The sequence below is a fragment of the Ancylobacter radicis genome (assembly GCF_018449475.1).
Lineage (GTDB): Bacteria > Pseudomonadota > Alphaproteobacteria > Rhizobiales > Xanthobacteraceae > Ancylobacter > Ancylobacter radicis.
The window spans coordinates 115344-173014 of sequence record NZ_JAHCQH010000016.1; the positions used below are offsets into that span (position 1 = coordinate 115344).

At 65.5% G+C, this 57671-nt stretch carries 51 protein-coding genes and 1 tRNA gene (1 of these 52 only partly in view); 35 read left to right on the forward strand and 17 right to left on the reverse strand.

The window, feature by feature from the left end:
- The 4 genes in view from KIP89_RS11505 to KIP89_RS11520 are tightly spaced (at most 44 nt apart) and all read left to right on the forward strand, a layout consistent with a single transcriptional unit that may run on beyond the window.
- Positions 1 to 1416 carry the 3' portion of a phage portal protein gene (locus KIP89_RS11505; protein WP_213755581.1) on the forward strand. 120 nt of this gene lie to the left of the window's left edge, so only the last 1416 of its 1536 coding nucleotides appear in the window; the start codon falls outside the window, past its left edge; the stop codon is at positions 1414 to 1416.
- A 17-nt stretch (positions 1417 to 1433) separates the two neighbouring features.
- Positions 1434 to 3488 carry a prohead protease/major capsid protein fusion protein gene (locus KIP89_RS11510; protein WP_213755582.1) on the forward strand — a complete coding sequence of 685 codons (2055 nt, stop codon included), beginning with the start codon at positions 1434 to 1436 and terminating at the stop codon, positions 3486 to 3488.
- A 44-nt stretch (positions 3489 to 3532) separates the two neighbouring features.
- The gene (locus KIP89_RS11515) at positions 3533 to 3883 is read left to right on the forward strand and encodes a DUF2190 family protein (RefSeq protein ID WP_213755583.1); all 351 of its coding nucleotides are present in this window, start codon (positions 3533 to 3535) and stop codon (positions 3881 to 3883) included.
- Positions 3880 to 4197 (forward strand): head-tail joining protein, encoded by a 318-nt coding sequence (locus KIP89_RS11520; protein WP_213755584.1) that lies wholly within the window; start codon positions 3880 to 3882, stop codon positions 4195 to 4197. Before KIP89_RS11515 ends, KIP89_RS11520 begins: the two co-directional genes overlap by 4 nt.
- A 2-nt stretch (positions 4198 to 4199) precedes the next feature.
- Here KIP89_RS11520 and KIP89_RS11525 read toward each other — a convergent pair whose 3' ends face one another.
- Positions 4200 to 4559: a hypothetical protein gene (locus tag KIP89_RS11525; protein WP_213755585.1), complete on the reverse strand. Its 360-nt coding sequence runs from the start codon at positions 4557 to 4559 to the stop codon at positions 4200 to 4202.
- Positions 4560 to 4571: 12 nt separating this feature from the next.
- On the reverse strand, positions 4572 to 5183 hold the full coding sequence (locus tag KIP89_RS11530; protein ID WP_250152415.1) for a hypothetical protein: 612 nt from the start codon (positions 5181 to 5183) through the stop codon (positions 4572 to 4574).
- Between the two features lie 63 nt (positions 5184 to 5246).
- Between KIP89_RS11530 and KIP89_RS11535 the strand changes: the two genes are divergently transcribed.
- The 6 genes from KIP89_RS11535 to KIP89_RS11560 all read left to right on the forward strand — a co-directional run bounded on the left by KIP89_RS11535 (position 5247) and on the right by KIP89_RS11560 (position 11675).
- A complete protein-coding gene (locus tag KIP89_RS11535) occupies positions 5247 to 5879 on the forward strand; it encodes a DUF6441 family protein (RefSeq protein WP_213755586.1) in 633 nt (210 codons plus the stop codon).
- 47 nt (positions 5880 to 5926) lie between these two features.
- Positions 5927 to 6328 carry a hypothetical protein gene (locus KIP89_RS11540; RefSeq protein ID WP_369807123.1) on the forward strand — a complete coding sequence of 134 codons (402 nt, stop codon included), beginning with the start codon at positions 5927 to 5929 and terminating at the stop codon, positions 6326 to 6328.
- A gap of 24 nt (positions 6329 to 6352) precedes the next feature.
- Positions 6353 to 7624: a phage tail tube protein gene (locus tag KIP89_RS19825; protein WP_250152416.1), complete on the forward strand. Its 1272-nt coding sequence runs from the start codon at positions 6353 to 6355 to the stop codon at positions 7622 to 7624.
- Positions 7625 to 7666: 42 nt separating this feature from the next.
- Positions 7667 to 8023, forward strand: coding sequence for a hypothetical protein (locus KIP89_RS11550; protein WP_213755588.1), 357 nt, complete (start codon positions 7667 to 7669; stop codon positions 8021 to 8023).
- 125 nt (positions 8024 to 8148) lie between these two features.
- Positions 8149 to 8331, forward strand: a complete 183-nt coding sequence (locus KIP89_RS11555; RefSeq protein ID WP_213755655.1) for a DUF7697 family protein — start codon at positions 8149 to 8151, stop codon at positions 8329 to 8331.
- On the forward strand, positions 8328 to 11675 hold the full coding sequence (locus KIP89_RS11560) for a phage tail length tape measure family protein (protein WP_213755589.1): 3348 nt from the start codon (positions 8328 to 8330) through the stop codon (positions 11673 to 11675). Before KIP89_RS11555 ends, KIP89_RS11560 begins: the two co-directional genes overlap by 4 nt.
- A 1-nt stretch (position 11676) precedes the next feature.
- On the opposite strand, the gene KIP89_RS11565 is transcribed toward KIP89_RS11560, so the two are convergent.
- The gene (locus tag KIP89_RS11565) at positions 11677 to 12087 is read right to left on the reverse strand and encodes a DUF4357 domain-containing protein (RefSeq protein ID WP_213755590.1); all 411 of its coding nucleotides are present in this window, start codon (positions 12085 to 12087) and stop codon (positions 11677 to 11679) included.
- Between the two features lie 87 nt (positions 12088 to 12174).
- Here KIP89_RS11565 and KIP89_RS11570 point away from each other — a divergent pair, with 87 nt between their 5' ends.
- The 10 genes from KIP89_RS11570 (at position 12175) to KIP89_RS11615 (ending at position 20748) form a co-directional block, all read left to right on the forward strand.
- The gene (locus KIP89_RS11570) at positions 12175 to 12765 is read left to right on the forward strand and encodes a DUF2460 domain-containing protein (protein WP_213755591.1); all 591 of its coding nucleotides are present in this window, start codon (positions 12175 to 12177) and stop codon (positions 12763 to 12765) included.
- Between the two features lie 77 nt (positions 12766 to 12842).
- The gene (locus KIP89_RS11575) at positions 12843 to 13193 is read left to right on the forward strand and encodes a hypothetical protein (protein ID WP_213755592.1); all 351 of its coding nucleotides are present in this window, start codon (positions 12843 to 12845) and stop codon (positions 13191 to 13193) included.
- A gap of 46 nt (positions 13194 to 13239) precedes the next feature.
- Entirely contained in the window at positions 13240 to 14178 is a 939-nt protein-coding gene (locus KIP89_RS11580) for a phage/gene transfer agent baseplate hub protein (protein ID WP_369807124.1), read from the forward strand.
- On the forward strand, positions 14175 to 14615 hold the full coding sequence (locus KIP89_RS11585) for an NlpC/P60 family protein (protein WP_213755593.1): 441 nt from the start codon (positions 14175 to 14177) through the stop codon (positions 14613 to 14615). The genes KIP89_RS11580 and KIP89_RS11585 overlap by 4 nt, the downstream gene beginning before the upstream one ends.
- A gap of 18 nt (positions 14616 to 14633) precedes the next feature.
- Entirely contained in the window at positions 14634 to 18584 is a 3951-nt protein-coding gene (locus KIP89_RS11590; RefSeq protein WP_213755594.1) for a baseplate multidomain protein megatron, read from the forward strand.
- 12 nt (positions 18585 to 18596) lie between these two features.
- On the forward strand, positions 18597 to 19295 hold the full coding sequence (locus tag KIP89_RS11595) for a DUF2793 domain-containing protein (RefSeq protein ID WP_213755595.1): 699 nt from the start codon (positions 18597 to 18599) through the stop codon (positions 19293 to 19295).
- A gap of 15 nt (positions 19296 to 19310) precedes the next feature.
- Positions 19311 to 19649, forward strand: a complete 339-nt coding sequence (locus KIP89_RS11600; RefSeq protein ID WP_213755596.1) for a hypothetical protein — start codon at positions 19311 to 19313, stop codon at positions 19647 to 19649.
- 125 nt (positions 19650 to 19774) lie between these two features.
- On the forward strand, positions 19775 to 20296 hold the full coding sequence (locus tag KIP89_RS11605; protein ID WP_250152417.1) for a TIGR02594 family protein: 522 nt from the start codon (positions 19775 to 19777) through the stop codon (positions 20294 to 20296).
- Positions 20297 to 20320: 24 nt separating this feature from the next.
- Positions 20321 to 20518: a hypothetical protein gene (locus tag KIP89_RS11610; protein ID WP_213755598.1), complete on the forward strand. Its 198-nt coding sequence runs from the start codon at positions 20321 to 20323 to the stop codon at positions 20516 to 20518.
- Positions 20515 to 20748, forward strand: coding sequence for a hypothetical protein (locus KIP89_RS11615; RefSeq protein ID WP_213755599.1), 234 nt, complete (start codon positions 20515 to 20517; stop codon positions 20746 to 20748). The genes KIP89_RS11610 and KIP89_RS11615 overlap by 4 nt, the downstream gene beginning before the upstream one ends.
- Before the next feature lie 205 nt (positions 20749 to 20953).
- Here KIP89_RS11615 and KIP89_RS11620 read toward each other — a convergent pair whose 3' ends face one another.
- From KIP89_RS11620 to KIP89_RS11630, 3 genes are all read right to left on the reverse strand, one after another.
- Positions 20954 to 21142: a hypothetical protein gene (locus KIP89_RS11620; protein WP_213755600.1), complete on the reverse strand. Its 189-nt coding sequence runs from the start codon at positions 21140 to 21142 to the stop codon at positions 20954 to 20956.
- 161 nt (positions 21143 to 21303) lie between these two features.
- A complete protein-coding gene (locus tag KIP89_RS20140) occupies positions 21304 to 22527 on the reverse strand; it encodes an ImmA/IrrE family metallo-endopeptidase (RefSeq protein ID WP_369807125.1) in 1224 nt (407 codons plus the stop codon).
- 2 nt (positions 22528 to 22529) lie between these two features.
- On the reverse strand, positions 22530 to 22826 hold the full coding sequence (locus tag KIP89_RS11630; protein WP_213755601.1) for a type II toxin-antitoxin system HigB family toxin: 297 nt from the start codon (positions 22824 to 22826) through the stop codon (positions 22530 to 22532).
- 209 nt (positions 22827 to 23035) lie between these two features.
- Between KIP89_RS11630 and KIP89_RS11635 the strand changes: the two genes are divergently transcribed.
- The 4 genes from KIP89_RS11635 to KIP89_RS11650 all read left to right on the forward strand — a co-directional run bounded on the left by KIP89_RS11635 (position 23036) and on the right by KIP89_RS11650 (position 29391).
- A complete protein-coding gene (locus KIP89_RS11635) occupies positions 23036 to 24823 on the forward strand; it encodes an N-6 DNA methylase (protein ID WP_250152418.1) in 1788 nt (595 codons plus the stop codon).
- Positions 24824 to 24954: 131 nt separating this feature from the next.
- Complete coding sequence (locus tag KIP89_RS11640; RefSeq protein ID WP_213755603.1) at positions 24955 to 26136, forward strand: restriction endonuclease subunit S; 1182 nt, start codon at positions 24955 to 24957, stop codon at positions 26134 to 26136.
- Positions 26133 to 29063, forward strand: coding sequence for a type I restriction endonuclease subunit R (locus KIP89_RS11645; protein WP_213755604.1), 2931 nt, complete (start codon positions 26133 to 26135; stop codon positions 29061 to 29063). The genes KIP89_RS11640 and KIP89_RS11645 overlap by 4 nt, the downstream gene beginning before the upstream one ends.
- Before the next feature lie 10 nt (positions 29064 to 29073).
- Entirely contained in the window at positions 29074 to 29391 is a 318-nt protein-coding gene (locus KIP89_RS11650) for a M48 metallopeptidase family protein (protein WP_250152419.1), read from the forward strand.
- 118 nt (positions 29392 to 29509) lie between these two features.
- Here the strand turns inward: KIP89_RS11650 and KIP89_RS11655 are convergent.
- A tRNA-Met gene (locus KIP89_RS11655) sits at positions 29510 to 29586 on the reverse strand.
- 153 nt (positions 29587 to 29739) lie between these two features.
- On the opposite strand from KIP89_RS11655, the gene KIP89_RS11660 reads away from it, so the two are divergent.
- From KIP89_RS11660 to KIP89_RS11670, 3 genes are all read left to right on the forward strand, one after another.
- On the forward strand, positions 29740 to 30639 hold the full coding sequence (locus tag KIP89_RS11660) for a CHAD domain-containing protein (RefSeq protein WP_213755605.1): 900 nt from the start codon (positions 29740 to 29742) through the stop codon (positions 30637 to 30639).
- Between the two features lie 53 nt (positions 30640 to 30692).
- Positions 30693 to 31619 carry a LysR family transcriptional regulator gene (locus KIP89_RS11665; protein WP_213755606.1) on the forward strand — a complete coding sequence of 309 codons (927 nt, stop codon included), beginning with the start codon at positions 30693 to 30695 and terminating at the stop codon, positions 31617 to 31619.
- Between the two features lie 257 nt (positions 31620 to 31876).
- On the forward strand, positions 31877 to 33082 hold the full coding sequence (locus KIP89_RS11670; protein WP_213755607.1) for an NAD-dependent formate dehydrogenase: 1206 nt from the start codon (positions 31877 to 31879) through the stop codon (positions 33080 to 33082).
- Between the two features lie 130 nt (positions 33083 to 33212).
- On the opposite strand, the gene KIP89_RS11675 is transcribed toward KIP89_RS11670, so the two are convergent.
- Complete coding sequence (locus KIP89_RS11675) at positions 33213 to 35621, reverse strand: thiamine pyrophosphate-binding protein (protein WP_213755608.1); 2409 nt, start codon at positions 35619 to 35621, stop codon at positions 33213 to 33215.
- Between the two features lie 129 nt (positions 35622 to 35750).
- Between KIP89_RS11675 and KIP89_RS11680 the strand changes: the two genes are divergently transcribed.
- Positions 35751 to 36221 carry an Lrp/AsnC family transcriptional regulator gene (locus tag KIP89_RS11680; protein WP_213755609.1) on the forward strand — a complete coding sequence of 157 codons (471 nt, stop codon included), beginning with the start codon at positions 35751 to 35753 and terminating at the stop codon, positions 36219 to 36221.
- Between the two features lie 58 nt (positions 36222 to 36279).
- Entirely contained in the window at positions 36280 to 37086 is an 807-nt protein-coding gene (locus KIP89_RS11685; protein WP_213755610.1) for a DUF72 domain-containing protein, read from the forward strand.
- A 115-nt stretch (positions 37087 to 37201) separates the two neighbouring features.
- Here the strand turns inward: KIP89_RS11685 and KIP89_RS11690 are convergent, their stop codons facing one another.
- The gene (locus tag KIP89_RS11690; RefSeq protein WP_213755611.1) at positions 37202 to 39583 is read right to left on the reverse strand and encodes a phosphoketolase family protein; all 2382 of its coding nucleotides are present in this window, start codon (positions 39581 to 39583) and stop codon (positions 37202 to 37204) included.
- Between the two features lie 87 nt (positions 39584 to 39670).
- A complete protein-coding gene (locus tag KIP89_RS11695; protein WP_213755651.1) occupies positions 39671 to 40654 on the reverse strand; it encodes a zinc-dependent alcohol dehydrogenase family protein in 984 nt (327 codons plus the stop codon).
- Positions 40655 to 40890: 236 nt separating this feature from the next.
- Here KIP89_RS11695 and adhP point away from each other — a divergent pair, with 236 nt between their 5' ends.
- The 6 genes from adhP to KIP89_RS11725 all read left to right on the forward strand — a co-directional run bounded on the left by adhP (position 40891) and on the right by KIP89_RS11725 (position 50226).
- Positions 40891 to 41919, forward strand: a complete 1029-nt coding sequence (gene adhP / locus KIP89_RS11700) for an alcohol dehydrogenase AdhP (protein WP_213755612.1) — start codon at positions 40891 to 40893, stop codon at positions 41917 to 41919.
- Positions 41920 to 42006: 87 nt separating this feature from the next.
- Complete coding sequence (locus KIP89_RS11705) at positions 42007 to 43053, forward strand: HlyD family secretion protein (protein WP_213755613.1); 1047 nt, start codon at positions 42007 to 42009, stop codon at positions 43051 to 43053.
- The gene (gene rbbA / locus KIP89_RS11710) at positions 43050 to 45758 is read left to right on the forward strand and encodes a ribosome-associated ATPase/putative transporter RbbA (RefSeq protein WP_213755614.1); all 2709 of its coding nucleotides are present in this window, start codon (positions 43050 to 43052) and stop codon (positions 45756 to 45758) included. Before KIP89_RS11705 ends, rbbA begins: the two co-directional genes overlap by 4 nt.
- A gap of 5 nt (positions 45759 to 45763) precedes the next feature.
- Positions 45764 to 46885: an ABC transporter permease gene (locus KIP89_RS11715; RefSeq protein ID WP_213755615.1), complete on the forward strand. Its 1122-nt coding sequence runs from the start codon at positions 45764 to 45766 to the stop codon at positions 46883 to 46885.
- A 183-nt stretch (positions 46886 to 47068) separates the two neighbouring features.
- Positions 47069 to 47881: a CbbQ/NirQ/NorQ/GpvN family protein gene (locus KIP89_RS11720; protein WP_213755616.1), complete on the forward strand. Its 813-nt coding sequence runs from the start codon at positions 47069 to 47071 to the stop codon at positions 47879 to 47881.
- Entirely contained in the window at positions 47878 to 50226 is a 2349-nt protein-coding gene (locus tag KIP89_RS11725) for a VWA domain-containing protein (RefSeq protein WP_213755617.1), read from the forward strand. The genes KIP89_RS11720 and KIP89_RS11725 overlap by 4 nt, the downstream gene beginning before the upstream one ends.
- Positions 50227 to 50549: 323 nt before the next feature.
- Here KIP89_RS11725 and KIP89_RS11730 read toward each other — a convergent pair whose 3' ends face one another.
- The 7 genes from KIP89_RS11730 to KIP89_RS11760 all read right to left on the reverse strand — a co-directional run bounded on the left by KIP89_RS11730 (position 50550) and on the right by KIP89_RS11760 (position 57488).
- The gene (locus tag KIP89_RS11730; protein WP_213755618.1) at positions 50550 to 51587 is read right to left on the reverse strand and encodes an aliphatic amidase; all 1038 of its coding nucleotides are present in this window, start codon (positions 51585 to 51587) and stop codon (positions 50550 to 50552) included.
- 286 nt (positions 51588 to 51873) lie between these two features.
- Positions 51874 to 52479 (reverse strand): ANTAR domain-containing response regulator, encoded by a 606-nt coding sequence (locus KIP89_RS11735; protein WP_213755619.1) that lies wholly within the window; start codon positions 52477 to 52479, stop codon positions 51874 to 51876.
- 7 nt (positions 52480 to 52486) lie between these two features.
- Positions 52487 to 53665: a transporter substrate-binding domain-containing protein gene (locus KIP89_RS11740; protein WP_250152420.1), complete on the reverse strand. Its 1179-nt coding sequence runs from the start codon at positions 53663 to 53665 to the stop codon at positions 52487 to 52489.
- Between the two features lie 72 nt (positions 53666 to 53737).
- Complete coding sequence (locus KIP89_RS11745; protein ID WP_213755621.1) at positions 53738 to 54304, reverse strand: TetR/AcrR family transcriptional regulator; 567 nt, start codon at positions 54302 to 54304, stop codon at positions 53738 to 53740.
- A gap of 137 nt (positions 54305 to 54441) precedes the next feature.
- Positions 54442 to 55494 (reverse strand): selenide, water dikinase SelD, encoded by a 1053-nt coding sequence (selD, locus tag KIP89_RS11750; protein WP_213755622.1) that lies wholly within the window; start codon positions 55492 to 55494, stop codon positions 54442 to 54444.
- Between the two features lie 145 nt (positions 55495 to 55639).
- Positions 55640 to 56779: a transglutaminase-like domain-containing protein gene (locus KIP89_RS11755; RefSeq protein ID WP_213755623.1), complete on the reverse strand. Its 1140-nt coding sequence runs from the start codon at positions 56777 to 56779 to the stop codon at positions 55640 to 55642.
- A gap of 13 nt (positions 56780 to 56792) precedes the next feature.
- Positions 56793 to 57488 (reverse strand): TlpA disulfide reductase family protein, encoded by a 696-nt coding sequence (locus tag KIP89_RS11760; RefSeq protein ID WP_250152421.1) that lies wholly within the window; start codon positions 57486 to 57488, stop codon positions 56793 to 56795.
- Positions 57489 to 57671: the final 183 nt, after the last annotated feature.

Sequence of the window (57671 nt, forward strand, 5' to 3'; positions counted from 1 at the left end):
GGACGGCGCACCGACGGCTGGCGGTCGTCGTCCAGCTCTGCCGATAGCGAGATCGCTTCCGGCGCGTCGCGGTTGCGCGACCGCATGCGGGATCTGACACGCAACAATCCGCATGCGGCGAAGGCCGTGGCGGTGCTGGTGAACAACATCGTCGGCGCCGGGATCAGGCCGCGCGCGGCGACCGGAACCGACGCGCTCGACAACCGGATCAATGAACTCTGGGAGCCCTGGGCAGCGCGATCGGACGCCGATGGTCTCGCCGATTTCCACGGGCTTACCACGCTCGCCGTGCGCGAGATGATCGAAGGTGGCGACGTATTTGTACGCCGTCGTATCCGCCGCACTGAAGACAAGCTGCCGGTGCCCCTGCAGCTTCAACTGCTTGAAGCCGATCACCTCGACGATACCAAGATCGGCGCACTTCCCGACGGCGGACGGATCGTGCGCGGCATCGAATATGACGCCATCGGCCGACGCCGCGCCTATTGGCTGTTTCCCGATCATCCCGGCGATACCAGCGTGCCGCTCTCGCGCAGCCTCACCTCGGCGCGCGTGCCTGCAGATGGCATCGCCCACCTCTTCGAGCGCCAGCGCGTGCAGAGCCGCGGCGTGCCCTGGGGCGCGCCGGCCATGCGGGCGATGCGTGATCTTGATGATTGGACCAACGCGGAGCTTGTCCGCAAGAAAACCGAAGCCTGCCTCGTTGGCGTGGTGCTCGGCGCGGATGAGGCCGATCAGGGCGTGGCGCCGACCGTCGTCGATGCCGAAGGCAAGACCATCGAGCAGTTCGAGCCCGGACTGATCGCCTATGCGCGCGGCGGCAAGGACATCAAGTTCAACCAGCCGGCCTCCACGGCTGGCGTCTCGGAATGGCTACGGGCGCAGCTTCACATCATCGCCGCCGGATACCGCGTGCCTTACGAGCTGCTCACCGGCGATCTGTCTCAGGTCAACTATTCGAGCCTGCGCGGCGGTCTCGTCGAATTCCGGCGCATGGTCGACGCTCTGCAATGGCAATTGGTGATACCGGGCTTCTGTGAACCGGTCTGGCGCTGGTTCACCGAGGCGGCTTGGGTTGCCGGACTGATCCCGAACCCGGTGGTCAAGGTCGAATGGCAACCGCCGCGCTTTGATGCCGTCGATCCCCTGAAGGACGCGCAGGCCGATCTTCTGATGCTGCGCTCGGGCACCATGACGCTTGCCCAGGCCATCGCCCGGCAGGGCTACGATCCGGCCTCACAGCTGGGCGAAATTGCGGAAATGAATGCGCTGCTCGATCGGCTGAAGATCGTGCTCGATAGCGATCCACGCATGATGACCAAGGCCGGAACGGCGCAGCCCGATCCGAACGACCCGGCCGGCGACACCGCAGACAACGAGCCGCCGGGCAAGCCGAAGCCCAAGCCCGGCGACTGATCCACTTCGAGGAAACCATGAAACCTGCTCAACCGCCTTTGCGCGGCGCGCCGCCTATGGCCAACGCGCTGCCGATGCAGACCCGGCTTGCGCCGGTCGCCTCAATCGAGGCCGAGAGCCGAACCGTCGAAGTCGTCTGGACCACCGGAGCGTCCGTGCGCCGCTGTCGCTGGACCGGCTTTGATACCGCAATCGACTACGAGGAAATCCTCGTGGTCTCGCGCGATGCGGTCGATCTCTCCCGCCTCGATGCCGGCGCGCCGGTGCTCGACAGCCATTCGCAATGGACGACGCGCGCGATTGTCGGCGTCGTCGAACGCGCCTGGATCGACAAGGGCGAAGGCCGCGCAAGCTTGCGCTTCCCGAAGCTTGGCGTCGATGAAGCCGCCGATCGCCTGTTCGCGCTCGTCACCGACGGGATCGTCCGCAACATCTCGGTCGGCTACCGCATCGACAAGGTGCGCGTCGAACGGCCCGAACGTGTCGGCGAACCTGAACGCTGGTTCGTCGAACGCTGGACGCCTCACGAACTGTCCTTCGTGGCTGTCGGCGCCGATCCCGGCGCGCAAGTCCGCGCGGCGGACGAGGCGCCGACCTTTCCCTTTGAACTCGTCAATTCCAACACCCGAACGATGGAGACTGCCGCCATGGACGAACCTGTCCAGACCCGTGATGCCGCGCCGGAAGCTGCGCCCGCGCCCACCGCGAATGAACGCACCAATCCCGCGCCGCTCGATCAGGCGCCTGTCGCACCGAACGCCGATCAGGTTCGCGCGGAAGAGCGCGAGCGTGTGGCGGCGATCTTTGGCCTGGCCGACCGCTTCCGCCTCGAGCGCGCTTTTGCCGATGATCTCGTCACGCGCGGCGTCGCCATCGAGGAAGCCCGCCGTGTCATTCTCGACAAGCTTGCCGAACGGGATGAGCGCGGCGTCGGCCATACTGCCGTCTCCTTCCCGGCGGGCGGGCTCGATGCAACCGTCACAAGACGCGAGGCCATCACCGAAGCGATTGCCCATCGCCTCGCGCCATCGGCGAATGCCCTGCCGGATCGCGCTCGGGAATATCGCGGCATGTCGCTGGTCGAAATCGCCCGCGAAACTCTGCAACAGGTTGGCGTGCGCACGCGCGGCATGACCGCGAACGAGGTGGTGCAGCTTGCGCTCCGCAATGCCGGGCCGCATGGCACCAGCGATTTCCCGCTGATCCTCGCCAACGTCGCGGGCAAGCGTCTGCGGCAGGCTTACACGACCGCGCCCCGCACCTTCGAGCGCTGGACGCGCGGCATCACCACGACCGACTTCAAGCCGCTGTTCCCGACGCAGATCGGCAACTTCCCCGGCCTACTGCCGGTCATGGAAGGCGCCGAGTTCAGCTATGGCACCATCGCGGAAAGCCGGGAAACCTATCGCCTCGCCACCTTCGGCCGCATCGTCGCGCTCACTCGGCAGGCCATCGTCAATGACGATCTGCGGGCCTTCGACCGGGCGCTCGGCACGGCGGGCATGAAGGCTTCCGATCTCGAAAGCGGTCTCGTCTACAACGAGATTCTCGCAAACCCGCTTCTGGCCGATGGCGTCGCTTTGTTCTCGGCGGCCGCGGGCCGCGCCAACCAGGGCACAGCGGCGGCGATCACCGAGACCTCGCTGACGCAGGCGATCGAACTGATGACGCAGCAGCGCGAGATGACGCCTGCCGGCGTCACCGGCGATCAGATCATCAACAACTACCCGCGCTATATTCTGGTGGCGCCGGGCACGCGCGCGATCGAAGCGCGCAAAATCATTGCCCAGACGACGCCCGCCCAGGCGTCTCAGGTCAACCCCTACGCCAACGCCTTCGACGTGATCGAGGAGCCGCGCCTCTTCAACACGGCGGGTCCGCAGCGCTGGTGGCTGGCGGCCGATCCCGCGACCATCGACACGATCGAGTACTGCCGCCTCGAAGGCCAGTCCGAGCCCTTCCTCGATCAGCGCGTCGGGTTCGAGGTCGATGGCGTCGAATTCAAGATCAGGCACGACTTCGCGGCCAAGGCGATCGACTTCCGCGGCCTGTTCTTCAACGCCGGCGTCTGATGACGGCGACGCCAGCCTAACCCGAAGTCAAGGAGACCCATCCCATGCGGAACTTCATCCAGGCGGGCAACACCGTGGTGGTGCCCGCGCCCTATGCCCTCACGTCTGGCCAGGGCGCGAAAGTCGGCCAGCTCTTCGGCGTCGCCACCAACGATGCCGCGCTGTCTGCCGATGTCGCGCTCGATCTCACCGGCGTGTTCGAGCTCACCAAGATTGGCTCGCAGGCCTGGACGGTCGGCGCGCTCGTCTATTGGGACGACACCAACAAGCGCTGCACGACGGTTGCCACCGCCAACCTTCTGATCGGCGTCGCGGCGGCGGCTGTCGCGGGCGGTGCGGGCAACACCACCGGCCGTGTTCGGCTCAATGCCTCCTTCCGGGCGAACGATCCGTGATCGACGCTTTCGCCTCGGCCATCGATGCGCTCTTCGCCGATCCCAATATCGGCGAAGACGCGCTGTGGAAGGCGGGCGGCGTCGGCGCTGGCGTCGCTGTCCGCATCATCTGCAAGTCGCCCGACCGCATGGCGGAATTTGGAGAAAGCCGCGCAGTTCTGCCGACAATCGGCATCGATATCCGCCGCTCGCAGGCCGCAACGATCACTGAGGGCGATCTGATCCTGATCGGCACCGAGACTTACCGGATCATCGGCGAACCGATGGGCGATGCGCTCGGGCTCGTTTCGGCCTGCGAGGCTGTAAAGGTCTAGTGCTACTGAATACGGAAGTAAGTTCGGCTCCCGATTGGTTCACCGTTCTTCTCGAACCGACCGGACGACCATCGTTCGGGACGCTCCATGAATACCTCCCAGACCATCAGCCCAAAGCAACGGGCCGATGCGCTGTAGTCTCGGCGCGCGGCCTTCTCATAGATCGGCTGATAGACCGTGCCGCCCCAGTTCGATCCCGGCATCCACCCGGCTGTCTGAATTTCTGTGCCTTCGATCATGCCATTCAGTTCAGACTTGATCGCCGCAATTTCATCGACAGTCATCCGAGACATAAATGCCCTGAATTCGCTCTCATAAGGGACGCGCGCGATCGTTTTCCCGGACATCAAATCAATGAGCACGATACGCCTCCCTTATTGAGCCAAGATTTCTTCTTGAGTGACACGCGAACGGAGCATCACCCCGATGTTCATGCGCTGCTGGCCCGGATTGAGATGATCATACCGCTTCTCGATGCCATGCTGGCGGGCAACTTCGTAAAGGCGCTCAAGGTCGAGCTTGCCATCAGGCGCTTTCACCTGCTGATCGAGCCAGATATTGAAGGGACTCTTAGCTGTCCGTTCGAGCCAAGCCTGCCTCTGTTCGGGTGTAATTTTCATCGTCCGGTCGCGGCTTTGATCCTGCGGCTGATACCGTGCACCACTAGAGAACAGGCTTTCCCGTGTGATGCGAAGCCCAGGTCGATCAATCTCGTAGCCGACCGCCTCCATGATTTGACGGACCATGTGCCCAATCATCTGCTTGATGCGATCTTGGGCGATGTCAGGACCGAACTCTGCGACCAACCCTGGCGCTAAGGGTTCAACAGCTGCCCGTTCTAGGAAGCTCGCGGTCTCCATTCGGATCACGTTGTCGGGCCGAATGAGGAAATTCCAAACGCCCGCGCCGAGTTCGGTTTCGAACAGGTCACGGAAATTCTGGGGATCATACTTGACGTCAATGTTTGGTAGGTGCGCCTTCATCATGCCCTCCTGTTGGAACAGATGTTACATATGCGCCTATTATGGATATCTGTCAATAGTGCGCCTATGAAATTCGCCATCAAGCACCCCGATCTCGGCAAAGCGCTTGCTGAAACCGAGAAGGATATCGAACGCGCCGTCACGTCGGGAATGCGCGATGCTACAGCCGGCCTGAAACAGGATCTCCGCGAAGATGTCGTCGCGGCCGGGTTCGGTGAACGGCTGTCACGAACGTGGCGGGGAAAGACCTTCCCCGAGGTCGGCGAGAGTGCCGAAGCAGCTGCCTATGTCTGGTCGCGCGCGCCGAAGATTGTCGATGCCTTTGACCGGGGCGTGGTGATCCGCTCAGTACGCGGCCCGTTCCTGGCGATCCCGACTGCCGCCGCCGGCAAGAGCGGACGAAGCGCTGCGGGCTCGCGCGAAAAGATCACGCCGGAAGGCTGGCAACGGCGAACCGGTCTGAAACTGCGGTTCGTTTATCGCCGTGGCCGTCCCTCGCTGCTGGTCGCGGATGATGCCCGGATCAACACGCGCGGGCTTGCCGCCCGCAATCGCCGCAAGACGGGTCAGGTCAGTGTCATCGTGTTCATTCTGGTGCCGCAGGTCGCCCTGAAGAAACGGCTCGATGTAGAGGGCGCCGCCAAACGCCAAGCCGCGCGCGTGCCCTCGTTGATCGCGCGGCACTGGCCGCAATCCTGAAGGCTTGGTCCACCATGGCTTCGAAACGCGAAACCGTCCTTGCGGCGGTGAAGTCGCTTGTCGCCGCTGCCCTGCCGGGCGCGGAAGTGAAGCGCAATCTGGCCAAGGCCGAGCGCATTCCGCCCGGTGGGCTGGTCGTGATCCGCGACGGCGATCCGGGCGAACCGGAGGTCAGCCTCTCGCCACTGACCTATCTGTATTCGCACCGCATCCCGCTTGAGATCGCCGCTTACGAGCGCGCGACGCTCAGCCGCGAGCAGGTGGTGGACGCCATGCTGGGGGCGATCGGCGCGGCGGTCATGGCGAACCGGACGCTCGGCGGGCTTTGCGACTGGATAGAAGCAGAAGCGCCGGTGACGGACGATATCGAAGCACTTGGCGCCTTGCCCGGACGCTTCGCCGATCTCGCGATCCTCGCCGTCTACGCGACGACCGATCCTTTGAACTGAACCCACAACGATAGGAGTATTCCCATGGCACGCGCACGCGGCGCCAACGCCGTCATGGCTGCGGTGTTTGAAGCCACCTATGGCATCACGCCCGGCACGGGCTTTCGCAAGCTGCCCTTCGTCTCGGCCAACCTCGGCGAAGAGCAATCCCTGATCGAGAGCGATCTCCTCGGCTATGGCCGAGATCCGCTGACGCCAGCCTATGACGTGGTGTCGAACGAAAGCGACATCGTCGTTCCGATGGATCACCGGAACATCGGCTTCTGGCTCAAGGGCCTGTTCGGCAACCCAACGACCGCCGCGACGGTCGCCGCAAGGGGCTCGATCCTGTTCTCCGCGCAGCCCGTGGCGAACGCGACGATCACGATAGCCGGAACCGCCTTCACTTTCGTCTCCGCCGCGCCGACCGGCAACCAGATCCAGATCGGGGCCAATCTTGGCGCGACGCTGACCAATGCCGTTACCGCCCTCAACGCCAGCGTCGTGCCAGCAGTCGCGGCGGCGACCTATGCCCAGACCGGTGGCAACACGCTGACGATCACGCACGATACGCTCGGTCTTGGCGGCAACAGCTTCACGATCGCCGCGTCCACCACGCCTGCCTCGAATGGCACGGTCTCGGGCGCGACGCTCACTGGCGGGGCGAACGGCCACACCTTTGTTTCGGGCACGCAGACCCTGCCGTCGATGTCGATCGAAGTCGGCCTTCCCGACGTGCCGTTCTTCGGCATGAACTATGGCGCGCGGGCGAACAGCCTGTCCGTCCAGGCGCAGCGTTCCGGGCTTCTGTCCGCGACGGTCAACGTGATCGCCCAAGGCGAGGCGACCGCCACCGCGACGGCGGCAGGCACGCCGACCGTTCTCGATGTCGAGCGGTTCAGCCAGTTTCAGGGATCGATCACCCGCAACGGCGCGGTGCTCGGCAACATCGTCTCGGCGGAACTGATGTATTCGAACAACCTCGAAAAGATCGAGGTCATCCGATCCGACGGGCGCATCGCCGATATCGATCCCGGCATCGTCAAATGCTCGGGCAATCTCAATGCGCGGTTTCAGGACACGAGCCTCCTCGATCAGGCGACCGCCCGCACGCCCTGCGAGATCGCCTTCGGCTGGACCATCGACGCCAGCCGCTCATTGCTCTTCACCGCGCACCGCGTGTTCCTGCCGCGCGGCAACCGGCAAATTCAGGGGCCGGGCGGCATCCAAATGCCCTTCGCCTGGCAGGCTGCGCTCGATCCAGTTCTCACCAAGACCTGCACCGTCGTTCTGACCAACGACGTGGCCTCCTACTGATCTTTCCTTCCCCGAAATCGCCTCCCAAACCAAGGAGCCACCATGCTCAAGCTCGAACCCGTGTCCGCCGAACCCTTCTGGCTCAATGTGCTGCCCGGCGTGCGCATCCAGTTCCGCCCCGTCTCGGTCGCCGCAATGCTGATCGCGCGCGGCGCTGCTGGTGAAGCGCTGAAGGCTGGCGGCGAACAGGCCACGATCGAGGCGGGCGCGGCCTTCACCCGCGCGCTCGCTCATACCGGCATTGTCGCCTGGGAGGGTATCGGCGACGCCAAGGGCAAGCCGGTTGACCCCGACAATGAGGCCATCGAGCAATTGCTTGAACTCTGGCCCGCCTTCGACGCCATCGACCGTCTCTATGTCGGCCCGGCGCTGACGAGGCTCGACGAAAAAAACGTCTGATCGCCCTCGCCGAATGGCAATTCGACGGCGGCGAAAGCTATTGCGCCGCCTGTCCTTCGCGCTGCGTCGGCTGTCCCTATGACGAGCACGAACCCGAGACTTCCGAGGGAATGCTGGCGTGGGCAGTGATCCGCCGTTCGGCCGGACAGGTTCGGGCAGTGATGGGCGGCGTCTATGCGCTCGATTTCGGCGCGATCCTGATGCTCGCCCACGCAATGGGCGCGCTCAACCCGCTTCTCGTCGATGTCCTGCCCGAGATTGAACCCATCGTCGTCAACGCCTATCGCCGGAACGCTGATCCATCATGAGCGCCACGAATGTCTCCATCCGCCTCGGCGTTGAGGGGAAGGCGGAGATCAAGCGCGCCTTCGAGGAGGTCGGGCAATCCGGTCAGTCGGCCTTCGGCTCGGTCGAAAAAGCGTTGGACCGGACGGGCGCTGCGACCGACCGCGAGGTCGCGCGGCTGAAGCGCCTCGCCGAAGCGGCGCGCATGGCGGGCGAAGCCGACGCATCGCAGAAGCGGTTCAACACCGTTTTGAACGTTGACCGCCCGATCCCGAAATCCGCCCGCGACTCCGCCGGTGTTTTCGAGGAAGCAGCGCGGGAAGCAGAAAACTTCGCAGCACGAGCGAATGCGCTGCGCGCCGCGATCGATCCGCTCGGCGCGGCGCAGGCCCGCCTGAACCAGGAACTCGCCGAATACGCCACGCTCGCCAAGCGTGGCGCAATCACCTCGGCTGAACATACCGCCGCGCAGTCGCTGGCGAAGCAGCGCTTCGACCAGACATCGCAGGCGATCAAGGGTGTGGGCGGCGCAACCGGCCTCACCCGCAATCAGCTTCTGACGCTGCAATACACGTTCAACGACGTGGTGGCGTCGATGTCGACCGGCATGTCGCCGATGACCATCCTCATGCAGCAAGGCGGTCAGGTGACGCAGGCCTTCGGCGGCTTGCGAGGAACGATTGCTGCTTTCGGCTCGGCGCTCGGGGTTGTCGGCGGGATCGCAATCGGAGTTGCGGCGGCGGTCGTCGGCCTAACCGCCGCCTGGGTGGCGAATGACGCGTCAACGCGCGCTGTCACCACCGCGCTGATGGGCGCTGGGCGCGCTTCGGGCGCGACCGCCGCCGAGCTTGAGCGGGTTGCCCAGGCATCGAGCATTACAGGCAAGGTCTCGGTCACCGCCGCGCGCGAGATGGAAGTCGCCTTCTTGCGCACCGGCAAGGTCGGCGCAGAAGAAATGGGCCGCGCCATCGGCATCGCCCGCAATTTTGCGGTCACGTTTGCGCTCGAAACCAAGGCCGGAGCCGAGCAGCTCGCCACCGCCCTGGCCGATCCGGTGCGCGGCGCGGATGAGCTGAATTCTCGCCTCGCCTTTCTCGACGACCGGACGCGGCAGTATATCCGCACGCTGGCTGACCAGAACAATCGCACCGAGGCGCAGCGGGTTCTCTTGAACGCGCTCGTGCCGGCGCTTGCCGACGCCGAACAGGCGACCAACGCCTTTGGACGCGCCTGGAACTATGTCGCCCGGCAGGCCTCGAACGCCTTTGACGCCATCGGCAAGGCGGTGGATCGCGCGGTCGATGGCCGCAATCCGTCCGAAGAACTCGATCTCCTGAAATGGCAGCGCGACCGTCTGCGCGAGAACAGCCGCGGCAATGTCGTGCCGCTGATGCTGCCGCAGGTCGAGCGTCGGATCGCCGAGATCGAAGCCCAGCTTGCCGATCAGCAGCAGCGCGCTGCTCGACTCGCCGCAGAAGCCCGCGCGAACGAATTGTCGGTCCGGGCCGGAGAAACCGCCCGCGATATCATTCCCGGCGCGCGCGATCTCGAACGCCTGCGCCGCGAACAGGCGACCTTGCGTGCGGCGCTTGATGATCCCCTCTCGCGCTCTAAGCTTGCCGATGTCGCCGAAGTCGAAGCCGCCTATCGGCGCGTCACGGCTGAACTGGCCCGCTTCCGACCGGCGGTCGATGCAGCCACGCAGGCCGTCGTCACGCAATCGTCGGTCACGGAGGTGTCGATCCGTTCGACGCTGGCTCTGGCCAACGCCTATCTCGAAAGCGCCTCGGCGGCCGAACGCGCGGAAGCCCGCAAGACCGGCCTGATCGATCAGGCCCGCGAAGGCATCGATGCCGAAGCCCGTGCGCGCCAGGCGCTGCGCGAACGCATCGCCGAGCAGGCGGCGCAAGCGGGAAAACAGGTTGCCGATCTGACGGCAGAAGCGTCCGCCCAGAAGCGCGTCAATGATGCGGTCGCAGCTGGCTCGCTGGCTTCGGCCAAGGCCCAACAGGTGATGCAGGTCGAGCAGGCGCTTCGCCCGCTATTGACGGCACAGGCGCTGGCCGAGGGCGAAGCGAAGGAAACCCTCACCCGCATCATCGAGCGGATGCGCGAAGCCTATGGTCGGCTCTTCGTCGAACAGGAACGCGCGCAGACCCTATCCGCGAACGAGGATCGACGCCGGGAGATCGAACTCCTGACGCGGCAGGTGGCGCTGATCAACGCCACTGTTTCGGCGCGCGGCGATGCGCTGGCCGTGATGCGCGCCGAACAGGAACTCCGACGGCGCGGCGTCGATCTCGCGAGCGAGGAGGCCCTCGCCTATATCGAGTCCGCTCGCCAGATCGAAGGCCTGAACCGGACGCTGCGCGGCCAGGAACAGCTGCGCGATCAGCGCGACGAGATCACTCTGCTGGAACGGCAGGTCGCACTTGTCGGCGCTTCGGTCGCCAAGCGCTCCGAGGAACTGGCAACCCTTCGCGCCATCCAGCAATTGCGCCAGCGCGGAATCGATGCGGCAAGCCCGGAAGGACAATCCGCGATCGGTAATGCCCGGCGGATCGACGAGCTCAATCGGCAACTCGCTGGCCGTGAGGCCGTCGAGAACCAGAAGGACGAGATCACCCTTCTGCAACGGCAGATCGGGCTGATCGGCCAGAGCGCCTCCGAGCGTTCCGTCATCATCGCCCAGCTGCGCGCCGAGCAGGGCTTGCGCTCGCGCGGGATCGATCTTGCGAGCGAGGAAGGCCGCGCCATCGTAGAGAATGCCGGCAAGATCGAACGGCTGACGCAGGAACTTCAGCGGCAGGATGCAGCTTATCGCGCGATCGAGTCCGCTGTCGGTTCCGCGCTCGATCGCTTCGCCGATGTGCTCGCGCAGGGCAAACTCGACTGGAAATCATGGGCCGATGCGGGACGCCTCGCGCTTCAGGATCTGAACCGCGAGATGATCAAGCTCGCGCTGCTCAATCCGCTGAAGAACCTGCTCTTCGGCTCGAACCTGCCGACCTTCGGGCAAGGCGGCGGCATCCTCGGCAGCATCTTCTCGCGGTTGTTCCACGACGGCGGGCTGGTCGGCGCGGGGGGCGTCGGCCGCACGGTTCCGGTCCACGTCTTTGCGGGTGCGCCGCGCTTCCATGACGGAGCGTATCTCAAGCCCGACGAGGTGCCGGCGATCCTGCAACGGGGCGAGCGCGTGCTGAACCGCAAGGAGGCGCGCGCCTATGAACGCGGCGATCCGCGATCCAGCGGCGCGGTCGTCAACGTCACGATCCAAACGCCTAACCCGACCGCCTTCGACGCCAGCCGCACCCAGATCGCGGCAGGGCTTGCCCGCGCCGTTCGCTCCGGCATGCGAGGGATGTAACTCAGCGCTGACTACGAAGGCCCTTGATCAGTTTCCAACGGCTCTCGCCAGGAAAGCGGCACTCCCAGAACGTCCAACCGTTCACGTTCGTGTTGGTGACGATCTTCGCCGCATCAGATGGACTCGTGACTGACTTCCCATCCACGACTAGCGAGCCGCCTTCGACCTTCGCGTAGTACACGCCGCCTTTGTAGTTGGCGCGAAACTCGGTCCCAGCCGGGAAGCGAACGCCTTTGCATAACCAGTCATGCGCAGAGGCTTCGGAAGCCGCGGGCGCCACGCTTTGCTCAACCCGCGCGGGGGTGCCGAGCTTCAAGAGCTCTCGAATAACATCGTTGTAGGACGTTGCCTCTGTCTCACGACGGACGGTTAAGGCCTTGAAGACTTCAAAGTCGATTTCGACGGTGTGCATTCTCGCCCCCTCGCTTAATGCCTATAGCGCTATAGTGCTATAGAATAGCGACGCCGTCAAGCTTGCTCTGTTCTTCAGGATTTTTCCATGCCGCAGCCGTTTCTCGACCTCGCATTCCCCGGCTCAGTCGGCCGGGGCGCGACCGGCGGGCCGGGATTTTCGACCCTGATCGTCACGCTCGCCTCGGGCGCCGAGCAGCGCAACGTCAACTGGTCACAGGCCCGAGGCCGCTGGAACATTTCGACCGGCATCCGCAGCCGCGTCGACATGGCGGCGGTGATCGCGCACTTCCATGTCGTGAAAGGCCGAGCCTATTCGTTCCGCTTCAAGGACTGGAACGATTTCGACGCCGCCGATCAGGCGATGGTGCAGATCACGCCGGCGGTCTGGCAGATCGTCAAGCGCTACAATCGCTCGGGCTATGAGCACGTCCGCACGATTACCAAGCCGGTTGCCGGATCGGTCGCGGTGAAGATCGCCGGAAGCCCGGTTACGCCCGCCGCCATCGATACGCAGACGGGCCGGATCACCTTCGCCTCCGCGCCGGGATCAGCGCCGACCGCCTCATTCCAGTTCGATGTTCCCGTCCGCTTCGACACCGACAGTTTGCCGGTTCAGGCGAACGCCTGGGACTTGCAGATTGTCAACAATATCGACCTCGTGGAGGTGCTGGAATGAATGGCCAAACCGATCGTTGATTCAATTTTAGCTTTTGGCTATCAATCGACGATGACCTTCAAATATTGAGAGTGCTGATGATTTCTCTTGAGAACGCTTCACAGATTGCAGCGATCGTAAGCGCGATGGCTGATGTTTACTCTATAGGAAGAGCGACATTTTCACAATATTTGATCCAACGCGAAAATGCAAAAGACTACGTTTCTCGCGGTGAAGCTTTACAAAAGGCTCTTTCTTCCTACGATGATGACGAAATTGAAGCCATCGAAAAACGCATTCGTTCTTGCAAAGATCGATTTATACGCGAAGGCAGTGGTCAAAGTCGGAAAACTTGCCTTTGCAGCGTTCTTACCGACGTGAAAGATGGCAATGGAGGAAATTTTCCGTTTCCTGAATGGGGTAATTTGCACGAACAGCTAGGATGCTGATCAAAGGCATCTGCAAAGAAATTCATGCCCTAAAAAGCCAAGCAGGTTGCTGTTTGGCTTTTTTTGTTTTTGTGGCCTGAAACAGAAAGCCAATCACTTGAAAGCTCTTCCTCCCGCGCTCGCAACCCACGTTGCGGGCGGGCTCACGACGCTGTGCCGCTGCTGGCGTGTGGATCGCCGCGACGGCGTGGTGATGGGCTTTACAGATTTCGACCGCGATCTCGCATTCGATGCCGTCACCTACAAGGCGGCTTCGGGGTTCACTGCTACCGCGATCGAGGGCCAGCTTGGGTTGGCAGTCTCCAACCTCGATGTGCAGGGCGCGCTGTCATCCGACGCGCTCACCGAGGACGATCTGCACGGCGGGCGCTACGACGATGCCGCCGTCACAATCTATCTGGTGAACTGGGCGGATGTGGCGCAGCGCGTGGTGCTGCGCGCCGGCAATCTCGGGCAGGTCTCGCGCGGCAAGCTCGCCTTCTCCGCCGAATTGCGCGGCCTTGCCGCCAAGCTCGATCAACCGGCAGGCCGCATCTTCCAGCGCTCCTGCGCCTGGGACTTGGGCGACGCGCGGTGCGGGATCGATCTAAACGCGGCCGGGCGCAACGGCACTGGCGCGGTGACGCAGGTCCTGGATGCTTTTGAATTTCTCGCCTCCGGCCTTTCCGGTGTCGCATCGGGCGTACTCACGCGCGGCAAGCTGGTCTGGACTTCCGGCGTGAACAATGGCTTGGCAGTGGAGATCAAGGCGCATTCCTCCAGCGCCGGGGTTTCGCGGATCGCCAGCGCCCTGCCGATGGGCGCACCGGTGGTGGTCGGCGACACATTCAGCGCCACGGCCGGCTGCGACCGCACCTTTGCCACCTGCCGGGATCGCTTCGCCAACACGGTCAACTTCGGCGGCTTCCCGCACATGCCGGGCACCGACTTCGCGATGTCCTATCCGAACCAGGGCGCCGGAAACGACGGCGGCAAGATCACATGAGCATTTCGTTTTCTGGCCGGGAAACAATCATCGCCGAGGCGCGCTCATGGATCGGCACGCCCTATCATCATCAGGCGGCGCTCAAGGGCGTCGGCTGCGACTGCCTCGGTCTCGTGCGCGGCGTCTGGCGGGTCGTCTATGGCGCCGATCCCGAACACCCGCCCGCCTATTCACGCGATTGGGCCGAGACGCTGCGCGAGGAGACTCTGGCCGATGCCGCCGGCCGCCACTTGATCCCGCTGGCGCTGGATGGCTTCGAGCCCGGCGATCTCCTGCTCTTCGCCATCAACGACAACGCGCCCGCCAAGCATTGCGCGATTCTCGTCGCCGCAGACCGCATGATCCACGCCATCGAATCTCATCCGGTGGCGGAAGTTTCGCTCGTGCCGTGGTGGCGCAACCGCCTGCGCTTCGTTTTCCGCTTTCCCGAGATCTGATCCGGACCCGATCCTCAAATGGCCGTTCTGCTCCTCACCGCCGCAGCCTCCGCGCTGACGGCGGGCGCCTCGGCATTTGTCCAGATCGCGGCTGCGGCTGCGGCAACTGCGGTCGGCAGCTTCATCGACAACCGGCTGTTCGGCCCGTCGATGGGCAACACGACGCAGGAAGGACCGCGCCTCGACAGCTTGCAGGTTCAGGCCTCAACCGAAGGCGCGGCGATCCCCGAGATCGCCGGGCGGGTGCGGATCGCGGGCCAGATCATCTGGGCGACCAAGTTCAAGGAAGTAGCGACCACGACCACGCAGCGCTCAGGCGGCGGCAAGGGCGGCGGCGGTGGCGGCGGATCGGTCACGTCCACGACCTATTCCTATTTCGCGAACTTCGCAGTCGGGCTCTGCGAGGGGCCGATCGACCGGATCGGCCGCATCTGGGCCGACGGCAAGCCGCTCTCGCTCGCGGGCATCACCATGCGGGTCTATCGCGGCACGACGAGCCAGTCGCCCGATCCGTTGATCGAAGGCGTCGAAGGCACCGGTAACGCGCCCGCCTATCGCGGCACGGCCTATGTAGTCTTCGACAATCTCGCGCTCGAAAAGTTCGGCAATCGCCTGCCGCAGCTGACCTTCGAGGTGTTCCGGCGCGTCTCCTCCACATCCGGCGACAGCCTTGAGACCATCGTGCGCGCCGTGACCATGATTCCGGGCGCGGGCGAGCGTGCCTATGACACCAAAGTCCAGAAGCGCGATCTCGGCGGCGGCTCGACCACGCCCGAGAACGACAGCGCCGGGCGCTCGACCTCCGACTGGTCGGTCGCGCTAGACGACCTGAAGGCCTCGCTGCCGAATGTCGACACGGTGTTTCTGGTGGTGGGCTGGTTCGGCGACGATCTTCGCTGCGGCTCCTGTACAATCCGCCCGAAAGTCGAGGTCGCCAACAAGGTGACGACGCCCGACGCCTGGATGGTTCACGGCCTTGCGCGATCTGGCGCGCTCGTCATGTCGCTCAGCTCGGGCAAGCCCGCTTACGGCGGCACCCCTTCAGACGATACCGTCGTTCGCGCCATCCGCGATCTGAAAGCCCGCGGTTATGCCGTCGTCTTCTATCCGTTCGTGTTCATGGACGTGCCCGCCGGCAACGCGCTCCCGAACCCCTATGGCGGCACCGGCCAGCCCGTCTATCCCTGGCGTGGGAGGATCACCTGCCATCCCGCCGCTGGCCAATCCGGCACGGTGGACAAAACGGCGACGGCGGGAACGCAGGTTGCGGCCTTCTTCGGCGCCTGCCTCGCCTCACACGTCACGGTGTCGGTCAACGCCAGCACTGATGCTGTGACGACCAGCTATTCCGGCCCGGCCGAATGGGGCCTGCGCCGGTTCATCCTGCACTATGCCAAGCTCTGCGCGGCGGTGAACGAAATCGATGCAGGGACCATCGACGCCTTCCTGATCGGATCGGAGTTCCGCGCGCTCTGTTCGGTCCGCGACAGCGCCACCAACTTCCCAGCAGTGGCGCGGCTGAAGACCCTCGCCGCCGATGTGAAGGGCATTCTCGGCGGCGGCGTGAAGGTGAGCTACGCCGCCGATTGGTCGGACTACAACGGCTATCGGCCTGCCGATGGTTCGAACGATGTCTTCTTCCATCTCGATCCGCTCTGGGCCGACAGCAATATCGATTTCGTCGGCATCGACTGGTATGCGCCGCTTGCCGATTGGCGCGACGGCACCGGCCATCTCGACCGCATCGCAGGCGCGCCGTCGATCTATGATCGCGCCTATCTGCAATCGAACATCGAGGGCGGCGAGTTCTTCAGCTGGTTCTATGCCAGCGACACGGCGCGCAACAATCAGGCCCGCACCACCATCACCGACGGCGCCTATGGCAAACCCTGGGTGTTCCGCTCGAAGGATCTGCGGAATTGGTGGCTGAACCGGCATTACGACCGCCCGGGCGGCGTCGAAAGCGGATCGCCGACGGCGTGGCTGGCGCAGATGAAGCCGATCTGGTTCTGCGAACTCGGCGTGCCCTCGGCCGACAAGGGCGCGAACCAGCCTAACGTCTTCTATGACCCGAAGTCATCCGAGAGCTTCCTGCCCTACTTCTCGAAGGGCACGCGCGACGATCTGATCCAACGCCGCGCGCTCGAAGCGGTTCTCGCCTATTGGGCGCCTTCAGGCGCCAATAATCCGACTTCCGGCGTCTATAGCGGCCGGATGATCGAGGCCTTCGGCATATGGACCTGGGACGCACGGCCCTATCCGGCCTGGCCGGGCCGGGCCGATCTCTGGTCGGACGGTGATCTCTATCCGCTCGGCCATTGGTTGAACGGAAAGGTCGGCCTCGCCGATCTGGCGGCGCTCGTCGCCGAACGCTGCCGGCGCGTCGGCTTCACGGCTTATGATGTGTCGGCGTTGGTCGGCGTCGTCACCGGATATCTGCGCGACCGGCCCATGAGCCCGCGCGCCGAGATCGAAGCCCTGGCGTCCGCCTATTCCTTCGATGCGGTCGAAACCGACGGCGTGATCCGCTTCGTGCCGCGCGGGCGGGCCTCGGTCGCAACGCTGACCTTGCCCGAACTCGCTGTTCCCGATCAGGGCGAAGAGATCACGCTGACGCGCGGCCAGGAAACCGAACTGCCGAACGAGGTGGCGGTCGGCTTCACCGATGCGGTGGACGAATACAAATCCGGCGCAGTCTCGGCGAAGAGGCTTGCCGGCTATTCCGAGCGCAAGAGCGATCTGCGGCTCGCGCTGGTGATGGATCAGGTTCAGGCGCAATCGATCGCCGATCGGGCGCTGGTCGAGGCTTGGGTTGCCCGCGAGACGGCGCAACTGGCCTTGCCGCCGTCACGCATCGCACTCGATCCTGGCGACGTCATCGATCTCGTCATCAACGGCCGGGCGCGATCGTTCCGGCTGACGCGCGTGCTCGACAAGGGCGCGCGCGAAGCCGAAGCCGTGCGCGCCGAAGCGGCGATCTATGCGCCGCCGCTGAACGGCATCGCGCCGCCGACTCTGACACCGCCGCCAATCTATGGCGCGGCGGTGCTGCGGCTGATGGACATGCCGCTGCTGCGCGACACCGACGATGGCTTCTCGCCCTATGCCGCGGCATCGGCTTCTCCCTGGGGCGGCGTTGTGGTGATGGACAGCGCCACCGGCTCGGATTTCGTGCTCGATACAACGCTCGCTGTTCGGGCCACCGTTGGCGAAACCATCCAGCCGCTTTCCGCAGGGCCGACAGAATATTGGGACGAAGGCTCCGTCCTCGAGGTGAAACTCTATGCCGGGGAACTGGCAAGCGCCACGCCCGACACAATTCTGAGCGGCGGCACGAACAGCCTGGCGCTCGGCACGCCCGACGGCGATTGGGAGATCGTCCAGTTCGCCGATGCGGCCCTGACCGGATCGCAGACCTATCGGCTGACGAAGCTGCTGCGCGGACGCCTCGGCACCGAACACGCCATCCGCTCGCCGCTGGCCCTCGGCGCGCCTGTGGTTCTGTTGAACGAAGCTGTCGCCAAGATCGACGGCAAGCCCGCCGAACGCCTCGCGGCCCGCTTCTATCGATGGGGACCACAGGCGCTCAATATCGCCGATCCCGCCTGGCAGCAGACGACCTTCGCCACGAAGGCCGTCGGCCGCATGCCGTGGTCTCCGGTCCAGATCGCGGGCGCGCGCAATGGCGGCGGCGATCTCACTATCACTTGGGTTCGGCGCACCCGCTTCGGCGGCGTCTGGGCCGATGGCGTCGATGTTCCTCTCAACGAGGAAAGTGAGCGCTACGAGGTCGATGTAATGAACGGCGCAATCGTCGTACGCACCATCGCCACGACCACGCCGACCGCCAGCTACTCCGCCGCCCAGCAGGTCGCGGATTTCGGATCGGCGCAAAGCTCGGTCTCGGTGCGCGTCTACCAACTCTCCGCCTCCGTCGGGCGTGGCTGGCCGGGCTCCGCCATCATCTGAAGGATCACACCAATGCCGACGCCGAATCTCGGCCTGCCCACGCTCGCGCAAGGACAGGCGCAGAAGGAGATTGCCCACAACGATGCGCTGCTGCGCCTCGACGCGCTTGTGCAAACCAGCGTCAAGAGCCGGGCGCTGGCGACGCCGCCGGGAAGCCCAGCGAACGGCGACCGTTGGATCGTGCCCTCCGGTGCAACCGGCGTCTGGGCTGGCCAGACCGACAAGATCGCGTTCTGGCGCGAGGGTGCATGGGCATTCTTCGTGCCCGTCGTCGGTTGGCGTGTCCATGTCGAGGACGAGCGCCTCACCGTCGTCTGGACCAATGGCGCCTGGCGCGACCGGATCGTCGGCACCGCCAATGGCGGTGCGATCCGGCTTGTGGCGCTTGAGCAGGAACTGACGCTCACCGGCGCCTTTGTCGATGCCACGACCGCCGTGATTGCCGACCGCATGATCGTGCTGGCAGTCGCCTCGCGCACGACACAGGCGATCACCGGCGCAACCTCCTACGGCGTCGGTGTGGCGGGCAATACCAGCCAGTTCGGCGGTTCGCTCGGCATCGCGCTCGGCTCGAACAACATCGGCGTGATCGGCCCGTCCGCCTTCTACGCCAACACGCCGATCCGCGTCACTGCGGCCGGCGGCAACTTCACCGGCGGCAAGGTGCGCGTCGTCCTCTACGCACTCGCCTTCGCCGCCCCGACCTCGTGAGAACAGGAGCGCCCCATGAACCCCTCACCACCTTCAATCGCTGTCGCCCCTGAAGCGCTCACGCTCACATGGGTCGTCGTCGGCAGCATCGTCATCGAACTGCTTGTCCTGATCGTCTTCCTCGTTCGCGTGTCGTGGTGGCTGTCGCATCGCTTCACCATGATCGACGCCAGCTTCATGACCGTTGGCAAGGACGTGGCCCAGTTGAAAGCCGATATCGGCAACGACATCGCCGGGCGTCGCGCCGTCGCCGATGCGCGCGGCGACATCGCCCAGATCAAGGCGACGCTGATCGAGTTTCGGGAACGCATCGACCGGATCGAAGCCAACGAGGACGGGCGCAAACACGCCTGATCTGCCGCCCTCAACCCCAACCGCAACCCGACCGAAAGCCCGCCCTCCGGCGGGCTTCGTCGTTTCAGGAGGTCGCAATGCTGCCTGCCCAATACCGATGGCTCGAAGTCGAGCCCGGCCCGCGCATGATCATCGAGGCGCTGAAGCAATACGGCACGCTCGAAGCGCCAGGCGCTACCGACAATCCGAAGATCATCGGCTGGCAAGACGAACTCGAAGCCGCCGGCCTCGGCCGTGTTTATGCCGGCGTCTATCGCCACGACGCGATCCCGTGGTGCGGCCTGTTCATGGCGATCGTCGCCCACCGCGCCAACATCGAACGCCGCCCCGAGCGGAATCCGCCGCGCCTCTATCTCTCGGCGCTCGAATGGGCGGCATTCGGCACGTCGGTTCCGAAGGGTGCCGCGGCGCTCGGCGACGTGCTCGTCTTCAAGCGCAAGGGTGGCGGGCATATCGGCCTTTATGTCGGCCACGACGCCTCGGCCTTCCACGTTCTAGGCGGCAATCAATCCGATCGCGTCTCGATCACGCGGTTGTCGCGCAACCGGCTCGTCGCGGTGCGCCGCCCGGCCTATCGCGCCCAGCCCGCGAACGTCCGCCCGATCTCTCTCGCTGCGAGCGGAAGCCTCTCCGTCAATGAGGCCTGATCCAACCCAACCAAGGAGATTTCTATGAACGCTGTTCTTCAGTTCGGTGCGGGCTACCGCACCTACATCATCGCCGCCGTGCTCGTTCTCGTTGTGGTCGTCGAGAAGGGCCTCGGCATCGATGTGCCGGGTGTCGATGTCGGTTCCGACTGGCTCACCCAGATCCTCGCCGCGCTCGGCCTCGGCACCCTGCGGGCCGGGATCACCGGGGCGACCAAGTGACCGGCTGGTTCGCTCTGGTCCTCATCGTCGCGGTGGTCATCGCCACCGCGGCGATCTTCGCCGCTGGCCGCAAGGCAGGCGCCGCCGCCGAGGCGGCGAAAGCCCGCGAGGCCGAACTCAAATCCCAGAAGGAGGCTTCCGATGCAAAGGACCGCATGCTCGAAGCGGGCGCTGCCGCTCCTCGTGATCGCGACGCTCTCGCTGACCGCCTGCGCGACGGCACCTTCTAGGCCGTCCATCGTCTGCCCGCCGGTCGCGGCTTACGACCGCGCCTTCCAGGCACGGCTTGCCGACGAAATCCAACGCCTGCCACCCGGCGCGGCGCTCGAACGGGCGATGCTGGACTATGCTCGCCTGCGCGATCAGGCGCGGGCTTGCGTCGGAAGGCCAGCCCTCAAGTAGAAAGGCGTCGCAGCGAACTGCGACGCCTCCCTGTTACTTGCGGCCGGAGCCGTTCTTGGTGGGATCGACGAGCTTGTAGCCCATTCCCGGCTTCGGCGTCGGCGGAAGCGGCTCGTTGCGAACAACGGTACGCTCCTGGCCGGTGCCGCCGCCGCGGGGACCAACAATCTCATACTGACCCGAACGGGGCGCATTCGTCCCCGGCTTCAAAGGACCGCTCATGGCGGACCTCCTTTCAATCTGACGCAGATTGAACTTGCTTTCCCGAGTCCGTGCGCCTTAATGGCGTTGTCAATATACGTTCGGTTCGGGTCGGCCACCTGCAAGGGTGCGTCATCACCTTGCCGGATCTCCTTCGGGGCGAGGCGATGCCTCGCCCTTTTTTATTGCGTTACTTCGAGCTGCTTGCGCACTTCTCCTGTTCCGAGCAGTGGCGCGAACGCACGGAAGTTACGTGTTTGGTGGCGAACCCGTCCGGCAACGATGGCCGGATGCACGCCGATCCGCTGCGAGAAGGCAATTATTCCGGAATAGCTCGCGTGTGATGTCAGGCCGGCGGTCGCCCATAGGTCCCGCGAGATCAATGCCTCCTCGGCCCATTCGTCGGCCTCATTTTCGCGAGGGTCTTCGTGGCGAGACGGCGCTTCGCGAAGGCTGAAATCGTCGACGAATGCCTCGGCTGCGCCGTTGAAGTGGCGCCCGACATGGGCAAGTTCGTGCAGGAGTGAGAACCAGAAGTTATCGATCCGGTCGTAACGCAAAGTCAGCGCAACGATCGGTGCGCCGCCGTCCACTCCACGCAAGGCGGCGCCGTCCAGATAAGTCTTCGGCAAGTGAGAAACGCAGACAAGGTGAACGCCAAGGCCAGACATCGCGTCTCTTGCACGCTTTGGCCCGTCCTCATGCGCGCTCAGCTTTGAAAGCTCGGTGAGCAACTCAAGCGTGATCGAACCGGTCTTGTAGCTTCCCGCCAACTTCTGATCGCGAGAAGCCGCGAGCGCCTTCAAGCACCATGCCAACAGGGCATAGGTATCGGTCTTGGCATTCTGGCGCATCGCGTCGTTGCGTCGGCACAGAGGCATCGGCACAGCCTTCATGCCACCTGCGCTCGCAATCAATTCGCCGATCAAATCCTCGGCCTTGGCTTTCGCGGAGGCGACCGAGCGAATCCAGCCACGTTTCGCCATTTCGTTGATCGGGAACCGGCCCCAATCGAGCGAAGATGTCTCTGCGATGTTCCCTGCCGAAGAGGCATCAGCAACCAGAACCTCGGCGGGAATGCCAAGGTGTGTGTGAAGCGCACGGATCATCGCCAACGTCAGAGGCTGCTTGCCGGAAAGAACCTCCGACACCTTCCCGCGACTGCCGATATAGGGCTCGAGATCGCGCGGTTCGAGCCCGGCCTGCTCCATGCGAAAGCGGATCGCTTCGATTGGCGTCGGCAGTTCAATTGGGAAATGTTTCGCCTCGTAGGCTTCAACGAGGTCGGCCAGAACGGAAAGCTCATCGGCCTCGGAAGTCCCGGCCACGGCATCCATGAGCGCATCGATCCGCGCCAGGGCAGCCTTGTGGTCGGCTTCCGTTCGGATCGGGGTGATGCGCGCCATGTCTAAACCTCCGCTACGTTGATCTTGTCGTATTCGGCGTGTGTGCCGAACCATCGGACGGCGACAACACCGGCTGCAAAATTGACCTTCACGATCAATCGAAACCGGTTGCCGCCGATGTCGAAAACATACCGCTCACCGACCTTGTCGGTCTTCGGATAGCGGTCCCGGAGATCCTGAAAGGACGTCCAGACCGTCGTTTTCGACGCAACTTCGGCCTTCCACGCCGAGAGGCGCTTGGCCACGTCGGCGTGGCGCTTCTGCGCCTCCTCGATAATCTCCACGCCGACCAGCTTCATATAAAGCGTTCCCGTTTCAGGATCAAGCAATACGTTCCGAAAATAGGATCAAATCGGCTCACGCTGTCAAGTTATGCGCGGGTCGCTTCGTCCACATGCTAGATTGAGCCTCGCGACTCGCCCTTGACATGCTCTGCATTATAGCAAATATAGCAGACATGACAAACGCACAAGCCGTAGCCGCGACCCTTCGCGCGATTCGATCGAAAATGAACTTCACGCAGGAACAGCTTGCCGAACGGCTCGGTGTGTCCTTTGCGACGGTGAACCGCTGGGAAGGCGGATCGAACTTGCCGCAGAAAGCCGCCCGGGAGGTCATCATGGCCCTGGCGCAGGAGGCCGGGATCGACACTGACGGCGACGCGGGCGAGTCGTCCGATCCGGCTGCTGGCGTAACGCGACGGCGCCGGGGATCGGCAACGGCGGCGCCCTCGACGAAGCCGATGGAGCAAATGCTTTGGGACGCAGCCTGCTCTATTCGCGGCGAGAAGGACGCGCCGAAGTTCAAGGACTATCTGCTGCCGCTGCTATTCCTCAAACGGCTATCCGATGTGTTCGACGACGAGATCGCGCGCCTCGCGGAAGATTACGGCGACCGCGATACGGCGCTTGAGATCGCCGAGGGCGATCATTCCCTCCTGCGCTTCTATATGCCGCCGGAAGCGCGATGGGGCGCGATCAGCGGGCGCGAAGCCATCGAATGGCCGCTGGACGACAAGGGCCAGAGCACCAAGCCCAGGGACATCGGCGAGCACCTGACCAAGGCGGTGCGCGCGGTGGTCAAGCAGAACCCCATGCTTTCCGGCGTGATCGATGTGGTGGACTTCGCCGCCGAGCGGAACGGCGAGCGAGATATCAACCCGGCGAAGCTGCGCCTCGTAGTCGAGACGTTTTCCGATCCGCGCTATAGGCTGGGCTTAGCCGATGTGCAGCCTGACTTCCTCGGGCGCGCCTATGAGTATCTGCTTAGGAAGTTCGCGGAAGGCTCGGGCCAGAGCGCAGGCGAGTTCTTCACCCCGACCGAAGTCGGCTTCCTGATGGCGCATATCATGCGGCCCCGCCCCGGCGAGGATTGCCATGACTATGCCTGCGGATCGGCCGGCCTGTTGGTTAAGCTGCAACTCGTCGCACGCGAGCTCGATCCGACCGCCAAGGTGCCATTGAAGCTCACCGGTCAGGAGCTTCAGGCCGAAAGCTACGCTGTCGCGCAGATGAACGGCATCATCCACGACATGGAGATCGAGATCGCCCGCGGCGACACGATGATCAATCCGAAATTCCGCACCAACGAGGGCAAGGTGCGCGGCCACGATATCGTCGTCGCCAATCCGATGTGGAACCAGCCTTTTGCGCCGGATGTGTTCGCCAATGATCCGTTCGATCGCTTCCGTACCGCGGGTGGCGTCACCACCGGCAAGGGCGATTGGGCCTGGCTTCAGCATACCCTTGCTTGCCTAGGCGACAATGGCCGCGCGGCGGTGGTGCTCGATACTGGCGCGGTCACGCGGGGTTCTGGCTCGAAGAACGAGGATAAGGAGCGCAACATCCGCAAATGGTTCGTCGATCACGACCTGATCGATGGCGTGATCCTGCTGCCGGAAAACCTCTTCTACAACACCAACGCCGCCGGCGTGATCGTGGTGCTGAACAAGCGCAAGCCTGCCACGCGCAAGGACAAAATCGTCCTTTTCAATGCCAGTAAAATCGTAAGGAAAGGCAAGCCGAAGAACTACATTCCTGAAGACGCGATCCGCCCCCTGGCTGCTGCATATCTCAAAGGCGAACCCATTGATGGTGAGATTGTAGTGATCACGCGCCAGCAGGCCGAAGACGCCGATTACAATCTCGGCCCAAGCCGATGGGTTGGACAGCAGGAAGATAAAACGCACACCAGTATTCAAGAGCTAGTAGCCCGTGCCGATCAATTGTCGGAAGAAAGCACGCGGTTGTGGTCCCAACTACAGCCTATGCTTCTGAAATTGGGGGGTTCTCGATGAGCAAACTACCTTCGGTGCCCTTGAGCGATCGAGATTCGTTTTCGCTCGTAAGCGGACTTTGGAAAGGCATGCGTTCGCCGTTGGAGGCGTCTGCTGTTCTTCGAAGCACAAATTTTAGAGGCGACGGCCTGTTGGACTATTCCGATATCGCTGAACTCGAAGTTGAGACGCGCCTCTTAGCTGACCGTCGTCTATCGCCTGGAGACATCATAATCGAACGGTCAGGCGGAGGACCGAAGCAGCCTGTGGGACGCGTGGGCTACTTTGATCCTCCTAATAATCGAGTGTTTTGCACAAGCAATTTTACCACCGCTATCCGTGTCGTCGATCCAGAGAGGTTCGATTCGAAATACGTCTCCCTCTACCTTCACGCGCTATACAAATCGGGTGCCACAGAAACGCTCCAACGAGCGACAACTGGTATTCGAAATCTCGACTGGAACGAGTATCTCAAGTTCGAGGTACCGGCGCTTTCTATCGAAGAGCAACGTGCAATTGTGAGATTGATCGGAGCATCACGAGAAGCTTATCAACTCGAAGAAGCTCAGATCGATAATTTCTTGGAAATCAAGCGCGCTACAATGCGCGATGTATTTACCAGAGGCCTAAGAAATAAAGAGCAAAAAGAAACTGAATTCGGGCTTGTTCCAGATAGTTGGCAGCCTCTGGCACTAGACCATTGTGCGACCGTGCAAACAGGTGTCGCAAAAGGACGCAAATTTTCTGACGCTGAGATGGTGGACGTGCCCTATCTGCGTGTTGCCAACGTTCAGGATGGTCACCTTGATCTCTCTGAGATGAAGCAAATCCATATTCGCCGGTCTGAGGTGGAGAGGTATCGTCTACAAACTGGCGATGTGGTTCTCACGGAGGGCGGCGACTTCGACAAACTCGGACGCGGCTTCATTTGGCGCGGCGAGTTGGACCTCTGCGTTCATCAAAATCATGTCTTCGCAGTGCGGCCAGATCGTAAGCGCCTTCTGCCTGAGTTTTTCGCCTACCTCGCGCAAAGCGCTTATGGCAAAGCCTACTTCCTGAAGGTTGCTCACAAGACGACCAATCTTGCGTGCATCAACAGCACCAAGCTGAAGGCATTTCCTGTTCTGATACCGCCTACGCTGGAAGAACAGCGCGAGATCGTCGAGATTCTCGACGCCATCGATCAGAAAATTGGCCTGCATCAGCGAAAGCGAGCCGTGCTCGAAGACCTGTTCAAGGCGCTACTGCACAAGCTGATGACCGGCGAAATCCGCGTGGCCGATCTCGATTTGTCGGCGCTCAGCAACGCTCCGCTCGAAGGAGTAGCGGCATGAGCGACCTCAAGATCAGCGAAGCCGGCACCGTTCAGTTTCCGATGGTGAAGCACGCCGCCGAAATCGGCTGGACGCCGCTCACGCCGGAAGTCGCTAAACAGAAGCGCGGCGGCGAAGCGGGAATGCTGCTACGCGACGAGCTCGAAGCGAAGCTCTCGGAGTTCAACCCTTGGCTTTCGGCCGATGCGCTGCGCTCGATCATCGAGACGCTCGACGCCATCCCGGCAACGGTCGATGGCAACCGCGAAATGCTGATGTGGCTGCGTGGCGAACGCGGCTGGTACGACGAAGACGAAAAGCGCCATCGCCGCGTTCAGCTGATCGATTTCGATCATCCCGACGCCAACGAATTTCACGTCTCATGGGAATGGACGCTGAAGCCGCCCGCCCGTAAAGGCAACAGGGCGGACGTGATGTTTCTCATCAACGGCGTGCCGGTCTGCATCGTCGAACACAAGAACCCGAAGGACGGTGACGCCATCGAACGCGGCATCAAGCAGCTGCGCCGCTATGAAATCGAGACGCCGGAACTGATCGGCGCCCCGCAGATCTTCAACGTCACGCACCTGCTCGACTATTGGTATGGTGTCACCTGGAACGCCACCCGCCGCGACATGGCGCGCTGGAAGCAGACGCCGGACGAAGCCTATCGCTTCGCGGTGCAGGCATTCTTCGAACGCACGGATTTCCTGCGCACGCTCCAGCACTGGATTCTGTTCTATGTTCAGGACAGCGAGACGCGGAAATCTATCCTGCGCCAGCACCAGCGCCGCGCCATCGATGCGATCGTCGCCCGCTGCGCTGATCCCACCAAGACCCGCGGCCTTGTCTGGCACACGCAAGGGTCCGGCAAGACGTTCACGCTGCTCACGGCCGCGAAGCTGATCCTCGAACAGAAGGAGCGCTTCCAGAACGGGACGGTGATCCTCGTCGTTGATCGCACTGAGCTTGAAGGGCAATTGAAGGGCTGGGTCGAGCGGGTGCTCGGCGAAATGCAGAACCAGGATATCGCCATCAAGCGGGCGAACACCAAGGCCGAGCTTCAGCAGCTTCTCGACGCCGACTTTCGCGGCCTGATCATCGCGATGATCCATAAGTTCGAGGCGATCCGAAAAGATTCATCCGTCCGCGACAACATCTATGTGTTCATCGACGAAGCTCACCGGTCGGTCGCAAAGGATCTCGGCACCTATCTCATGGCGTCGGTGCCGAACGCCACCATCATCGGCTTCACTGGCACGCCGATCGCCAACACCGAACAGGGCACGGGCACGTTCAAGATTTTCGGCGCCGAGGACGAAACCGGTTATCTCGACAAATATTCGATCAAAGAATCGATCGCCGACGAAACCACACTGCCGATCAAGCACGTCCTGGCGCCAAGCGAGATGACGGTGCCGGTTGACCGGCTGGACAAGGAGTTCTTCGAACTCGCCGCCGCCGAGAGCGTGACCGACATCGAGGAGCTGAACAAGGTTCTGGATCGGGCCGTGGGCCTTCGCGCCTTCTTGAAGGCGGATGATCGCGTCGCAAAGGTGGCCGCATTCGTCGCCGAGCACTTCAGAGAAAACGTGCTGCCGCTCGGCTACAAGGCGTTTGTGGTCGCGGTCGATCGCGAGGCCTGCGCCAAATACAAGCAGGCGCTCGACAAGCTGCTGCCGCCGGAATGGACCGAAGCCGTCTATACGGAAAACGCCGCCGACGTGGTGGATAGGCCGCTGGTCGCCCAGCTGCAACTCAGTGACGAACGCGAGGAAGATGTCCGCCTGCTGTTCAAGAAGGCCGACAAGAACCCGAAAATCCTGATCGTTACCGACAAGCTGCTCACCGGCTATGACGCGCCGCTGCTCTACTGTCTCTATCTCGACAAGCCGATGCGGGATCACGTTCTGCTTCAAGCGGTCGCCCGTGTGAACCGGCCATATGTCGACAAGGAAGGCATTCAGAAGAAGATCGGCCTCGTCATCGATTTTGTCGGCGTGCTGCGCGAACTCAAGAAGGCCCTGCAATTCGACTCGTCAGATGTCGATGGGGTGATCGAGGATCTCGATCTCCTGATGAAGGACTTCCTGGAAAAGATCGCAAAGGCTTCCGTCGACTATCTCGATGCCGGCGAAGGCGGCGATGCCGACGAACGCCTAGAACGGCTCGTCTATGGCCGTTTCCTGGAGCCGGAACCGCGAAAGGCGTTCTTTGAGGCCTACAAGGATATCGAGAACCTTTGGGAAATTCTGTCGCCGTCAAAAGAACTCGTCGACCACATCGGCACGTTCAAGCGGCTGGCGCAGCTCTACGCCGCGGTGCGCAACGCTTATGCTGACAAGATCGGGTTCGTGGCGGACCTTGCCTACAAGACGCGCCAGCTCGTTGAGCAGAACGCAACGCAGGATGGCCTGGGCCGCCTGACTAAAAGCGTCACCTTTGATGTCAAAACGCTTGAGGCCTTGCGCTCGGACAAGGGTTCCGACGAAGGCAAGGTGTTCAATCTCGTTCGGGGCTTGCAGAAGGAGATCGACGACAACGCTGAGGCCGCGCCGGTGCTTCAGCCGCTAAAGGATCGTGCCGAGCGTATTCTCAAAGACCTCGAGAACCGGAACACGACCGGCCTCGCTGCGATGGACCTCCTTGCCGCGCTGGCCACTGAGAAGGACGCCGCATCAAAGGCCGCAAAAGACACGGGCCTAACGCCGAAGGCCTTCGCTGCCTTCTGGGCGCTTCGAGAAAACCCGGCGCTGAAGAGCAGTGGAATCGATGCGCTTGAACTGGCCAAGGAGATCGAAAAGCTCTTGGCGCGGTTCCCGAACGCGAGGGTCAATCCCGACGAACAGCGGCAGCTTCGTGCATCGCTATATCGGCCGCTGATCAGCCTACCAAAAGATGCCCGCGCCAGCGTCGTTGATCTGATCATGGCGAACGTGTTGGGCTAATGATTTGGTCATGGCAAAGTATCTATCAGAACAAGACGCGCTCAAACAGCGCGTCGCCCGATGGGCGATCAAGCTAAGAGTTAATCCCCGCCTTGTCCGCGTTCAACGGATGACGCGCAAATGGGGTTCGTGCTCAAGCGCGGGCACGATCACGCTGGCGGCCGACCTTCTCGATGAGCCGGACAGCTTCCAGGATTTCGTCGTTGCCCACGAACTGCTTCACCTGCGCGTGCCGAACCACGGCCGCCTGTTCAAGGCGTTGATGACTGCGCATGTGCCTGGCTGGCGATCCCTTGAGGTCTCGCGCCCCAACAGGGCTGCTCTTTAGTGACGGTTCGTGTTTCTGAATGGCCCAAAAAACGGACACAGTGCGGACACAAGCAAAAGCCCCGCTGGCGAGAGCCAAGCGGGGCTTTGCATAAGCTGTTGAATTAGCTTTTGTATTTTGGTTGCGGGGGCAGGATTTGAACCTGCGGCCTTCAGGTTATGAGCCTGACGAGCTACCGGGCTGCTCCACCCCGCGTCAGAGCCGGGGGACACCAGGGCGCCACCGACGCCGGGTATCTAGCAATCCGCATGGCCAATTGAAAGGGGGGCGGCGTCGTTTTTGTCATCGCAGCGTCGCAGCCTGTGCCAAGATGGCGTTCAAACCGTTGAGCCGCAAGGACAAAGCGAGATGAGCGAAACTGTGCATGGCCGCTCTGCGTCCGCCGATACCCCGCCACCGCTATCATCCCCGACGGTATTTAAGAGGCCGTTCGATCAGGCCGCTACCGAGGCGGAGGCGGCTCTGGGGCTGGAAGACCCGGTGCGGGCGGTGCATGAGTTGCGCAAGGCGTTCAAGCGGCTGCGGGCTTTGCTGCGGCTGGTCGATGGAGAGCATCGGGCCGAGGCGAAGGCGTTGCGCGCGGCACTGGGGGAGGTGGCGCGCCGGCTGGCCGGGGCGCGCGATACGCAGGCGCGACGCGATGCGTTGGTTGATCTCACGGCTAAATCATACCTCTCGGCATCGGCGCACCGCGCTGCCGCGCGCGCGCTGGCGGCGGGAGGCGCACATGAGGCGGTTGGGCTCGCGCCGCATCGGGATGATCTTACCTCCCTCGTCGCCGCCTGCCGCGACGCGGGGCCGCGCTTTGCTGCCAGCATGGACCGCACGGCGCTGCTGCGCGCCCTGCGCGATGAATATGCGCGCGGCCGGCGGCTGGTGCGCCATGTCGACCCCACTGAGCCCGAGAGCCTGCATGAGCTGCGCAAGGCTGTGGTGGCGCAACGCTACCAGATGGAACTGGTGAGCGAGGCCTGGCCGGCGCTCGGCAAGGTGTGGGTCGGGGAATTGCAGCGCCTGCGGGAGAAGCTCGGCAAGCATCAGGACCTCGCGGTGCTCGCCGCCGAACTCGCCAGCCTGCCGGCGGGGCGGCAGGGCTGGCGGCAGCCGCTGGCCGACGCCATCGCCGCGCGTCAGCATCGCCTGGTGCTCTCGGCCCTGCGGCTGCACCGGCGGCTGTTCGCGGAAAAGCCGCGCGCCTTCCGTCAGCGGATCGCTGCCTATTTGAAACCTGTATCCGAAAAGGAATAAAAAGACCGCGCCGGTCTCTCGCCTCACCGCACCTCGTCCGCAGGAGTGCGCCCATGTTCGTCCGCCAGATGCACTATCTCGTCGCGCTGTCGCGCGAGAAGCATTTCGGCCGGGCGGCTCACGCCTGCAATGTGACCCAGCCGACGCTTTCCGCCGGCATCCGCAAGCTGGAGCAGGAACTGGGCCTACCGATTGTGGTGCGTGGGCACCGCTTTCTCGGCTTCACGGCGGAGGGCGAGCGGGTGCTGGGCTGGGCCCGGCAGATCGCCGCGGATTATGAGAGCCTGCGGCAGGAAAAGGCGGAAACCGGAGCCGGTCTATCGGGCACGCTGCGCGTCGGCGCCATTCCGGCCGCGACCGCCGCCGCCCCGGCATTGCTGGCGCCGTTCCGCGACCGGTATCCCGATGTGAAGGTGCAGATGCTGACCCTGAGTTCGGCCGCGATCCAGCGCGGGCTGGACGAACTCGATCTCGACGCCGGCATCACCTATCTGGAGAACGAGCCGCTCAACCGGGTGCGGCGGCTGGAACTCTATGTCGAGCGTTATGTCTTCGTGACGCGCGCTGACGATTCTCTGGCCCGCCGCCGCTCGCTGCGCTGGGAAGAGGCGGCGCGCCAGCCACTGTGCCTGCTCACGCCGGACATGCAGAACCGCCGCATCATCGACCATGTGATGGTCGAGGCCGGGCTCGCGGCGCAGCCGGCCATCGAGACCAACTCCTTCATGGGCGTGTGGTCCTTCGTGCGGCGCGGGCCGTGGACCAGCATCGTGCCGGAGGCAAGCTTCCGGGGACTCGGCGATGCCGGTGATCTCGTCGCCGTGCCGCTGGTCGATCCTGTCCATGTACAGCCGGTGGGTCTGGTGCTGACGGAGCGTGATCCTCTCAGTCCTGTGGCGGGAGCCTTGCTGAAATTCGCTCGCTCTCTTCAACGTGGCGGAGTTGAGAGCATTAATTTACTTCAGAATGATTTAAATTAAACGATCTTCATCGACGCCATCTATCAATTGTTGCTCCCTTTCAATTTGCACGTTGGCGCGTCGACCGGCAGTCTCATCATGTCGATCCGGGGCGGTTCGCAGACCCAGCCGGACGATGTGGAGGATGCCCGCCGCACTGCGCTCCGATCCAGCGGCACGCTGGAGCGCGTGCCGGTAGCCAGGCTGTGATGGCTTGAACGGTCTGCCGTGCGCACGGCGGAAGCGTCCCCGCTTACCCCAAGGAGAGGAGACGCCCCATGGCCAAGGTTCTGTGCGTTCTGTACGACGATCCGATCGACGGCTACCCCACGACCTATGCGCGCGACGATCTGCCGAAGATCGACCATTATCCGGGCGGCCAGACCCTGCCGACCCCGAAGGCCATCGACTTCACGCCCGGCACGCTGCTCGGCTCGGTCTCCGGCGAGCTCGGCCTGCGCAAATATCTGGAATCGCAGGGCCACACGCTGGTCGTGACCTCCGACAAGGACGGCCCGGATTCGGTGTTCGAGAAGGAACTGGTCGACGCCGATGTGGTGATCTCCCAGCCCTTCTGGCCGGCCTATCTGACGCCCGAGCGCATCGCCAAGGCGAAGAATCTCAAGCTGGCGCTCACCGCCGGCATCGGCTCGGACCATGTCGATCTTCAGGCCGCCATCGACCGCAACATCACGGTCGCGGAAATCACCTACTGCAACTCGATCAGCGTCGCCGAGCATGTGGTGATGATGATCCTCGGCCTCGTGCGCAACTACATCCCCTCGCATGACTGGGCCCGCAAGGGCGGCTGGAACATCGCCGATTGCGTGGCGCATTCCTATGATCTGGAAGCGATGAGCGTCGGCACCGTGGCGGCCGGCCGCATCGGCCTCGCCGTGCTGCGCCGCCTCGCGCCCTTCGACGTGAAGCTGCACTACACCGACCGTCACCGCCTGCCGGAATCGGTGGAGAAGGAGCTGAACCTCACCTTCCACGCCACGCGCGAGGAGATGTACCCGCATTGCGACGTGGTGACGCTGAACTGCCCGCTGCACCCCGAAACCGAGCACATGATCAATGACGAGACGCTGAAGCTGTTCAAGCGCGGCGCCTATATCGTCAACACGGCGCGCGGCAAGCTGTGCGACCGCGACGCCATTGCCCGTGCGATGGAAAGCGGCCAACTGGCGGGTTATGCGGGCGATGTGTGGTTCCCGCAGCCGGCGCCGCAGGATCACCCCTGGCGCACGATGAAGTGGAACGGCATGACGCCGCACATTTCCGGCACCTCGCTGACCGCCCAGACCCGCTATGCGGCCGGCACGCGCGAAATCCTCGAATGCTTCTTCGAGGGAAGGGCGATCCGCGACGAGTACCTGATCGTGCAGGGCGGCGCGCTCGCCGGCACCGGGGCGCATTCCTACTCCAAGGGCAATGCCACCGGCGGCTCGGAAGAGGCGGCGAAGTTCAAGAAGGCGGGCTGACCATCCGCCTCAACGGGCGGTGCTGGACGCGGCGCCGCCCGCTTCACTTCTGACGGCGCCGTCCCTTCGGCACCGTCGCCCCCCGAACTTCCTCTCGGCGCTGGCTCGCTCGCGAACCGGCGCTTTTTTGTCAACCGCCGACGGTGCTAAGATACTGGATGGGTCGCCCCGGCGCGACGGCCTGCGCGGCGCGGACGATGCCCTGCGCGTCCAGCCCGTAATGGCGGTAAAGGTCCGCCAGCGTGCCGGTCTGGCCGAATTTTTCCACACCCAGCGCCCGCGTGCGGTGGCCATGGACGGCGCCGAGCCAGCCGAGCGTCGCGGGATGGCCGTCGACGAGGGTTATGAGCGCGCAGCCCGCCGGCACCTCGGCGAGCAGCGCCTCGACAGGACTGGGCGGCGACGCCGCGCCATCCTCCCGCGCCCGCTGCGCGGCGTTCCAGCCGGCATGGAGCCGGTCGGCCGAGGTGATGGCGAGCAGGCCTACATCGCGCCGGTCCTCCGCCATGAGCCCGACCGCCTCGACGGCTTCCGGCGCCAGCGCGCCCTGATAGGCGATGACGACCTGCGCGTTCGGCCCCGGCCGACGCAGCCAGTAGCCGCCCTTGACGATGTCGGCCGCCAGCGCCGCGTTCATGGTGCGCGCGGGCTGGTCGATGGTGCGGGTGGAAAGCCGCAGATAGAGCGACTGGCCGTCCTCTTCCTGAAGATTCACCAGCCCGTGCCGCAGGATGACCGCGAGTTCGTCGACAAAGGCCGGCTCGAAGCTCGCCAGCCCGTCCTGTGCCATGCCGATCAGCGGGGTGGCGATGGACTGGTGCGCGCCGCCTTCCGGCGCCAGCGTCACGCCCGAGGGCGTCGCGGCGATGATGAAGCGGGCGTCCTGGTAGCAGGCATAGTTCAGCGCATCGAGACCGCGCTCGATGAAGGGATCATAGAGCGTGCCGATGGGCAGCAGCCGCTCGCCGAATAGCGAATGGGAGAGGCCGAGCGCCGAGAGCATGATGAACAGGTTCATCTCGGCGATGCCGAGTTCGAGATGCTGGCCCTTGGGCGAGAATTCCCAGTTGAAGGTGGAGGGGATGCGTTCCTTCTTGAACGTGTCCGCCAGTTCCTCGCGGGCGAACAGGCCGCGCCGGTTCACGAAGCCGCCGAGATTGGTCGAGACCGTCACATCCGGCGAGGTGGTGACGAGGCGGCTGGCAAAGGCGCTGTCCTGCTTGCCGATCTCATTGAGCAGCAAGCCGAAACCCTGCTGGGTCGACATCGCCGGCTGGAGCGGCACGTCGAGCGTCTCCGGCACGGTAATGCGCGGCGCTTGATGCCGGCGGGTGCCCTTGGCGTTGAAGGGCACGGCCTTGAGGAACGCCTCAAAGCCGGCGGCGGGCTTTGTGAGGCCTTCGAACTTCTCCCATTCATGGCCGGGGCGCACGCCATGGCGGGCGCGCAGGCTCTCCACCTGCGCCGGTGTCATGAGACCGGCATGGTTGTCCTTATGGCCGGCGAGGGGCAGGCCGAAGCCCTTGATGGTGTAGGCGATGAAGCAGACCGGCCGGTCATGGGTGCGGGCCTGCGCGAAGGCGTCGATCAGGGAGGGCAGATCATGCCCGCCGAGATTGCCCATGAGCGCGGCGAGTTCCTCATCCGTGCGGCGCTCGATCAGCGCGGTGACCGGGCCCTGATCGCCGATCTCGTCGAGCAGGCGCTTTCGCCACGCCGCGCCGCCCTGGAAGGTAAGCGCCGAGTAGAGCTGGTTCGGGCAGGAATCGATCCAGTCGCGCAGCGCCTCGCCGCCCGGCTCGGCGAAGGCGGCCTGCTGCAGGCGGCCATGTTTGAGGATGACGACATCCCAGCCGAAATTGCGGAAAATGCTCTCGAAACGCTGCCACAGCCCCTCGCGGACCACGGCATCAAGGCTCTGGCGGTTGTAGTCGACGATCCACCAGGTGTTGCGCAGGCCGTGCTTCCAGCCCTCCAGCAGCGCCTCGAAGATGTTGCCCTCGTCCATCTCGGCATCGCCGACCAGGGCGACCATCTTGCCTTCCGGGCCATGGCCCAAACCCGCTCCTGACAGCCCCTTGGCGGTCAGGTAATCCTGAACCAGGGACGCGAACAGCGTCTGCGCCACGCCGAGGCCGACCGAGCCGGTGGAGAAATCGACGTCGTCCACGTCCTTGGTGCGCGAGGGATAGGACTGCGCGCCCTTATAGCCGCGGAAATTCTCCAGCTTCGCCCGCGTCTGGTTGCCGAGCAGATACTGGATGGCGTGGAAGATCGGGCTGGCATGGGGCTTTACCGCCACCCGGTCCTGCGGCCGCAGCGCGTTGAGATAGAGCGCGGTCATGATGGTGGCGAGCGAGGCGGAGGAGGCCTGATGGCCGCCGACCTTCAGCCCGTCGACATTGGGCCGGATGTGATTGGCGTTGTGGATGGTCCAGGTCGCCAGCCAGAGGATCTTGCGCTCCAGCTCCTCCAGCAGCGCGAGATCGGCGGTGGTGTGGGCGGTCGGCTTGTGGGCGGTTGGCTTCTTGGCGGCCATGCGCGCGCTCCCGGTAACGCTAGGTTAGATAGGCTAGCGCCGGCCGCCTGCGGGTTGCAGCTATTCTTGGCCAGTTATGCGGGCTAGATTGGCGAAACCAGCCATCAGATGCGGCTTTCGGGGTGAATCATGCCAGACGTTGCCGTCGATGCCCTTGATCGGCGCATCCTCGCCGCGCTGCAGGAGGATGCCCACATCACCATGGAGAAGCTCGCCGCTCTCGTCGGCCTCTCGCCCTCGCCTTGCGCGCGGCGGGTGCGCAACCTCGAGGCGGTCGGAATCATCAAGCGTTATGTGGCGGTGGTGGATCAGGACAAGGTCGGTCTGCCGGTCAGCGTCTTCGCCTCGATCAAGCTGGAGCGCCAGCGCGAGGATGAGCTTGACCGCTTCGAAAAGGCGATCGCGCGCTGGCCGGAAATCGTCGAGTGCTATCTCATGACCGGCCAGCGGGATTATCTTTTGCGTATCGTGGTCAAGGACTTGCCCGCCTATGAGGCCTTCCTCAAGCGCACCCTGACGCGCCTCGACGGCGTCGCCTCGATCGAATCCAGCTTCGCGCTGAGCCAGGTGAAGCACGCCCAAGGACTGCCGATCGAGTGACTTCCCATCGACTGGCCCGCTGCCTATCCTGCCGGCCCTTCGGGTCAGCGAGGTTGCCATGAGCAAGAGCGAGACGGGACGTATCCGCATCGGCGTCGGCGGCTGGACCTTCGAGCCCTGGCGCGGGGTCTTTTATCCGCAGGGTCTCACCCAGAAGCGCGAGCTGGAATATGCCGCGTCCAAGCTCACCGCCATCGAGATCAACGGCACCTATTACGGTTCGCAAAAGCCGGCGAGCTTCGCCAAATGGTACGATGAAACCCCCGAGGATTTCGTCTTCACGCTGAAGGGCCCGCGCTTCACCACCAATCGGCGGGTGCTCAGCGAGGCCGGCGAGTCCATGGAACGGTTTTTCGCCAGCGGCGTGACCGAGCTGAAGCACAAGCTGGGGCCGATCAACTGGCAGTTCATGGCCACCAAGACGTTCGATCCGGCCGATTTCGAGGGCTTTCTCAAGCTCTTGCCGGCGAGGGTCGACGGTCGCGACATCCGCCACGCGGTGGAGGTGCGCCATGACAGCTTCAAGAATGCCGAGTTCGTGGAGATGGCGCGGGCCTATGGCGTCGCCATCATCTTTGCCGGGGACTCGGAATTTCCCTCCATCGCCGATGTGACGGCGCCCTTCGTCTATGCCCGCATCATGGGCACGCAGGAGGATGAGGCGACGGGGTATAAAAATACCGCGATCGATCATTGGACCGGCATCGCCAAGGCGTGGGCGCAGGGCGAGACGCCGGCACCGCTCGCCAACCAGCTGCTCGCGCCGCCGGCGCAGACAACGCCGCGCGACGTTTTCCTCTTTGTCATCAGTGGCTTCAAGCCGAAGAACCCCGCCGCCGCCATGGCGCTGATCGAGCGGGTGTAGGCGGAGCGCCACCTTGGTCGCGATCCCGGATCGGCCTTTGGCCGTCCGGGATGACGCATCTTGTCCAAGGGGTGGATGGCCGGGCCAAGCCCGGCCATGAGGTTGCGGGGGAGGCTTACTTGGCCGAGGGCCAGCGCCAGTCGCGGATTTCCGGCATGTCGATACCGTGGGCGCGGATGTAGCGGTCGTGCTCGGCCAGCTTGTCGCGGATCGCCTGCTGCACATAGGCGTCGCGGGCGAGCTTCGGCACCCGGTCGATCACGTCATCGACGAGGTGGAAACGGTCGAGCTTGTTGCGCACCACCATGTCGAAGGGGGTGGTGGTGGACCCCTCCTCGATATAGCCCCGCACATGCATGTTGTCATGGTTGGTGCGGCGATAGGCGAGGCGGTGGATGAGCCAGGGATAGCCGTGATAGGCGAAGATCACCGGCTTGTCGGTGGTGAACAGCGCATCGAATTCCGCGTCGGAGAGTCCGTGCGGGTGCTCGGATTTCGGCTGCAGCGTCATCAGGTCGACGACATTGACCACGCGGACCTTGAGGTCCGGGAAATAGCCGTGCAGCAGGTCGACGGCGGCCAGTGTTTCCAGCGTCGGGACGTCGCCGGCGCAGGCAAGCACCACATCCGGCTCGCCGCCCCGGTCATTGCTAGCCCATTCCCAGATGCCGATGCCGGTCGAGCAATGGTTGATCGCCGACTCCATGTCGAGCCATTGCGGCGCGGGCTGCTTGCCGGCGACGATGACGTTCACCCGGTTCCAGCTTTTCAGGCAATGCTCGGTGACGCAGAGCAGGGTGTTGGCGTCCGGCGGGAGATAGACCCGGACGATCTCCGCCTTCTTGTTCACCACATGGTCGATGAAGCCGGGGTCCTGATGGCTGAAGCCATTATGATCCTGCCGCCAGACATGCGAGGTGAGGAGGTAGTTGAGTGAGGCGATCGGCCGGCGCCATTCCACTTCGCTGGCTGTTTTCAACCACTTGGCGTGCTGGTTGAACATCGAGTCGACAATGTGGATGAAGGCCTCGTAGCAGGAGAACAGGCCATGGCGCCCGGTAAGAAGATACCCTTCCAGCCAGCCCTGGCACATATGCTCGGAGAGCATCTCGGTGACGCGGCCGTCGAGGGCGAGGTGATCGTCGCCGGGCAGCGTCTCGGCGTTCCAGGCGCGGTTGGTGACCTGGAACAGCGCCTGCAGCCGGTTCGACGCCGTCTCGTCCGGGCCGAACACGCGGAAGTTCCGGCTGGCGAGGTTCTCCTTCATCACGTCGCGCAGGTAAGTGCCCATCACGGCTGTGGATTCCAGCTCCACCGCGCCGGGTGAGGGCACCTTTACCGCGTAATCCGCGAAGTCCGGCATGCGCAGCGGACGGCGCAGCGCGCCGCCATTGGCGTGGGGATTGGCGCTCATGCGCTTCTCGCCCGCAGGATTGAGCGCCGCGATCTCCGGCCGCAGCCGGCCCGCATCGTCGAACAACTCCTCGGCCCGGTAGCTCTTGAGCCAGTCTTCCAGCAGGGTGAGGTGCTCGGGTGTGGACATGTCGGAGAACGGCACCTGATGCGAGCGCCAGGTGCCTTCCGCCTTCTTGCCGTCCACCAGCTTCGGCCCGCTCCACCCCTTGGGGCTGCGCAGCACGATCATCGGCCAGCGCGGGCGCTCGCTGGTGCCGCCCTCACGCGCGGCCTTCTGGATTTGCGCAATCTTGCCAAAGGCTTCGTCCATCGCCGCCGCCATCTTCTGGTGCATGGTGGCGGGGTCGTCGCCCTCGACGAAGATCGGCTCATGGCCATAGCCGACCATCAGCGCCTTCAATTCCTCATGAGGAATGCGGGCGAGCACGGTCGGGTTGGCGATCTTGTAGCCGTTGAGGTGCAGGATCGGTAGAACCGCACCGTCGCCGACCGGGTTCAGGAACTTGTTGCCGTGCCAGGAGGTGGCGAGCGGGCCGGTCTCGGCCTCGCCGTCGCCGACCACGCAGGCAACTACCAGATCGGGGTTGTCGAGTACCGCGCCATAGGCGTGGGAGAGCGAATAACCGAGTTCGCCACCCTCATGGATGGAGCCGGGCGTCTCCGGCGCGGCGTGGCTGGGGATGCCGCCGGGGAAGGAGAACTGCCTGAAAAGCCTGCACAATCCCTCCTTGTCCTGGGACACGTCGGGATAGAGTTCGGAATAGGTGCCCTCCAGATAGGTCGAGGCCACCACACCCGGCGCGCCATGGCCGGGGCCGGCGATGAAAAGTATATTGTTACCTCTCTCGCGGATGATCCGGTTGAGGTGGACATAGATGAAATTGAGGCCCGGCGTGGTGCCCCAATGGCCCAGCAGACGGGGCTTAACATGTTGCAATGTAAGCTTTTCCCGCAGCAGCGGGTTGCCGAGCAGATAAATCTGTCCGACCGAGAGGTAATTGGCGGCGCGCCACCAGGCGTTCATGCGCTCGACCAGGTCGGCACTCAGCGGAGCCGGGGGGCTACCTTGCTCTGTCAGCATCGTGTCGGTCTCCTAAAGGGCGTTCTATGGGGCGGAGCGTCAGTGCAGTGAGGTGAACAGTCAGGCTCATCTGTCCAGAGTGGGTCATCAGGGAAGCAGCACCGCGGCTCCCTGGAAGCGGCCGGCACGCAGATCGGCCAGCGCCTCGTTGGCGCGCGCCAGCGGATAGGTCACCGTCGTCGCCCGCACCTCGGCCACGGGGGCGAGGGCGAGGAACTGGGTAGCGTCGGCGCGTGTCAGATTGGCGACGGACATTACCTGTCGCTCCTCCCACAGAATGGAATAGGGGAAAGACGGTATGTCGCTCATGTGAATGCCGCCGCACACCACGCGCCCGCCCTTGCGGACCGCGCGCAGGGCGGCCGGCACCAGCGCGCCGACCGGGGCGAAGATGAGGGCGGCGTCGAGCGGCACCGGCGGCGCCTCCTCCGACGCCCCCACCCAGACGGCGCCGAGCGAGAGGGCGAGTTGCTGCGCGCCCGCATCGCCCGCGCGGGTGAAGGCATAGACCTCGCGTTCCTGCCAGCGGCAGATTTGCGCGATGAGATGGGCGGCGGCGCCGAAGCCGTAAATGCCGACGCGCCGGGCGTCGCCGGCCATTTTCAGCGTGCGCCAGCCGATCAGCCCGGCACACATCAGCGGCGCCGCCGCGACCGGGTCGTCGAACCCGTCGAGCGGGAAGCAAAAGGCGGCATCGGCCACGACATGGGAGGCGAAGCCGCCATCGCGGGTGTAGCCGGTGAACAGCGGCGCGTCACACAGGTTCTCCTGCTCGCGCGTGCAATAGGGGCAGGTGCCGCAGCTATGGCCGAGCCAGGGAATGCCGACGCGGCGCCCGATCCCCGGCGCGCTCACGCCGTCGCCCAGCATGTCGACGATGCCGACGATCTCGTGGCCGGGGATGATCGGCAGCGGGCCGGGCGGCAGATCGCCATCGACCACGTGAAGGTCGGTGCGGCAGACCGCGCAGGCTTCCACCCGCACCCGGATCTCGCCCGGCCCCGGCATCGGCAAGGGCCGCTCCTCCAGCCGCAGCGGCGCGCCATGGGCGTGGAGGACCATGGCTCTCATCTGCCCGGCTGCGGTGGCCTTGCCCTGCATGGCATTTCCCTGGCTGCGCCCTAACTACCTTATCGCGAGAAGGCGATCCCCGGCCACGGATCATTGTCCGCGACCGATAAATAGCCGGCGAATGGTCCGCTGGACCGCTTCATCATGCATGGATGAGGCGGCTCAGGATTGATTGGGATCAAGGACGACACAATCGCGCCCGCTAGAGTGCGCCGCGGGGCACAGAGGTCACAGCAATGGCAGACATGATGAAGGCCGCGGTGGTTCGCCAGTTCGGCAAGAAGCTGACGATCGAGGAGGTGCCGGTGCCGGTGCCCGGTCCCGGCGAGGTGCTGGTGAAGGTCGTGGCCTGCGGCGTCTGCCACACCGATCTGCACGCCGCCGATGGCGACTGGCCGGTCAAGCCGAGCCCGCCCTTCATCCCCGGTCACGAGGCAGCCGGCTATGTGGCGGCGCTCGGGCCGGGCGTCACCGGGCTGAAGGAAGGCGATCCGGTCGGCGTCGCCTGGCTGCACGATGCCTGCCTGTGCTGCGAGTATTGCGAGACCGGCTGGGAGACGCTGTGCGAGCACCAGCACAATACCGGCTATAGCTGCGATGGCGGTTTCGCCGAATATGTGATCGCCGCCGCGCCCTTCGTCGCCCGCCTTCCGGTGGGTGTCGACTTCGCCGCCATGGCGCCGATCCTGTGCGCCGGGGTGACCACCTATAAGGGGTTGAAGGAAACCGAGGCCAAGCCCGGCGAGTGGGTGGCCATTTCCGGCGTCGGCGGGCTCGGCCATATCGCGATCCAATACGCCAAGGCGATGGGCCTGCATGTCGCCGCGCTGGACATCTCCCCCGAGAAGCTGGCGCTGGCCCGCGCGGCCGGGGCGGATCTGGCGGTTGATGCCTCCTCGCCCGATGCGGTGGCGGAAATCATCAAGGTCACCGGCGGCGGCGCGCATGGCGTGCTGGTGACGGCGGTCTCGCCGCCCGCCTTCAGCCAGGCGCTGAGCTATGTGCGCCGCAAGGGCACGGTGAGCCTGGTCGGCCTGCCGCCCGGCCATTTCGCCACGCCGATCTTCGATGTGGTGCTGAAGCGCATCACGGTGCGCGGCTCCATCGTCGGCACGCGGCGCGATCTCGCCGAATCCATCGCCTTCGCCAACGAAGGCAAGGTGAAGGCGGAAATTCACAAGGCGCCGCTGGAGAGCATCAATGATATCTTCGATGACCTGAAGGCCGGCAAGGTCGAGGGTCGCATGGTGCTCGATTTCGCCTGATCCTTCGGCATAGCGGCCGGGTGGCGGGTTCTTGACGGCGTCTCGTACGGGCGAGGCGCCGCCGCACGATTTCCAACAGGAGGTCCGATGACGGTTCGGCCGCACGGGCAGGCTCGCCTTTCTTCCGTTCTTCTCGCCGGCGTCGTCGCCGCGACGCTCTGCAGCGTGCCCGCGTCGGCCCAGGATGGCGGCGGGCTCGGGGCGCGGCTGCAATCCCTCATCGGCAAGCTGCGCGGCAACGCGCTGCCCGAGGGGATCTTCAAGACCAATGGACGGCTGGAGGCCGAGCAGGTGCTGATCGCCTCCAAGCTCGCCGGGCGCGTTGCCGAGGTGCTGGTCGATGAGGGGCAGACGGTGGATGTGGGCGAGGTGATCGCCCGCATGGACACGACGGAGCTCGCGGCCCAGCTCTCCGGCGCCGACGCGGATGTGCGCCGCGCCGAGAAGGCCATCGCCGAAGCGCAGGCCGCGATCGTCCAGCGCGAGGCCGAGCGCACGCTGGCCGAACAGGAATATGAGCGCGCCGCCAAGCTCAGGCAGAGCGGCTACGGCACCATCCAGTCGGCCGACCAGAGGCAGAGCCAGCTCAACGTCGCCATCGCCGCCCTGCACGCGGCGCAGGCCTCCCTCGACGAGGCGGAGGCGTCGGCGGACACGTCGCGGGCCGAGGTCGCGCGCATCCAGTCGCAGATCGACGATTCCGTGCTGAAGGCGCCGCGCCGCGGGCGGGTGGAATACAAGCTGGTGCGCACCGGCGAGGTGGTGGCAGCGGGCGCGCCGATCGTCACCTTGCTCGATCTCGGCGATGTCTACATGACCGTGTTCGTGCCCGCCCGTGTCGCCGGGCGGCTGGCCATGGGCGACGAGGCGCGGATCGTGCTCGACCCGGCGCCGGACTATGTGATCCCCGCCAAGGTGAGCTTCGTCGCCTCCGGCGCGCAGTTCACGCCGAAGACGGTGGAGACGGCGGATGAGCGCGAGAAGCTGATGTTCCGCGTGAAGCTGCGCATCGCCTCGGAACTGCTGAAGACCTATGAGGACCGGGTGAAGACCGGGGTGCGCGGGGAGGCCTATGTCCGCACCGTCAGCACCGCGCAATGGCCCGAGGCGCTCAGCGTGAAGCTGCCGCAATGACCGGCGCGGCCATCGCGCTGGCGGGCGTCACGCACCGCTATGGGCGCACGCTGGCGCTCGACAATGTTGATCTCGTCGTGCCGCCCGGCTGCATGGCCGGGCTGATCGGCCCGGATGGCGTCGGCAAATCGACCCTGCTGTCGCTCGCCGCCGGGGTGACGCGGCTGCAAGGCGGCACGCTGGCGGTGCTGGACGGCGACATGGCGCAGGCCGGCTGGCGGCGCGAGGCCGGGGCGCGCATCGCCTATATGCCGCAGGGGCTGGGGCGCAATCTCTACCCCACGCTCTCGGTGCGCGAGAATCTCGACTTTTTCGGCCGGCTGTTCGGCCAGGGCGGCACCGAGCGGGCCGAGCGCATCGCCGAGCTGATCGCCGCGACCGGGCTTGCGCCCTTCGCCGACCGCCCGGCCGGCAAGCTCTCGGGCGGCATGAAGCAGAAGCTCGGCATCTGCGCGGCGCTGATCCACGATCCCGACCTCGTCATCCTCGACGAGCCGACCACCGGCGTCGATCCGCTGTCGCGCCGGCAGTTCTGGGAGCTGATGGACCGGCTGCGGGCGCGCCGCCCGTCGATGAGCGTGATCGTCGCCACCGCCTATATGGAGGAGGCCGAACGCTTCGACTGGCTGGCGGCGATGAATGCCGGCCGGGTGCTGGCCACCGGCAGCCCCGACGCGATCCGCCAGCAGGCGGGGGAGGAGACGCTGGAGCGTGCCTTCGTCGCCCTGCTCCCCGAAGCCGAGCGGGCGGGCGACGGGCCGATGCCGGACCTGCCGCGCCGCCCCAGCGAGGGCCCGCCGGCCATCGAGGCAACCGGGCTGACCCGCCGCTTCGGCGATTTCGTCGCCGTCGACCATGTCAATTTCCGCATCGAGAAGGGCGAGATCTTCGGCTTTCTCGGCTCGAATGGCTGCGGCAAGAGCACCACGATGAAGATGCTCACCGGCCTGTTGCCGGCCAGCGAGGGCGAGGCCAAGCTGTTCGGCGCTCCCCTCGCCGGCGACGACATGGGCACGCGCAAGCGCGTCGGCTACATGTCGCAGGCGTTCTCGCTCTATGCCGAACTGACGGTACGGCAGAATCTCGATCTGCACGCGCGGCTGTTCGAGATCGACGACGTCGCCGGCCGGGTGGCGGAGATGATGGCGCGCTTCGACCTCGCGGAGGTCAGCGAGGCCCGCCCCGAGAGCCTGCCGCTCGGCATCCGCCAGCGGCTGCAACTGGCGGCGTCGCTGATCCACCGGCCGGAAATCCTGATCCTCGACGAGCCGACCTCGGGCGTCGATCCGGTGGCGCGGGACGGCTTCTGGCGCCAGCTCATCACCCTGTCGCGGCAGGATGGGGTGACGATCTTCCTCTCCACCCATTTCATGAACGAGGCGGAACGCTGCGACCGCATCTCGCTGATGCATGCCGGCCGGGTGCTGGCCATCGGCACGCCGGCCGAGCTGAAGCAGGCGCGCGGCATGGATTCGCTGGAGCCGGTGTTCATCGCCGTGCTGGAGGAGGCCGGCATGGGCCGCGACGAGGGCGCGGTGGAACTGGCCGACCGGCCGACCCATGTCGGGCGGGTGCGCCGCTTCGATCCCGGCCGGCTCTGGGCCTATGCGTGGCGTGAGGCGCTGGAACTGGTGCGCGATCGCGCCCGCCTCGCCTTCGCGCTGCTCGGGCCGATCCTGCTGCTGCTGGCCTTCGGCTACGGCATCTCGTTCGATGTCGAGGATCTACCCTATGCCGCCTTCGACCAGGACCAGACCGTGCAGAGCCGGCAGTTTCTGGAGAGCTTCGAGGGCTCGCGCTATTTCGACCGGCAGGCGCCGATCGGCTCGGCCGACGAGCTGGACCGGCGGCTGGCGACGGGCGAACTGAAGCTCGCCATCGAGGTGCCGCCCGAGTTCGGCCGCGACCTGATGCGCGAGCGGGTGCCGGAGGTGGGGGTGTGGGTGGACGGCGCGATGCCGTTCCGCGCCGAGACCACGCGCGGCTATGTGCAGGGCATCGCCCAGAGCTATCTCGCGGATGCGCAGATGCGCACGCAGGGCGTCTCGACCTCGCTCTACCCGATCTCGATCGAGCCGCGCTACCGCTACAATCAGGCGTTCAAGAGCGTGAACGCCATGGTGCCCAGCGTCATCATGCTGATGTTGGTGCTGATCCCCGCCATCACCACCGCGCTCGGCGTGGTGAAGGAGAAGGAGAGCGGCTCGATCAGCAATTTCCAGTCGACCCCGGTGACGCGGCTGGAATTCCTGCTCGGCAAGCAATTGCCCTATGTGGCGATCGCCTTCGCCAGCTTCGTCACGCTGGTGATCACCGCCTATCTGGTGTTCGGCGTGCCGGTGAAGGGGTCCATGCTGACGCTGGCCTTCGGCTCGCTGGTCTATGTCTGCGCCACCACCGGTTTCGGGCTGTTCGTCTCCAGCTTCGTGCAGAGCCAGGTGGCGGCGGTGTTCGCCACCGCCATCATCGCCATCATCCCGGCGGTGAATTTCTCCGGGCTGCTAGTGCCGGTCTCCTCGCTGACCGGGGCGGGGCGCTATATCGGCCTCGCCTTCCCGGCTTCCTGGTACCAGCAGGTGAGCGTCGGCGCCTTCACCAAGGCGCTGGGCTTTGCCGAATTGTGGCGCGACATCGCCGTCACCGGGCTGCTCGCCCTCGTCTTCATCGGCGCGGCCATGCTGGCGCTGCGCAAGCAGGGGGCCTGACGGTCATGCTGGCACGGCTCATGCGCATCTGGCGTCTCGGCATCAAGGAACTCTACAGCCTCAAGGCCGACCCGGTGCTGGTCGCGCTGATCGTCTACACCTTCACCATTGCCGTCTACACCGTCGCCTCGGGCGCCAAGTTCGAGGTGGAGAACGCCGCCGTGGCGGTGGTCGACGAGGACCAGACGGCGCTGTCGCGGCGGATGCGCGACGCGCTGCTGAAGCCTTTCTTCAAGGAGCCGGTGCTGATCGGCGCCAGCGAGATGGACCGGGCGATAGATGAGGGGCGCTACGTCTTCGTGGTGCAGATCCCGCCGAAATTCGAGCATGACGTGATCGCCGGGCGCGATCCGGTGATCCAGCTCGACATCGACGCGACCGCCATGTCGCAGGCCGGCAACGGCGCCTCCTATATCCAGAACATCCTGTTGCAGGAGGTGGCGGCGGCCTATCCCAGCTCCACCGGCACCGCGCCGGTGAGCGTGGTCATCCATGCCAAGTTCAACCCGAACCTGAAGTCGGAATGGTTCAACGCGGTGATGCAGGTGATCAACAATGTCACCATGCTCGCCGTGATCCTGTCCGGCGCGGCGCTGATCCGCGAGCGCGAGCATGGAACGATCGAGCACCTGCTGGTGATGCCGGTGACGCCGACCGAGATCATGCTGGCGAAGATCTGGGCCAATGGGCTGGTGATCGTGGTGGCGGCGACGCTCTCGCTCGTTGTCGTGGTCGAGCGGCTGCTCGGCGTGCCGGTGGCGGGTTCCGTGCCGCTGTTTGTCGGGGCGATGGTGATCTATCAGTTCTCGGTGACGGCGCTCGGCATCCTGATCGCCACCGTCTCCAGCTCGATGGGCCAGTTCGGCCTCATCGTCATGCCGGTGATCATCATGATGAACCTGCTGTCCGGCTCGACCACGCCGATGGAGAGCATGCCGGAAGGGCTGCAATATGCGATGCAGCTCTCGCCCTCGACCCATTTCGTGGCGCTGTCGCAGGCGATCCTCTACCGCGGCGCCGGGCTCTCCATCATCTGGCCGCAGCTTCTGGCGCTGGCGGGCATCGGCCTCGCCTTCTTCGCGCTGGCGCGGCTGCGCTTCCGCAAGGCGTTGCAGGCGGCGCAGTAGCCGCGCCGTCTACGCCATTCGCCCCCTTGCCCGGTCCGGCGAATGCCCCTCTAATGTGAGCCGGCGCGCGACAGGGACGTCACGCGCCATGATGCGGCAGGGATTGCCGACAGCCCTTTCCGGGGCCGTCCGCCCCTGTCTGCCGGGAGGATGACCGCGGAGTTCGCCACGCGGAGACCTTCAATGCTGACCTCCCCCGACCTTGCCGCCCATCGCATCGCAGCCGAACCCTATTACCGCCCGGTGGGGGACGAGATCGCGGTGTTCGAGGCGGCCTGGGCGCACCGCCTGCCGGTGATGCTCAAGGGCCCGACCGGCTGCGGCAAGACGCGCTTTGTCGAGCACATGGCCTGGCGGCTGGGGCGCCCGCTGATCACCGTCGCCGCCCATGAGGACATGACCGCCGCCGACCTTGCCGGGCGCTTCCTGCTCGATGCGCAGGGCACGGTCTGGCATGACGGGCCGCTGACGCAGGCGGTGCGCCACGGCGCCATCTGCTATCTCGACGAGATCGTCGAGGCGCGGCAGGACACCACCGTCGTCATTCATCCGCTCACCGATGCGCGGCGCGTGCTGCCGCTGGAAAAGCGCGGCGAGCTGATCCCCGCCCATGCCGATTTCCAGCTCGTGATCTCCTACAATCCCGGCTACCAGAGCGCGGTCAAGGACCTGAAGGAATCCACCAAGCAGCGTTTCATCGCCATTGATTTCGACTATCCCGCGCCGGAGATCGAGGCCGAGATCATCCGGCGCGAGGCGGGCGTCGAGGCCGGGCTGGCGGCGACGCTGGTCGCGATTGCCGCCTGTTCGCGCCGGCTGCGCGGGCAGGGGCTGGATGAGGGCGCCTCGACCCGGATGCTGATCCATGCCGGCCGGCTCGCCTCCGGCGGGGTCGGGCTGGAGACGGCAGTGAATGCAGCTATCGTGCTGCCCATCACCGATGATGCCGACATGCGCGCGGCGCTGCGCGTCGCCATCAATGCCTGCCTGCCATGAAGGCGGGGGAGGTGGGCGAGGTGGGCGCGGTGATGGAGCGGCCCGGCCCCAACAGCGCGCGGCTCGCCGGGCTGCTGGCCGGACGCGAGGGGCTGGCCGCCACCTTTGCGGCGACGCGGCGCCGGCTGGTCGCCGCACGCGATCCCGCCGGGCTGGAGCTGTGGGCGGAGGGCGCGCTTGCCCTGCTCGACGCCAATGCCGGGGCGCTCGGCCTGCTCGCCTATGCCCGGCTCAGCGAGGAACAGGGGCACCGCCTCGGCGGCGCCGTGCTCGGGGAGGTGGCGCGCGCGGCGGCGCAGCTGTGCCGGCAGGCGGGGGCTAAGGCGACCGAGGCGGCGTTGCAGGCGTTCCAGAGTCTGGCCCCCGCGATGGACGGGCCGGGCGAGCGGGCGCTGTTCTGGGCCGGGCTGATCCGCCTCGCCGCGGCGGCGCCGGACTGTGTGGTGCCGTTCGTGGGGCGGGTGGGCGAGGTCTGGCGCGCCGGCCATGGCGCGGACTTCGCCGGCTTCATCGAGGCCGGGCTGCGCGCGAGCGGGCCGGCGACGGCTCATGGGCGGGCGCGCCGGCGGGCCTTTTTCGCGCTGGAGGATGATCTGGCGCTGTCGCTGGCTGGCCGCATCGGCGCCGGCATCGGCTTTGCCGAGATGGAAGGCGAGCTGCGGCGCGTGCTCACCGCGCTGTGGGGGAGCGCCCCGCAGCTCCAGACGCTGCCGCCGGCCGGGCGCGACGTGCCGCGCCGGGTGAACATTGCCGGGCCGGTGCTGCGCCTGCCGGATGCCTGGCCCGGCCTCAATGCACCGGCGGCGCGCCGGCTCTATGTCGCCAGCGCCGTGCATGCGGGGGCGCATCTGCATTTTGGCAATCCGCGCTTTCCGGTCGGCAGGGACAAGCCGGTGCAGATCGCGCTCGCCACGCTGGTCGAGGATGCCCGCATCGAGCATCTGGCGATGCAACGCTATCCCGGCCTCGCCCGGCTTTGGGCACCCTATCACCGGGCGAGCGCGGATGACGGCCCGACGGTCGCCGCGCTGCTGGCGCGGCTGGCGCGCGGGCTGTTCGATCCCGCCTATGCCGATCCGGACGCGCTGGTCGGCAAGGCGCAGGCGCTGTTCCGGGCGGCGCTGGGCGAGATCGACAACCCGGCGATCAGCCGGGAGATCGGCACAAGGCTGGCCAATGACATCGGCCAGCGCCGGCTGCGCTTCGACGCGCGCGGCCATGTCACCGAGCCGGCCTATCGCGATGATGGGCTGGGGCTGTGGGATTTCTCCGCCGTCGATCCTGAGGTGACGGCCGAGGTCGAGATGATCGTCGAGGCCGCCCGGATCGACCGGCGCGCGGGCGAGGACGGCAAGGCTGACGGGCCGCCGGAACGCTCGGCGGTCGGCCGCGCCCGGCCGGTGAGCGCGGGCGTGGAGGGTGTGGTGGTCGCCACCTATCCCGAATGGGACGCACCGGCCGGCATCGAGCGGGCGGACTGGGTGACGGTCAAGGCGATGCCGCCGTCCCTAGGCGATGGCGCCGCGCTGGCGCGGCAGCTGGAGGCGAACGGTGCCTTGCGCGCGCGCATCGCCCGGCTGGTGAAGGCGGCCAAGGTCGGGCGCGCCAGCCGGCTGAAGCGGCAGAGCGAGGGGCATGATCTCGACCTCGACGCGGTGATCGAGGTGGCGATCGCCCGCCGCGCCGGGCTGGTGCCGGATCTGCGCGTGTTCCGTTCCTCAGTGCTGACCCAGCGCGATCTCGCCGTGCTGGTGCTGATCGACATCTCCCAGTCGACGCGCGATCGCCTCGCCGGGGGGCTCAGCGTGCTCGACGTGGAAAAGCGCGCGGTGGCCCTGCTGGCGCAGGCGCTGGCGGGGCTGGGCGACGCCTTCGCGCTGATGGCTTTCGCCTCGAATGGGCGCGGCGAGGTGCGGGTGCATGAGGTGAAGGGTTTTGCCGAGCCCTATGGGCCGGAGCCGGCGGCGCGGCTCGCCGGGCTCTCGTCGGGGCTCTCCACCCGGCTCGGGGCGGCGCTGCGCCATGCCGGGGCGATGATCGGCGGCGTGCGCAGCTTCCGCAAGCTGGTGCTGGTGCTCACCGATGGCGAGCCCTCGGACATCGACACCGCCAGCGCCGATCTGGTGGCCGATGCCCGCCGCGCGGTGCTGCAATTGCGCGGGCGTGGGATCGACAGTTTCGGGGTGACGCTCGATCCGGCCGGGGGTGGCGAGGGTGCGGTGGGCGAGGGTGCGGCGAACGAGGCGACAGCGATTTTCGGCAAGGCCAATGTCCTGCCGATCCGCCGGGTCGAGGACCTGCCGGCGCGATTGTCGGAACTGTATTTCCGGCTGGCGCGGCGGTAGGGGGCGGGACTGGGGAGCAATGGGGTGCCCTCAGTGCCGCGACGTCATCCCTCTCCCCGTTGGGGAGAGGTGGCCCGCGCAGCGGGTCGGTGAGGGGGCTGCCGGTGGGGAGCGGTGAAGGCCCCTCACCCCACCCCTCTCCCCGACGGGGAGAGGGAGCTGAAGCGTCGCTCGCCACCTCAGCGGCCGTCATGCCCGGCCTTGGGCCGCGCATCCACGCCTTTCGCGCGTGCCATCTTCGCCGGCCGCCCGCGCGCCCGGCCCCTAGACGTGGATGGCCGGGACGAGCCCGGCCATGACGTTGTTCTGGAGAGCGTCGCAGATCACCGATGCGCGGTGTCGGGGTTGGGGATGCCCTCGATCGGGCATTCCTCGGTGCCGACCATCGGGCGGGTGAAGGATTCCACCATTTCGCGGGTGCCCTCCGGGTCGGCGATCCACTTCCTGTAGAAGTCGTAGGGGCAGTCCGCGACGCCCTTGTCGCCATCGCCGGAATTGATCATGCCGGTATAGCCGCGATGCACCAGCTTGAAGAGGTGGTTCTCCGACTGCCCGTTCTTGCGCGCGTCGCGGATCAGCGAGGTGGAGAGCGCGGCGTACTGGATGCCGTAATCCTCCTCGCCGCATTCGCCCAGCGTGCGCCCGTCGAAGCCGATGATCGCCGAGTGGCCGAAATAGGAATAGACGCCGTCGAAGCCGGAGGCATTGGCCACCGCGACATAGGTGTTGTTGGCGAAGGCCATCGCCTTGGACATCAGGATCTGCTGTTCCTTGGCCGGGTACATGTAGCCCTGGCAGCGCACGATCAGCTCGGCGCCCTTCATCGCGCAGTCGCGCCAGATTTCCGGGTAATTGCCGTCGTCGCAGATGATGAGCGAGATTTTCAGCCCCTTCGGGCCTTCCGACACATAGGTGCAATTGCCGGGATACCAGCCCTCGATCGGCACCCAGGGCATGATCTTACGGTATTTCTGGACGATCTCGCCCTTGTCGTTCATCAGGATGAGCGTGTTGTAGGGCGCCTTGTTGGGGTGCTCCTCATGGCGCTCGCCGGTGAGCGAGAACACGCCCCACACCTTCGCCTTGCGGCAGGCCTCGGCGAAGATCTCGGTCTCCTCGCCCGGCACGGTGGCGGCGGTCTCGTACATCTCCGTGGAGTCGTACATGATGCCGTGGGTCGAATATTCCGGGAAGATCACCAGATCCATGCCGGGCAGGCCGACCTTCATGCCGACCAGCATGTCGGCGATCTTGCGGGCATTGTCGAGCACCTCGGCCTTGGTGTGGAGGCGCGGCATCTTGTAGTTCACCACCGCCACGCCGACGGTGTCTTTGCTGCTGGAAACGTCGCCGTGCATCATCGGGCTTCTCCTCGCGTGAAGGGGCGTGCCGCCGCATTCGCAAGCGGCGGGGCCATTGCGTTGTCTCAGGTCTGGAAAGGGCGCCGGCAGGGGCCGGCAGGACGGGCGGGGGCGCGCTGAAGCGCGGGACGTCGCTGTCCGCGCCGGACGTCAGGCACAAAAAAAGCCCGACAGGCTATCACGAGCCTTCCGGGCTTCACCGCCACGCCTGACCAACATCCTTGGTGGCCAGACTTTAGGGAACGCGCGCGGGCGACCTTGCCCTCAAAGCGTTCATGCCTGCGATCTAACCATCCTTGGGGCGGTAGTTCAAGAGCTCGTTGGCGTTGATGATGGCCAGCGCCATCTCCTCCATCGCCATCCGCTTGGCCATCGCCTGCCGGCGGATGCTCTGATAGGCCTCCTCCTCGGAAAGCCCCTGGCTGTCCATCAGGATGCTCTTGGCCTTCTGGATCTTCTGGATGCCGGACAGCTTGCGCTCCAGCTTGGCGACGCGCCGGCGGGCGTCCTCGCGCTCCAGCCAGAGGCTGCGGGCGATGGTGAGGTTGGTCAGCAGGCCGAAGGGCCGGATGGGCCGCTCCACCACCGCCACGGCGCCCGATTCCAGCACCAGCTGAAGGGTCGAGGGGTTCTCGTAGCCGACGATGGCGATGAGGGTCGGGCGCGCGTGCGGATCGCTTTTCAGCAGCTTCATGATGGCGGCGCGGGCATCCTGCTCGATCGCCAGCAGCACGATATCGGCCGCCGGCCACTCCGCCGGCACCGGCCAGATGATGTCGACATGGCAGCCGATGCGGCGCAGATGCTCGACGAGGCTGGCGCGTTCCTCGTCCGGCGGGTGGATGACATGGACCCGCAGGCCCCGCAATTCCTTGAGGATCTCGATCGCCATCGCCGTCTCAACCTTCAGGGGAAGAGGGCGAGGCGGCGTTGAGGCCGTCGGCCGACCAGTCGTCGAGGCGCTGCACCACGCAATAGGGATCGGGCTTCACCCGGATGCCCGGATTCCAGACGATCTGAAAGCGGCCCTGCGCGTCCAGCCGGGCGACGCGCGGCCACAGATAGGTGTGGTTGTTGCTGGCGTCGATCCGCACCCGGCCCTGCGGCGCGTCCATCTCGGCATCGGCGAGGTGGGCGAGCAGCGGCTCCGGCGCATCCGTGCCGGCGCGGGCGAGGGCGCGCAGCGCCAGATGGACCTGGAAATAGGCGGATTCGGCGCAGGCCGTCACCGGCGCGTCGGCGCCATGGCGGGCCTTGAAGGCGGCGACGAAGCGGCGCGCGGCACTGGTGCCCAGCGTCTCGAAGAAGGGCGCGGCGGTGATGTGCCCGCGCGCCGCCTCCGGCCCCATCTCGGCCACCTCCGCCTCGCTGGTGGTGAGGCTGGCGATCGGCATGGTGGCGGGATCGAAGCCGGCGGCGCGATAGGCCTCATAGAGCATCGCCGTGCCGCGCCCGACCACGGTGGAGAATATGACATCGGGGCCGGTCTTGCGGATCTTCGCCATCACCCGCTCGAAATCCTGCGGGGTGGGGTCCACGGGTACATAGACCTCGTCCAGCACCTTGCCGCTCGACTGGGTGACGAAGTCGCTCATGATCCGGTTCGACTCATAGGGGAACACGTAGTTCGAGCCGATCATGAAGAAGCGGTTGCCATGGGTGGCCAGCAGATATTTGGCGAGCTGGATGGCGTTCTGGTTCGGCGCGGCGCCGGTGTAGACGCAGTGGCGGGAATATTCGAAGCCCTCATAGAGGGTGGGGTAGAACAGCAAGCCGCGCAGCGCCTCGACCACCGGCAGCACCGCCTTGCGGGTGGAGGACATGTAGCAGCCGAAGATGATGCGGACCTCGTCCTGCGTCAGCAGCGTCTCGGCATAGCGGCGATAGGCCTTGGGGTCGGAGGCGGGATCATAGACCACGGCCTCGACCGGGCGGCCCAGCACGCCGCCGGCCTGATTGATCTCGTCGATCGCCAGAAGCGCGCCGCGCTGCTGGGAAATCTCGATCGCCGCGGTCACGCCGGTGGCGGAATAGAGCAGGCCGACCCGCCAGGGGGGCGCGGAAGAGGCGTCTGACATCGGCGCGGCGGACCTCATGGGAAACAGCACCCTGCGGTTCTGCCTCTCCTGAGGGCGCTGCGCAATACGTCATCAGACCTCGAAGCAGGCCCGCAATTGCTGGCGTACATCCTCAAGGATCGCGTCGGACAGGGCGGGATCGCCGCTCGCGACGCCGCGCGCCATGGTGACGGCGCCGACCATGGCGGCGAACAGCGTGGTGGCCTTGCGCCGGCGTGCGTCCGCGTCCTCGGCCTTGATGTGCCCTTCCAGCGCCGCGATGAAGCGTTCCAGCCCCTGCGCATAATCCTGCTGCAGCTCGACGCTCTGGCGGGCGACCTCGGCGCCGAGGGCGGAGATGGCGCAGCCCCGCGCGGGGGCGTCGCGGTGGGCCGGGGAGAGATAGCGGTCGAGAATGGCCGTGATGTCGTCGCTCTTTTCCCACCGCTCCAGCGACTGGGCGCAGGCATCCTGGCAGGCGGCCTTGGCGAGTTCGGCCTTGGAGCGGAAATGGCCGTAGAAGGCGCCATGGGTGAGGCCGCTCGCCTGCATGATCTCGGCGACGCCGACATCCTTGAAGCCGCGCTCGCGGAACAGGCGGGACGCCGTCTGCAAAATCGCGCTGCGGTGTTCCGCAACCTTCGCCTTGCTGACCCGCACCCTCACCTCCGCTTCAGATTATGCCTTGCCCCTTGTGCAGACAGCATAATCCGGACGGGATTCAAATCAGAAACAACACGCATCTCTCCCGGCGCGGTGGCGTGTCGCGGCGGAAGAGGCCGGGCGCGCGGCGTGGGTCAGGTCACGATGATGCCGGGATCGCCGGCGCGGGCCTGGCCGATGAGCGCGGCGCGCGCGAAGCCGGCGGCCTGTATCTCATGCAGAATCCGCGCGGCGGCCGAGGGCGCGCAGGCGACGAGCAGCCCGCCGGCGGTCTGCGGATCGGTGAGCAGATGGCGGCGGGCCTCCGGCAGATCAGCCGGCAGGGTGACGCCCGCGCCATAGCTCTCCCAGTTGCGGTGCGAGGCGCCGGTGACGAAGCCGGCCTGCGCCAGCGCGGGGGCTTCATCGAGGAAGGGCAGGGCGGCCGCCTCGATCTCCAGCCGCAGCTTCGAACCGCGCGCGACTTCCAGCCCATGGCCGAGAATGCCGAAGCCGGTCACATCGGTGACGGCGTGGACCTCGCTGTCCTTGCCCAAAGCGGTGCCGACCTTGTTGAGCTGGGTCATCGCGCCGACCATTTCGTCATAGGCTTCGGGCGACAGCGCCTGTCTCTTGAAAGCGGCCGAGTAGACGCCGACGCCGAGCGGCTTGGTCAGGATCAGCGCGTCGCCGTCCTGCGCGCTGTTGTTGCGGCGAATGTGGGAGGGGTGCGCGGTGCCGATGACGGCGAGGCCATAGATCGGCTCGGGCGAATCGATGGAGTGCCCGCCGGCGACCGGAATGCCCGCTTCAGTTGCGATGGACGCGCCGCCCTTGAGGATCTCGCGCACCAGGGCGGTGTCGAGCTTGCCGAGCGGCATGCCGAGAATGGCCAGCGCCAGCAGCGGCTTGCCGCCCATGGCGTAGACGTCGGAAATCGCGTTGGTGGCGGCGATGCGGCCGAAGGTGAAGGGGTCGTCCACCATCGGCATGAAGAAATCGGTGGTGGCGATGAGGCAGGTCTCGTCATCCAGCTGCCACACCGCCGCGTCGTCGCCGGTCTCGGTGCCGACCAGGAGCTGGCTGAAGCCGCCCGTGCCCGGCTGCTCGGCCAGAAGCTCGCGCAGCACCGACGGCGCCAGCTTGCAGCCACAGCCCCCGCCATGGGCGAGGCTGGTGAGACGGAACGGGGCGGGGGTGTCGAGCATGGGGAGGTCCTTGTCGTGGGTTATCACCTCTCCCCGCCGGGGAGAGGTCGCCGCGCAGCGGCGGGTGAGGGGCTTGTAATGATGGTCGGGCGGTGCGCCCCCTCACCCCACCCCTCTCCCCGTGGGGGAGAGGGAGCCTTTGCGCTTACACCGCGATCTCGCTCGCCTTGATCGTGTAGGTAAAGGCGTCCGGGTCGAGGCAGTCATGGCGCAGGCTGGCGACTTCGGCCTGCGGGTACATGAGGAAGCCGAGCTTGGGGCCGGAGGAGCCGGGCAAGGCGATGTCGTGGCCGTCATTATAGGCGAGCCAGTTGCCTTCCCACGCTCCGAACAGCGCCGTGCGGGCGGCGACCACCTTGGCGTCGTCCATCGCGTTCTTGCCCGGCGGCTCCTCCAGCACGACCTTGCGCACATCCGCCGGATCGGTGGCGACCCAGCCGAAGCCGTCCAGCCACACCTCGGCGCGGCAATGCTGGGCCTTGGAGATGGTCGGCGAATTGGCGCCCAGACTCTTGTAGCCGAAAGCGGAGGGGGCGACGCGGATGCCGTAAAGGTCGCGGGCGGGAATGCCGGCGGCGCGGTTGAGGCCGACGAACAGCGCGTTGAGATCGGCGCATTTGCCGCCGAGATTGCCGCTGGTCAGCAGGGCGGCGATGTCACCGCTGCCGCAGCCACGCGTGGCGGCGTTGCGATAGGTGTTCTCGACCACCCATTCATAGATGGCGCGGGACTTCTCGAGGTCGCTGGTCTTGCCGGCGGTGATCCTGTCGGCGGTCGCCTTGACGATGCCGTCGGTCGGGATCAGGTCGGTCGCCTTGAGGAACAAAGCGCGCTCCTGCGCCGAGAGCGCGGCCACGCTGCCGGGCTTTGTGAGGTCGGTGGCGCGGTCGCGGGTGGCGAAGGTCGAGGTGATCTCGACCGCCGGCGCGGCCTCGCCCGGCGCCCAGACCAGATGCAGCATCTGGCTGCCATAATGCGGGTCGGTGACCACGGTGGCGCTGGCCGCATTGGTGCTCCAGCGGTTCTCGCCCGGCTTGAACCAGTCGGCGGCGCTGTAGGAGGGCAGTGGCACCCAGGCTTGAGCGGGGCCGGCCTTGCCCTCCGCCGGGGCGACGCGCAGGGCAGTCACCACCTCGAATTGCCGCCATTTGCCGGGCGAGGGGGCGAAGATGGCGCCCGCCGATCCTGCGCCCGCCGTGCCGGCCTGCGCGAAGGCGTGGGCGGGAAGGGCGGTGGCGGCGGCAAGCGCGGCGCCGCATTTGAGGAAATCACGACGGCTGGTCATGAGAGGCTCCCGGTCAGTCGATGAGAGGTGGCAGGCCGCGGGCGAGGGTCGCGGCGGCGGAAGGGTCGGTGGCAGGGGCGGTGGCAGGGGCGGTGAGGGCGTCGAGCACGCGGCGGGCGGCGGGGTCGTCCCAGTCGACCGGGCCGTCGGCGGTGAGGCGGATGGCATGGGCGGAATCGAGCAGCAGGCTGGCCGGCAGGACCGAGACGTTCCAGGCGCGGCTCACGGCGCGGTCCTCGTCCAGCAGGATCGGGAAGGCGGGCGGGCGGCCCGCAAATTCGCGGTCGAGGAAGCGGCGCAGGCGCAGCTTCACCTCGCCGACATCAACCGCCAGCACGGCAAGGCCGCCGTCCGGCGCCGATGCGTCGCGCGTGGCGGCGAGGCGGGACAGGCCGCCGAGTTCCTCCCGGCAGGGTTCGCACCAGGTCGCGAAGAAGTGAACCAGCACCGGCCGGCCCCGCAATGCAGCAAGGCCGGCGATGCCGCCATCGAGGGAGGGGAGTTCGAGAGTTGGGGCGGGGCTGGGGGCGAGACTTGGGGCGGGGCTTGCGGGGGACGCCGGAAACACGCCGGCCACTCCCGCTCCCGGCGTCAGTGACGCAAGGGAAGCAAGCACAAGGCCGGCCATGATGTTGGTCGCGCCCCGCCACGCGGGAGCCGATGGTACGAACACGGCGGCGATGCTGCGCCGGGTCGTCGCCTGCGTCAATCCGTCTCCTGTTCATCCGCGCCGATGCTGCGCCGCATCATTGCCAGAAGGCACGTCCGCCGCTCTGGTATGCCAAGAACTCTCTGAAAATAAACGATTTTTTCCAACCGATCCGCGCGCGGATTCGTTTGACATTGGACTAGCTCAAAACTAGCCTCTCCATTGGATTACCCTATCGGCCGA

Coding starts and splice junctions, on each gene's coding strand:
- KIP89_RS11510 (WP_213755582.1), top strand. CDS start 1,434: ATGAAACCTGCTCAACCGCCTTTGCGCGGCGCGCCGCCTATGGCCAAC.
- KIP89_RS11515 (WP_213755583.1), top strand. CDS start 3,533: ATGCGGAACTTCATCCAGGCGGGCAACACCGTGGTGGTGCCCGCGCCC.
- KIP89_RS11530 (WP_250152415.1), bottom strand. CDS start 5,183: ATGATGAAGGCGCACCTACCAAACATTGACGTCAAGTATGATCCCCAG.
- KIP89_RS11535 (WP_213755586.1), top strand. CDS start 5,247: ATGAAATTCGCCATCAAGCACCCCGATCTCGGCAAAGCGCTTGCTGAA.
- KIP89_RS19825 (WP_250152416.1), top strand. CDS start 6,353: ATGGCACGCGCACGCGGCGCCAACGCCGTCATGGCTGCGGTGTTTGAA.
- KIP89_RS11550 (WP_213755588.1), top strand. CDS start 7,667: ATGCTCAAGCTCGAACCCGTGTCCGCCGAACCCTTCTGGCTCAATGTG.
- KIP89_RS11560 (WP_213755589.1), top strand. CDS start 8,328: ATGAGCGCCACGAATGTCTCCATCCGCCTCGGCGTTGAGGGGAAGGCG.
- KIP89_RS11565 (WP_213755590.1), bottom strand. CDS start 12,087: ATGCACACCGTCGAAATCGACTTTGAAGTCTTCAAGGCCTTAACCGTC.
- KIP89_RS11570 (WP_213755591.1), top strand. CDS start 12,175: ATGCCGCAGCCGTTTCTCGACCTCGCATTCCCCGGCTCAGTCGGCCGG.
- KIP89_RS11575 (WP_213755592.1), top strand. CDS start 12,843: ATGATTTCTCTTGAGAACGCTTCACAGATTGCAGCGATCGTAAGCGCG.
- KIP89_RS11585 (WP_213755593.1), top strand. CDS start 14,175: ATGAGCATTTCGTTTTCTGGCCGGGAAACAATCATCGCCGAGGCGCGC.
- KIP89_RS11590 (WP_213755594.1), top strand. CDS start 14,634: ATGGCCGTTCTGCTCCTCACCGCCGCAGCCTCCGCGCTGACGGCGGGC.
- KIP89_RS11595 (WP_213755595.1), top strand. CDS start 18,597: ATGCCGACGCCGAATCTCGGCCTGCCCACGCTCGCGCAAGGACAGGCG.
- KIP89_RS11600 (WP_213755596.1), top strand. CDS start 19,311: ATGAACCCCTCACCACCTTCAATCGCTGTCGCCCCTGAAGCGCTCACG.
- KIP89_RS11605 (WP_250152417.1), top strand. CDS start 19,775: ATGATCATCGAGGCGCTGAAGCAATACGGCACGCTCGAAGCGCCAGGC.
- KIP89_RS11610 (WP_213755598.1), top strand. CDS start 20,321: ATGAACGCTGTTCTTCAGTTCGGTGCGGGCTACCGCACCTACATCATC.
- KIP89_RS11620 (WP_213755600.1), bottom strand. CDS start 21,142: ATGAGCGGTCCTTTGAAGCCGGGGACGAATGCGCCCCGTTCGGGTCAG.
- KIP89_RS20140 (WP_369807125.1), bottom strand. CDS start 22,527: ATGGCGCGCATCACCCCGATCCGAACGGAAGCCGACCACAAGGCTGCC.
- KIP89_RS11630 (WP_213755601.1), bottom strand. CDS start 22,826: ATGAAGCTGGTCGGCGTGGAGATTATCGAGGAGGCGCAGAAGCGCCAC.
- KIP89_RS11635 (WP_250152418.1), top strand. CDS start 23,036: ATGAACTTCACGCAGGAACAGCTTGCCGAACGGCTCGGTGTGTCCTTT.
- KIP89_RS11645 (WP_213755604.1), top strand. CDS start 26,133: ATGAGCGACCTCAAGATCAGCGAAGCCGGCACCGTTCAGTTTCCGATG.
- KIP89_RS11650 (WP_250152419.1), top strand. CDS start 29,074: ATGGCAAAGTATCTATCAGAACAAGACGCGCTCAAACAGCGCGTCGCC.
- KIP89_RS11660 (WP_213755605.1), top strand. CDS start 29,740: ATGAGCGAAACTGTGCATGGCCGCTCTGCGTCCGCCGATACCCCGCCA.
- KIP89_RS11665 (WP_213755606.1), top strand. CDS start 30,693: ATGTTCGTCCGCCAGATGCACTATCTCGTCGCGCTGTCGCGCGAGAAG.
- KIP89_RS11670 (WP_213755607.1), top strand. CDS start 31,877: ATGGCCAAGGTTCTGTGCGTTCTGTACGACGATCCGATCGACGGCTAC.
- KIP89_RS11675 (WP_213755608.1), bottom strand. CDS start 35,621: ATGGCCGCCAAGAAGCCAACCGCCCACAAGCCGACCGCCCACACCACC.
- KIP89_RS11680 (WP_213755609.1), top strand. CDS start 35,751: ATGCCAGACGTTGCCGTCGATGCCCTTGATCGGCGCATCCTCGCCGCG.
- KIP89_RS11685 (WP_213755610.1), top strand. CDS start 36,280: ATGAGCAAGAGCGAGACGGGACGTATCCGCATCGGCGTCGGCGGCTGG.
- KIP89_RS11690 (WP_213755611.1), bottom strand. CDS start 39,583: ATGCTGACAGAGCAAGGTAGCCCCCCGGCTCCGCTGAGTGCCGACCTG.
- KIP89_RS11695 (WP_213755651.1), bottom strand. CDS start 40,654: ATGAGAGCCATGGTCCTCCACGCCCATGGCGCGCCGCTGCGGCTGGAG.
- adhP (WP_213755612.1), top strand. CDS start 40,891: ATGGCAGACATGATGAAGGCCGCGGTGGTTCGCCAGTTCGGCAAGAAG.
- KIP89_RS11705 (WP_213755613.1), top strand. CDS start 42,007: ATGACGGTTCGGCCGCACGGGCAGGCTCGCCTTTCTTCCGTTCTTCTC.
- rbbA (WP_213755614.1), top strand. CDS start 43,050: ATGACCGGCGCGGCCATCGCGCTGGCGGGCGTCACGCACCGCTATGGG.
- KIP89_RS11715 (WP_213755615.1), top strand. CDS start 45,764: ATGCTGGCACGGCTCATGCGCATCTGGCGTCTCGGCATCAAGGAACTC.
- KIP89_RS11720 (WP_213755616.1), top strand. CDS start 47,069: ATGCTGACCTCCCCCGACCTTGCCGCCCATCGCATCGCAGCCGAACCC.
- KIP89_RS11725 (WP_213755617.1), top strand. CDS start 47,878: ATGAAGGCGGGGGAGGTGGGCGAGGTGGGCGCGGTGATGGAGCGGCCC.
- KIP89_RS11730 (WP_213755618.1), bottom strand. CDS start 51,587: ATGATGCACGGCGACGTTTCCAGCAGCAAAGACACCGTCGGCGTGGCG.
- KIP89_RS11735 (WP_213755619.1), bottom strand. CDS start 52,479: ATGGCGATCGAGATCCTCAAGGAATTGCGGGGCCTGCGGGTCCATGTC.
- KIP89_RS11740 (WP_250152420.1), bottom strand. CDS start 53,665: ATGTCAGACGCCTCTTCCGCGCCCCCCTGGCGGGTCGGCCTGCTCTAT.
- selD (WP_213755622.1), bottom strand. CDS start 55,494: ATGCTCGACACCCCCGCCCCGTTCCGTCTCACCAGCCTCGCCCATGGC.
- KIP89_RS11755 (WP_213755623.1), bottom strand. CDS start 56,779: ATGACCAGCCGTCGTGATTTCCTCAAATGCGGCGCCGCGCTTGCCGCC.